Genomic DNA, 57,281 nt, shown 5'->3' on the forward strand with positions numbered 1-57,281 from the left:
AGACGATGCCTTGTTCGCTGCCGATCGCGAGGTGTTGGTCGTCGGGGGACCAGGCGAGTTGGGTGGCGGCGCTGGGGAGTTTGACGTTGGCGCGCAGGGGTTGGCGGCGGTCGGGACTCCACAGGCGCACGGAGCCGTCGTCGGCGGCGGTGGCGAGTAGGCTGTGGCTGTTTTGAAACGCGACGGCGCACATCTTGGCGTCGTGCGGCAGCATGGCGGGTTCGCGGCCTTCGGGGCCGGCGCCCTGGCAGTCCCAGATGCAGCCTTCGCGACCGCCGCTGGTGGCGAGCCAGCGGCCGGTGTGATCGAAGGAGAGGTGCTTCACCTTGGATTCGTAGCCGCTCATGTGGAATTCCTGGTCCTCCTCGGGGAGCCAGAGGTGGACGGACGGATCCTGGTTGCCGGAGACGATCCAGCGGTTGTCGGCCGACCAGACGAGGGCGTGGATGCCGTTGTTGTAGGGGAACTCCTTTTGGGCGACGAAGTCATCGGCGTCCCAGAGCACGACGCCGCCGAAGTAGGCGGCGGCGAGAGCGCCGCCGGCGGGTTGCCAGGCGAGGGCGGTGAGGGTTTTGGGCGCGGGGGCAAAGGTGTGACGCACGGTGCCGTCGGCCTGCAGGAGACTCAACGTGCGGCCGGCAGCGGCAGCGAGCAGGGGCGGGTGGAAGTCGGTGGCGGTCGACCACGCGAGGTGTTCGACCCAACCGCCGCCGAGGTCGACGGAGGCGGTCGCCTGACCGGCGGTCGTGTCCCAGAACTTCACCGCGCCGTCCTGGCCGCTGGTGGCGAGCAGGGGCTGGCTCGGGTGCCAAGCGAGGGCGTCGGTGCCGTCTTCGTGGCCGGCGAGGCTGTGTTGCACGGCGCCGTTGGTCGCGGCGAAGAGCGTGATGGGGCCATCGGTCGCGGCGGCGGCCAAGGTCTGGCCGTCGGCAGACCAACCGAGGTCGATCACGTAATCTTCAAGGGTGGCGGCCCAGTGCTTCGTCAACTGCATGGGCTGAAGTGAGCGAGGGGTCGGGTCCGGTGCAAGGGCGGACCGGGGGGCGGGGCGCATATATCAAACGGTAGCGACGGCGGCGTCGCGGGCCGGCGCCGAAACGGATTCTTCGATCAACGTGCCCTCCACCGCCCCTGTTGCTCGCCCGTCGTTTTGGCGTCGGATCTCGTTGGTGCAATGGATGCTGATCGCGGTGGTGATCGGCATCCCGCTGGGCTTCATTGCGCCGGAGTTTTCGGCGTCGTTGAAGATCGTGAGCGACGTGTTTTTGCGGCTCATTCGCGCGATCATTGCGCCGGTGCTTTTTGGTGTGTTGGTGCGGGCGATCGGGGGCGGCGGTTCGGTGCGCGATCTCGGGCGGTTGGGTTGGGAGGCGTTGGTGTGCTTCGAAGTGTTTACGACGCTGGCGCTGCTGGGCGGTTGGGGGATCGCGTTGTTGTTGCGGCCGGGCGTGGGCGTGGAGATTCCGGGGGCGAGTGAAGCGGTGGTGGCGCAAACGGTGGCGTTTGATCAGGTGATCCTCAACGCGGTGCCGACCAGTTTGATCGACGCCATGGCGCGGGGTGACGTGCTGCAGATGGTGGTGTTCTGCACGATCTTTGGCGTGGCTTGCATGCTGGCGGGTGAGAAGGCCAGGCCGGTGCTCGACTTCGCCGGCTCACTGGCGGACGTGGCGTTTAAGTTTACGCACGTGATCATGTATCTCGCGCCGCCTGCGGTGTTGGCCGCGATGGCATCGACGGTGGCGGCGGGGGGGCTGGATGTGCTGGTGGGGTTGCTAAAACTCTTTGTCGCGGCGTGGGCGTCGCAGCTCGGTTTTATGGTGCTGGTGTTGGGGGGAGCGCTGGTGGCGTTTCGGGTGCCGCTGCGACGTTTTATTCACTTCATGCGCGAGCCCTTTCTGGTGGCGTTTGCGACCACCTCGAGTGCGGCGGCGCTGCCGCACACCTTGGAGGACATCGAACGCTTCGGCGTGCCGCGGCGGGTGATCGGCATGGTGGCGCCGCTGAGCATCAGCCTGAACCTCAACGGCAGCACCCTGCACATCGCACTGGCGACGGTGTTTGTGGCGCAGGCGGCGGGCATCTCGTTGTCGCTGGAGCAGCAGCTGCTGATGTTGGCGACGTTGAAGATCACGACCAAGGGCGTGGCGGGCATTCCGCGGGCCAACTTCGTGGTGTTGGCGGCGCTGTTTCAAAACTTCGGGCTGCCGCTCGAAGGCCTGGCGGTGTTGCTGGGCATCGACGCGCTGATCGATCCGATTCGCACCAGCGTGAATGTGGTGGGGCATGGCGTGGCGCCGGCGGTGGTGGCGCGTTGGGAAGGTGCCACGTTTCCGACGGACGTGCCGACGGACGACGCGCCGCGAAGCGCACCGTGATGGGGGCGGCAGGTGGTTATACGGCCCTTCACCTGAACTCATAATGCGCAGGACCAATTGGTTATGGATTGAGAGGATGTGGCCCGGCTGAGATGCCGTGAGCATGCGTAGGTTGATTCTCCTGTTTGGCGCGCTGGCTTGGCTGGGGGGAGCCGTCCACGCGCAACTCGTCCTGTCCACGTCGAACACCTTGGGGACGTATGCCAGCTTCTGGCAAACGAGCGGGGGAGACTGGTTGCCGACCGAAACGATTGATGGCGATTTCGCCAATACGAACGGCTGGGCGATCTCGCCGCAACAGGCGACGCCGCAGTGGATGCGGTGGGACGTGGCGGATGGCACGGCGGGGGTCTATACGTTGACGTTGTCGTTCAACTTCGGCGCCTCCCACGTGCTCAAAAGCTACAGCCTTTCGTGGTCGGATGACGATGCCAGCACGTGGCATACGATCACGGACTACACGGCGTTGCAGTCGGTGGGAGGCGCGACGTTGACGGTTAATGAGAGCGGACTGCTGTCGGCGGGAAGCCTGGTGACGGATCAACACGTGCTGACCACCTCGACCTTGGGCGCGATCACCAACCTGCGCATCGATACGCCGTCGTTACCCGGCTATTCGAGCTCCGACAATTTTGTGCTGACGGAGTTTCAAGCGTCCGTTTCGGCCGTGCCGGAACCGGCCAATGTGGCTCTGGGCGCGGGTGCTTTGGTGATGGGTTGGGTGCTGTTGCGCCGTCGCCGTCGTGGTCGTGGTCGCGTGAGTGCGGCTGCTTGAAGCGGCTGACGCGGGCGAGGGGCGAAGGGGGCGAGTCGGTGCAGCGGAAACCCGCGCTATCGACGCGGTCCTTGTAATAGCGTTGGATGGTCGGGGTTTCATTTCACGGTGAACGCTGTCCGACTTCCCTTTCCCTTTCTGCCGGCCTGGATGGCTACGCTGCTCGCAGTGTGGTTTGAACCGGCGACCGGAGATATGGCGGACCAGGCCGGAGCGGCGGAGGATGGCGAGGCGGAGGCGCAGGGCGAGGAACTGGAGGTGACGTGGCTGCGTCGGGTGGCGGCGGGCGATGAGCGGGCTATGCAGTTGCTCTTCGATCGGTGGAAACTGCCGTTGCTGAGCTTTTTTTATCGGTCACTCGGGTCGAATGCCGATGCCGAGGACCTGACACTGGAGGTGTTTGTGCGGGTGCATCGGGCGGCGGCGCGTTATCGGCCGCAGGCGAAGTTTTCCACCTACCTGTTTCAGATCGCGCACAACCTCCTGCGCAACGAGCGGCGGCGGCGGCGGCGCAAGCCGGCCGATCCGGTGCCGCCGGAGACCTTTGACTACACGCTGGCGGATGACGACGGGAGCGCCCGACGGCTGGCGGAGTTGGAGGAACTGTTTCAACGGGCGCTGGCGCAGTTGCCCGAAAAATACCGCACGCCGTTGCTGCTCCTGCAGCAGCAGCAGATGGCCGCAGCCGAGGCGGCGACCGTGCTCGGCATCACCGAAAACTCCCTGCGCGTCCTGGTGCATCGCGGACGCCAAATGCTTAAAACCCAAATGGAGGCGTTGTCATGAACTCAGCCACATCCTCAACCCCGACCGGCCCCGATCCGCGCGACGGGGAAATCGATCAACTACTGGCCAGTCGTTTCCGCGACACCACTCCGGCCTTTGAGCGGCGCTGGGTGGACCTACAACGGGAGCTGCGACGAGGCGCCGCGGAAGGCGCACGTCTGCGGCCGGCGCGTCGGTGGTCGCGGCCTGCGTGGTGGGGTGGGGCGCTGGTCGCGTTGAGCGGGGCGGCGGCGGCGCTGCTGCTGGTGCTGCGGCCGACGGTGGCGCCGACCCCGAATCCGACGGCGACGGCGGCGGCGGAGTATTCACCGGCCTTTGTCGAGCTGCTCGAAATCAACGACCTGCTGCATGAGGCGTCGCCGTTGCTCGACGCTGAGAACCGGGATGCCTTGCTCCACCTGGCGGCGGCTCCCACGTCCCACACCTGAATTTGATTGGAGGAATCGCCATGAAACCACGCGTCTGGATCTCGATCGTAGTGTTGTCGGCCTCGTTGCCGTTGAACCCGTTGTGGGCCCAGCACGGACCGCCCCCCGGGGCGGGTCCGCGAGCCGGTGGCGGTGTCGGCGGTGCTGGCGCCGCCGGGGCGGGTGAGACCGCGGCGGTGGAGAAGTTTCTCAGTCTTTCCGACACCGAGCTCGATCAGCTGCTGGCGGCGATCCAACGCATTCGCGCGATGACGCCGGAGCAGCGTGTCGCCTTGCTTGAGCAGATGCAGCGCTATCGGGCGTTGCCGGACGGCGAACGGGCGAAGCTTCGGCAAGGGTGGGGCATGGTGTCGCCCGAAATCCAGGACGCCTGGCGTGCGATGATGCAGCAGGCGACGCCGGAGCGAAGGGCGGAGATCCAACGGGAATTGCAAAGCCTCGCTCCCGCGGAGCGCACGGCGCGGCGACGCGAACTGGCCGAGGCGTATTTGGCCGCGCAGGACACGCCGTAGTGCCGGAGTGCGCCGACGTCGTCGTCGGTCGGCGTGGGTGTGTGTCGGGACTGCCGAGGCTGGAAGCCTCGGCCACGGTGCGGGGAGGGAAGTGGGCACGGCATCTTGCCGTGGTCGTTTGGTCGGCCGCTCAGGGTGGCGGGGAGGTTTGATGAAACCGACGGAGACAATCGTGAAAAAAAATAAAGCCGACCGCTTGGTGAGCGCGGCCGGCTGATCGGGCGGATGGGACCGTCGGCGGTCCCGGGGAAGGGGGAGGGGGCGCTTAACCGCTGGGAGGATTGGGGCAGTTGGCGTTGTTGCCGGAGCCGTTGCGCGGTCCACGGCCGGGGGCGTTGGTGCGACCCGAACCATCCTGCAATGGCGTGCCGGTGGCGTTGGGGTTGCCCTTGCCGACTGCCTTGCCGGAGCCGTTGCGTTGCGCGTTCGTATTGGCGTTGGCACTACCCTGGTTTTGACCGCGGCCCAGGCGATTGGTGGCGGCGCCGGTGCCATCAAGGCGCGGCGATGAGAGACAGGTGCCGGTGTTGCCTCGGCCGCCGCCGAAGCCTCCGCCAGCCCCGCGGCCGCCGCATCCACCACCACCGCCACCGCCACCGCCTCCACCCCGGGCGGCGAGCGCCGTGGAGCTGAGCAGCAGGCTGGAACCGAGGAGAGCGGAGAGAAAAACGAGTTTTGATTTCATGATAATTTCCTTTCACGGGGTTCAACCCCGCTGCGCTCGCGGCATTACAGGCCGGCGGAAATTTTTGAGGGGCTGTAATGGAGGACCGGGATCTGGGGTTTCACCGCCGAAACCTCTCTCCCTGTGAATACCTCTTCTGCCTCAAAACCGTTTCAATGGCGGGCGCTCGTTACCGTGATCGTCTCGCTTTCCTTTGCCGTGATGCTGGCCAGCGGGCTGGTGCTTTTTCTCGCGCCTCCCGGCCGTGTCGCCAATTGGACCAATTGGACGATGGGCGGCCTGCTCAAATCCGAGTGGGCCAGCCTGCACATCAACTTTGCCGCGGTGTTTCTCGGCGCGGTGGCGTTTCACCTCTACTTCAATTGGCGGCCGATGATGAGCTACCTGAAGACCCGGGTGCGGCGGCGGATCGGCTTCCGGCCGGAATGGGTGGCAGCGGTGGTGGTGGTGGGATCGGTGGTCGGCGGAGCGCTGGCCAACGTCGCGCCGTTTTCGTCGCTGGTCGCCTTCAGCGAAACCTTGAAGGAGAGCTGGGAACAACCCGCGCAACGGGCCCCGATTCCCCACGCGGAACTCCTGAGCGTCGCCGAACTGGCTGAGCGGGCGGAGGTGCCGTTGGACGAGGCGTTGGCTCACCTGCGCAGCGCCGGCATCGAGGTGACCGATCCCTCCCTGCAGGTGGCTGATGTTGCGCGCGCGGCCGGGGTCTCGGCGCAGCAACTGTATGATCGGCTGATGCCGCCAAGGTCGGCGCGCGGCGGTGGTGGCGGCGGCGAAGGAGGACGCGTCGGCGGCGGCTACGGACGCATGACCTTGGCGGAGTTTTGCGCTCAGGAAGGCATCGCGTTGGAGCTGGCATTGAGCCGCCTGCGCGCGGCCGACCTGCAGGTGCAGGACGGCCTCACGCTGCGCGAGCTGGCGCAGCTTAATGGCCACGCGCGGCCGTCCCAGTTGTTGGAGGCCATCCGCGGCGAGTCGGGCCACGAGTAGAGAAAACCTGAATACAGCCGCCCGTCACGGCATTTGGCGCGTGACGCTCGGGCCGGGGCGCGGTTGAAACAACGCACCCCCGGTTCCGGTGTCGCCGTCATGAAACTCTCCCCCCGCCGCCTCCTGCTGATATGGATCGGGGGAGGGCTGTGGGTGCTGGGATTTGGGTTCTACGCCTTCTGGGCGGAGCAACGACCGCAGGCAGCGGCGGTGGTCGCGGCGGAGGCGACCGGGGCCGTGAGCCAATGTCGCAGTTGTCATCAGGTGATGACGGCCGAACACGACGTGCATGCGCCCTTCGATTGCACGGTTTGTCACCTCGGCAACGCGGCGGCCACGACCGCGGGTGGGGCGCACCACGGCATGGTCGCCATTCCGGGCAACCTGGCCGATGCCAGGCAGACCTGCGGCCTGTGTCATGCGCAGGAGGTCGACGACGTGCATCACTCGCTCATGACCACCAACGCCGGCATCGTCGCGGTCAACCGCTGGGTGTTTGGCGAACAGGCGACCCCGGATGGCGACACGCCGATCACCGCCATCGGCCACACCCCGGCCGACGACCATTTGCGCAACCTCTGCGCGAGCTGCCACCTCGGCAACGAACGCACGGACTTTGGGCCGATCGACGACGCCTCGCGCGGCGGCGGCTGCAACGCCTGCCACCTCAATTACGCACCGGGCGCAGTGACCGAACTGGCCGCGTTTTTGGCCGACTCCACCGTGTTGCCGCGTTCCCATCCCACGCTCGATCTTAACATCACCAACACCCACTGCACCGGCTGTCACAGCCGCTCCGGTCGCATCGCGATGAACTACGAAGGTTGGCACGAAACGCAGCTCGCGACCCTGCCATCCGACGGCACACATCGCCAGCTTTCCGACGGGCGCATTTTCCGGCCGATGGCCGCGGATGTGCATCACACCGCCGGGCTGAGTTGTGTGGATTGTCACACCTACGCCGAAGTCATGGGGGACGGGCAGACTTACGCGCATGAGGAGCAAGCGGTGAAGGTGGCCTGTGCCGATTGTCACGCGGCCGGGGAGCGCAGCGGCACGGCGGTGACGGAACTCGCGCCGCTGTATCAGCGGATCCACCGCCTGCGCGGTTTCACCCACGAACGCGTGCTGACGACCGCCGAGGAACGTATCCCCCTGGTGAATACCTATCTGCCGGGCGACGGGGCGGCTTTCCTGATTGGCAAAAACGATGGCGAACTCCGACCGCTGCGCGCACCCGCGACGGTGTGCGCGGGTGGGGTCGGGCATCAGACGCTGGACTGCGCGTCGTGTCATTCGGCGTGGGCGCCGCAGTGCTTTTCCTGTCACACCGACTACGATGCGACCGCGCCGGCTTTTGATCTTTTGACCAACACGGATCGGGTGGGCGAGTGGCGCGAGCAGGCCGGAGACTTCCGCGCCGGTCCACCGACCCTCGGCGTGTATGAGCACGACGACGGCGCGCGGGTGCAGCCGGCGGTGCCCGGCATGATCATGACGCTCGATCGCTCCGGCTTTGCCGAGAGGGTGGCGGGTGTGCCGGTGCAGACCTTTCACCGCCTGTTTGCGCCGGCGTCGCCGCACACCACGTCCGCCGCGGGACGCGATTGCCGCTCCTGTCACAACGATCCGGTGGCGCTCGGTTATGGCGCGGGGGCGCTGGTTTACACCCCGGAGGCCCCGGCTGGGCAGCGCTGGCGTTTCACGCCGGACCATGCGGCCCGGCCCGAGGACGGTTTGCCGGCCGATGCCTGGATCGGCTTCCTGCAAGCGCCGCACGAACCGGCAGCGACGCGCGCCGCGTTTCGACCTTTCACGGTGCGCGAACAGCAGCGCCTGCTGACCGTGGGGGCCTGTTTTGAGTGCCACGACCAAGCCAGCGAGCGCATGCAGGCGACCCTGCTGTCCGACTTTGCGAAGCAACTCGAGCGGCTGCCGGAGACCTGTGTTTTGCCCGGGTTTTCGGCGCGCTAGGAGTGGGTCGTGCCCCTCATTTGTAGACGGGCGATTTCCCTAAGTGGCGGGCAACAATGCGATTGCGCGAGGGTGGTCCGGAGGGCGAATTTTCAGTATTCGTGATCCTAATGGGGCCTAAAATGGGTGTAATTCGCGACGCAAGCGGCTGTGGGTTAATGGGAAATGAAATATCATTAGGTGCCCCAGCGGTGCATATATTGCCGAGGATAGGCCCGATTGGGAACATTAGGTAAAAGTTGGTTGAAGGCGGTTCGATATAAGGCGGCATAATCACCGACGGAGCCTTGCCGACCTCTTGATGCACTCGACTTTTCGTCTGCGGACGAAGCGCCAGGTGGGAGCGGCGCCGTGGGGCCTGGCCATAAACAAGACACCTATCATCCACCACCCAACGACCGCGCCCCACGCGCATTGCATCCCATGTCCTCCCGAGCTCCGTTTCTTTCCCGCCTGTCCCTGAAGGGGCGAATGGGCGCGATCTACCTCCTCGTCGCGATGTTATGTTTAGGCCTCATCGCGAGCTTCAATCTGACCCTGCAAAAGGTCTGCGACGTCACCAAAGACATCATCGTGGTCGGTTCGCAACGAGCCCGCCTGCAATTGGCCTGTGACACCCTGGCCGAAACCCTCTCGGCCCAACTGGCCGGGTTGCCCGATGACGCCGCGCGCCGGGAGCACCTTCGCGCCGCCCTCGCGAACGTCCGCTACGAGGACGACCGCTCCGGCTACTTCTTCGCCTTCGAGGATACGGTGGCGGTGGCTTACCCGATCGATCCGGCCAAGGTCGGCACCGATATGGGCGGGATGCAGGATCCGCGCGGCACGGCTGTCGTCGCCGAGTTGGCCCGGATCGGTGCCAATGGCGGTGGCTTCCTCGATTACGTTTGGGACAAACCCGGGCAGGGCGAGGTGCCGAAGATCAGTTACGCGCAAGGCATCGCCGGCACGCCGTTCATCATCGGCACGGGCGTTTATGTCGACACCGTGGCGGCGCAGCAGTCGGCGATTGTGCAGGAAATGACGGCTTCGGTGAGCGAATACCGGATTTTCATCTGGGTGTTTGGTGCGATGTTGGCGGGGGCGACCATCCTCGTCGCCTGGTTGATCGGCCGCAGTGTGGTCGGCCCGATGGAGCGCCTCATGCGCGACCTGGGGGCTAGCGCCGACGAGCTCGCCGCCGCGTCCAACAACATCTCCTCGGCCGGCGCGCACCTCGCCTCGGGCGCGACCCAGCAAGCGGCCGCCATCGAGACCACCAGTGGCTCCGTGGACGAGATCTCCACCATGATCACCCGCAACGCCGAGGACGCCGGCTCTGCCCACCGCTCCATGCAGGCGGCCAACGTTGTCATCGATCAGGCCAGCGCCGCTATCGGTGAGTTGAAGAACGCGATGCACTCGATCGAAGGCTCCAGTCAGGAGACGCAGAAGATCATCAAGACGATCGACGAAATCGCCTTCCAAACCAATTTGCTGGCGCTCAATGCCGCCGTCGAAGCCGCCCGCGCGGGTGAAGCCGGGGCCGGTTTTGCGGTCGTGGCCGACGAAGTGCGCAGCCTCGCCTTCCGCGCCGCCGAAGCCGCGCGCAGCACCACCGAGTTGATCGAAGGCAGCGTGCATCAGATCGGGCAGGGCTCCGGTTCGCTCAACACCGCCAGCGCCGCCTTCGAAGGCGTGATGAAACACGCCAGCGAGATCGGCTCGCGCCTGGCCGGCATTGCCGAGGCCTCGCAGGAGCAGGCCAGCAGCATTCAGCGTATCCGTCATTCCATGACGGAAATGGACGCGGTTACCAAGGAGTCCACCGCCGCCCTCGAAGAGACCGCTTCGGCGGCCGAGGAAGCCAGTGCCCAGGCGCAGGATCTGCGCAAGGTTGCCTGGCAAATCGATGCGGTGGTGCACGGCGTGCATCGCACTGCCGCCAATTCGTCGAAGCAGCAGGCTGCTCGACCCAAACCCGCGGCACCGCGTTCCCGTTCCGGTCGGACGGTGCCGTCGCGAGACCTCGTGGGCGTCGGCTGAGGCCGGCCGCGAGTGACTCGTTACGAACTTATGGTGAACTCGATCCTCCACCACCTGTCCCGTTGTCTGCGAATCCTGGTGATGCTGCCCCTCGGCGTCGTCGGACTGCGCGCCGCTGAAGAGCCCAGCACGGCCGAAATCCTGCAGGAGATACGTGCCCTGCGGGCGCGACTCGGTGCCTTGGAGGCGCTGGTGGAACAGCGAGTCGCCGACGACGGCGCCGCGCCGGTCGCGAGCGACGTGCCGTCCCTGGCTCCGGTGGCGGCGACGCCGCGCCCGGTCGCGCCGGCTCAACCGGCCGCCGCGATGCCTGCGCCGATGGTGCGGGCGCCTGCCGCGCCGCGGGTGGCGTTGTATGGTTACGTGAAGGCCGATGCCTTTTACGAAACCCGCGACACCTACGTTGATGCCTTGCCCTTCTGGGCCTGCGCGGATGACGCCACGCACAACAACGGCGACGGCGAGTTTGGGCTCACCGCCAAGGAGTCGCGCTTTGGCGCCAAGATCGACGGCGGCGACGTGCTCGGCGGACACCTGCGGGGTCAGTTTGAATTCGATTTCTACGGCGACCTCGGTCTCAGCGGTCATCACGCCTACACCCCGCGCACTCGCCACGCCCTGGTGGAATGGAAGGGCGGCGACTGGAGCGTGTTGGCGGGGCAGACCTGGGAAACTTACCTCGTGACCTTCCCGCAGACGGTGAACTTCACGGCCTACAACTTTCAGGGCCAACTCGGTCTGCGCCGCTCGCAGGTGCGGGTGACGCGCCGAATGGAGCTGGGCGACGAACGGCGGGTGACGGCCAAGTTTGCCTTGGCCGAGCCGCTCGGTGGCGTGCACGGCGCCGACCTCGACGGCGATCACCAGGACGATGCGGCCGACGCCGACATGCCGGTGCTCGAATACAACCTCGAATACCAGTCGCCGGCGCTGCGCGCCGCGGTCGCTGGTTTCTACGGCCGTGAGCATCTCGGGCCGATCGGCGGTTTCGGCGCACGGGACTTTGATGCCTGGGCGGTGATTGCCGGCGGCGAGATTCCGCTGGGGGCGAGCTTCACCCTGCGCGGCTCGGTCTGGACCGGCACCAACCTCGACAGCGCCTGGGGCGGCATCGGCCAGGGTATCAACCTCGGCCGCAGCGAAACCATCGATGCGACGGGTGGCTGGGCGCAGCTCGGCTGGGCGGTGGCGCCGGACGTGTCATTGAACTTTGGATACAGCTGGGACAATCCCGACGACAACGCCCTCAACGCCGGGCAGCGCACGCTGAACGAATCGCTGCTGGTGAACGGTTTCTGGAACGTGGGATCGAACCTCACCCTGGGCCTGGAGTTGATGCAGCTGCGCACCGGCTACAAAGGCGCCGCCACGGCCACCGCCGAGCGCGTGCAAAGCATGGTCAAGTTCGGCTTCTGAGCGGAGAGGGGGAGGCCGGTTCGGTTGCATCGCTAAAGCCTGAGACCGACCCTTCCCTTCCGATTGGCTGGCCTAAATCTAGATTGCGGTCTCAAGCATTGGGTGAAAGTATCTGTTCAAGATAGGGCGAAGTGATTTCCTAAAGTGCTAACAATAAGCATTAAGGGGGATTCGAAATGGTTATTGGATTTGCTCAAATAAAGTAAGATGCCCGGTCCGACCGCTCTCGACCCCAAGCTCATCAGCCTCCACTTGCAGGCGGCGGGCCCGTTGGCGGCGAATGACTTGGCCACTCGCCTGAAGGTGAGTCGACCAACGATCCATCGGGCCGTTCAAGGCCTGGGTGATGCCGTTCTGAAACTTGGAATCACCCGGCACACGCGGTATGCGCTGAAACGTTCGTTGGCTGGCAGAACACGCCCGTTTTCCATCTACCGTCTAAATCTACAGGGCCGCCGAGCGATCGAGTGGGCGAACCTGACGGCGTTGCATGGTGGTTGGCACTTGGACTGGCCTCGACCGGGCTGAAGCCGGAATGGGCGGATGCGGTGCACGATCGCTACGGTTATTGCGAAGGTTTGCCCTTCTTCCTCACAGATCTTCGCCCTCAGGGCTATCTGGGCCGGGCGGCCATCCACCAGTTGCCGGAGGGCACGAGTTTTCCCTCTGATATCCGACTTTGGAGTGATGATCATGTCATCAGCTACCTCGTTCGATTTGGGGAAGATTTACCGGGTAACTTGGTTTTGGGAGACGAGACCTCCTCGATGGCAATGTTCGGCGCGAGTGGTCTTGGCATCCGTTACAGCGAACGCGAAACAGCCTATCCTCGAATGGCGGACGCGGCGGTAGCGGGGAATTTTTTCGGCTCCTCCGTGGAGGGGGAACAGCCCAAGTTCACGACGTGGCTACGTGATGACGCCGACCGTGAAGCGGAGGCCGTTATCGTGAAATTTACGGACCGGCTATCGACCCCGACTGGTCGCCGCTGGGCGGACCTGCTCGCGGCGGAGCAGGCAGCGCGTTTGGTGGTCAGTGAAACTGCACTCGCGGATGCGGAGTTTCCGTATTCGGAGCTCTTTGATTTTGGAGATCGTCGTTTTTACCAGATCGCACGTTTTGATCGTATCGGCCGAAGTGGCCGGCGGGGTCTTGTATCCTTACGCGCACTACATGACGCCGGTTTGACGGGAGGAGAAACCAATGACTGGGTGGAGGCCGTTGAGGGATTGGCGCGGCGGGGGTGGGTGTCTCCGGCTGATTTGCGCGTGGTGCGCTTGCGTGCCGCGTTTGGTAATCTGATCGGCAATACCGATATGCACTTCGGGAATTTGGCGTTCTATTTGGAAGATCGATTGCCCCTGAGGTTGGCGCCGTTGTTCGACATGGTGCCGATGTTGTGGGCGCCTCGCCCGGGTGAGAGTGAACCTTTGCCAGAGTTTCGGCCCAAGCTGCCGACGCCGCGTCATCTCGATGTTTGGAGTGAGGCTGCCGAGCTGGCGGAACGTTTTTGGGAGCGGATCACCCGGGAGGCATTTGTCTCAGTCCGTCGGCTTTCCGTAACTCCGGCTTTTCGAGCGGTGGCCGCGAACGCGCTCAGAACGATCCGCGATATGAAGCGTAGGCTTACCTAGCCGTCGCCCGTTGCTATCTGCGGATTTATCGGGTCGGTTCCGTCCAGCGGTCGGTCCGGCGCTGGCCCGCCTCGGGCGGTGCCTCTCGGCTTCGCGAACCTTCGCCGTTCTTCGCGGTTTAAAATCCCTTCCAACGTAGCGCGAGCGAGCTCGCAGCCTACACTGAGGGGCAGGTGGATCGACGCGGCCCGGAGGTCCGCGTCCACCTTCTTTGTCAGCTTTGCAGTCTTCACGGTCCGCCACAGCTCGTAGAGCGACGGTGGATGCGTCAAAACGCGGTGCCGCTCGGCTAATCTCGATATTCGACTATCGCGAAGTCGGGCGTAAAGCCCTACCAAAAAACAAGTTAGTCTGCACGGTTTGCGGCAGGCGTCACGCTCGGCCGATAGCGCAGAGAGGCTCAGTCGAGGCAGGCTTTGAAGCCTTCGGTGAGTTGCTGGCGGTCGAGGTCCTTGCCGATGAAGACGAGGGTGTTGGAGCGCGGGGTGTTGCCCCATTCGCCTTCAAACTTCGCGTCGAAGAGCATGTGCACGCCTTGGAAGACGAGGCGCTTGGGGGTGCCTTTGACGGCGAGCACACCTTTGGCGCGGTAGATGTCGTTGCCTTTGGTCTGCAGCAGCTTGCCGATCCAGTCGTTGAGGCGCTGCGGGTCGCAGTCGCCTTCGAGGACGATGCCCACCGAGGACACTTCTTCGTCGTGGCTGTGGTTGTGCTCGAAGTCCTGCTGCCAGGTGGGACGCACGTTGTCGGCGGCGCCGCTGGGATAGATGTGCAGGGGATGGGCGCCGCAGCCTTCAAAGACGAGGTAGGTGCCGGGGGCGGCGACATCGAGGGTGTAGCGGCCATTGCCTTCGTTGAGCAGGAGGCGTTGGAGGGTGGTGCCGGGCGTGAAGGTGTCGCCGTCGGCCACGCGGTTTTCCCAATCGGAGAAGCCGACTACGGCGGCGTCGCGGGCGGCGGCAAGCACCTGGTCGTCGGTCGAGGCGACGGGCACCACCATAATGTCGAGTTCGTTCTCGGCGTGGTGGTGATGGTGGTGGTCGTGGTCGCAACCTTCGCCGTGCTCGTGGTCGTGGCCGTGGTCATGATCATGGCCACAACCGCAACCTTCGTGGTCATGGTCGTGATCGTGTTCGTCGTCGCCGTGGCCGATGACGAGGGTGTGGCGGCCGGCGGGCAGCGGGTAGGCGCCGGCCCACTCGAAGGGGTAGGAAGGCTCGAGGAACTTCGGGTCGAGGGCCTCGGCGCGGGAGAGGTTGAAGGCCTGCAGATCGAGCACCTTGTCGAGCGGGAGGTCGCAGTTGGTAGTGCGTTCGATGCGGGCGGCGGCGTTCATGCCGCGGATGCGCGATTCAAGGGCGGCGAGATCGGCGGGGGAGACGAGGTCGGCTTTGTTGAGCAGGAGCACGTCGGCGAAGGCGATTTGCTTTTTCACCTCGGGGGCGTCGTCGAAGTGCTGCACGACGTGTTTGGCGTCGACGACGGTGACGATGCCGTCGATGCGGAAGTTGGCGCGCATCTCGTCGTCGGTGAAGAAGGTCTGGGCAACGGGGCCCGGGTCGGCGAGGCCGGTGGTCTCGATGAGGATGCCGTCGAGTTTGTTTTTGCGCTTCATCAGGCGACCGAGAACGCGGATGAGGTCGCCGCGCACGCTGCAGCAGATGCAGCCGTTGTTCATCTCGAAGAGCTCTTCGTCGCTTTGGATGACGAGTTGGTTGTCCACGGAGACTTCGCCGAATTCGTTTTCGATGACGGCGAGTTTTTTGCCGTGCTGCTCGGTGAGGATGCGGTTGAGCAAGGTGGTTTTACCGGCGCCGAGGAAGCCGGTGAGGACAGTGACGGGGATGGGAGCGTCTGCGGACATGGCGGGAGAAAATGGGTTGAGCCGACAACAAGGCAGCAGGATGCGGTCGAGTGCAAGGGGGTGTTGGTAAACGCCGGGGGTGAAATCGGGCAATCTGCAGGCTTGTTGTCAGCAGGTGTCATTACTAGGCCTGTTTAGCCTTAAATGATCCCCCCGTAGTCTGGCCGATGGGGGTGGTTTTGAGGTTTCCCTTCCGGCCACCGTTTTCCGTTTCCGTGTTCAAATCCCTCCCGTTTCGTTGGCGTATCACGTTGTTGGTGACCTCGGTGTCCTTGGTGTCGTTGTGCGCGGCCTTTGGCGGGTTCCTGTTTTGGGAGGTGCTGCGCTACCGGGCGCAGGTGGCGAACGAACTGGAGTCGACGCAGGCGCTGTTGGTCGAGCGGGTGAGTTCGCGGCTGGCGACGCATCCGGATGGCTCGACGGTCACGCTGGAGGATCTGGCGAATTCGGAATCGATTTTGGCTGGGGCGGTGTATGCGCCGGACTACCGGATTCTGGCGCGTTACGTGAAGGTGGGTCGGGAGGAGTTTGTGCCGCGACCGTTTCGCACCAACGTCGATCCCAACGCGGTGACGACGTTCCGCTACCTGATGCATGACGGGGAGCAGGTGGGCATCCTTTACCTGAAGGCCGACACGTCCGGGTTGGCGCGGGAGAAGTTGGTGGAGCCGCTGCGTGGCATGACGATCATCGGGCTGTTTTCCATCTTGCTGGGCATGGTGGCGGCGCGGTTTTTGCAGCGTTCGATCACGCGACCGATCGCGGAACTCGCGCGGGTGGCCGACCGGGTGGTGAGTGCCCACGATTACAGTGTGCGGGCGGATCCGCGGCGGGCCAGTGGCGAGCTGGGCGCGATGATTGAGGCCTTTAACGCGGTGTTGGCCACGGTGGAGAAACGCACGGCCGAACTAGATCGGGCCAAGGGGCAGTTGGAGGAGAGCAATCGCAACCTCGAGGCCAAGGTGCAGGAACGCACGGTCGAGTTGGAGCACGCCATGATCGCGGCCAACGACGCCAACCAGGCCAAGAGCGCCTTCCTCGCCAAGATGAGTCACGAGCTGCGCACGCCGATGAATGCGATCATCGGTTACTCGGAGATCCTCATGGAGGATGCCGAGGACGATGAGAACGAGGACGCGGTCGACGACCTGAAGAAAATTCTCTCCGCTGCGCGTCACTTGCTCGGTCTCATCAACGACGTGCTGGATCTTTCCAAGATCGAGGCTGGGCGCATGGATTTGTTTGTGGAAGAGCAGGCGGTGGAGGGCCTCGTCGAGCAGGTGCGTTGCACCACGGCGCCACTTGTGGCCAAGCGAGCCAACGCCTTTGAGGTCGTGATGAGCAACGATCCTGGCGTCATCCGCACCGATGCGACGAAGCTGCGGCAGATCCTGCTCAATCTCATCAGCAACGCGGCCAAGTTTACCGAAAACGGCACGGTCACCCTCGAGGTCGGCCGCGACGGCGAAGGCGACGATGGCCGGGTGCATTTTGCGGTGCGCGACACCGGCATCGGCATGACGCCGGAGCAGTGCGCCAAGGTGTTTGAAGCCTTTGCCCAGGCCGATGCCTCGACCGCTAGCAAATACGGTGGCACGGGTCTGGGGCTGGCGATTTCGCGGCAGTTTGCCCGCCTGATGGGCGGCGAGATTGCACTCGAAAGTAAGCCCGGCGCGGGCACGACCTTCACGCTGACCTTGCCGATTTGTGCCGATGGCGAAGCCGCCAAACAGGCCGGGGCGTCGGCGGTGAGCCAGGAACAGGCGGCGGGCGGAGCGAAGGCACAAAAAGTGGCCGCGGTTGCCCGCGTGTTGCTGGTGGCGGCCGACGACAGTCTGGCCGCGGGCGTGCAGGCGCAGTTGGACAACGACACCTACGACGTCACCCATGCGCGCTCCCGCGAGACGGCGTTTGAGTATGCGCGCCGCGAACTCCCGCACGTAATCCTGGTGGATGTGCTGATGGAGTCGGAGGCCGATTCTTCCGAAAGCCTCACCAGCCGCCTCAAACAGGAGCCGGCGCTGGCGACGATCCCGGTCGTGCTGCTCACACGAGTGGAGGACGGATCTCAACCGGGTCTCGCGCTCGGCGCCCAGGATTATCTGAGCAAAAACGAGGTGGAGACCGCACTCGCGGCGACTCTGCAACGCAACCTCGGCGACCGCAGCAACCGCGAGGTGTTGGTGGCCGAAGACGACGACTCCATTCGCCAGATGGTGGGTCGCCTCCTGTCGCGCGACGGCTGGGAGGTCGTGCTCGCGCCCAATGGCCGGGCCGCGCTGGCCGCCATGCAGGAACATCCGCCCGCGATGGTGCTGCTCGACCTCATGATGCCGGAGCTCGACGGCTTTGGCGTGCTGCGCGAGATGCGCGCCGACGAGCGTTTGCGCCACATTCCCGTGGTGGTGCTCACGTCCCTCGATCTCACCGGAAGCGTGCGCCAGTTGCTCAAGCAACAAACCGAGCGCGTCCTGCAAAAGGGTGGCTATTCCAAAGAGCAGCTTCTGGCCGAGGTCCGTGACGCCGTGAGCGAGTTGAGCCGGGGCGAACGGGCGAAATAACGTGGCAAATTGATCATCAACCCCCTGAAGTAACCACCCCATGCCCAAGATCCTGCTGGTTGAAGACAACGAGATGAACCGCGACATGCTAAGCCGCCGGCTGAAGAAGCGTGGCTTCGAGGTTGAGATTGCGGTCGACGGCATCGCCGGAGCCGAGGCGGGCCTCACTGGCGAACATGATTTGATCCTGCTCGATATGAGCCTGCCGGGCCTCACCGGTTGGGAGGTCGCGCAGAAGCTCAAGGCCCATGCCAACGTGGCCGGTATCCCCATCATCGCGCTCACCGCGCACGCCATGGAGTCGGACCGCCAAAAGGCCCTCGAGGCGGGCTGCGACGAGTTTGAAACCAAGCCGGTCGATTTGAAGGCCTTGCTCGCCAAGATGAACACCCTGCTGGGGTTGGAGGCCGCGGAATGAGCGAAGGGGAGGGCAGCCCGCCTTCCGCGGTCGACGCCGAAATCTCGGAACTGGCCAAGCTGCGCCACGACCTGCGCACCCCGCTGAATCAGATTCTTGGATACAGCGAGCTGATCCTGGAAACGGTTGAAGACGAGGACCTGTCGGATCTCGAAGGACCGCTGAAGCTCATTAACAAGGCCGGCAATACCCTGCTGGCCACCCTCAACGAAGAGATGGCGCCGCACCGCATCGCGGCCGGGCGTTTCCATCTCGGCGACCTGCAGGAAGACCTGGCCGGGCCGCTCGATTCCATCGGTTCCTACCACGCGTCCTGCCGCGACCGCGCCGCCGGACTCGGGCGCGACGACATCGTGGCCGACCTGCACAAGATCATGTCGGCGGTGAGCAACCTGCGCGTGACCCTGGCCAAGGCGATCATGCCGACTCCCTCGCCGGCAGCTGCGACGTCCGCCCCGGCGGCGGCGTCGGTCACCCGCTCGGCGCCACCACCGGCCCCGGCCGAGCGTCTGGACGGCACCTTGCTTCTGGTGGATGACGACATGATCAATCGCGAGATGATGAGCCGGCGGCTGGAGCATATGGGCTTTGATGTAGCGACGGCGGAGAGTGGCGAACAGGCGTTGGAGTGGTTGGAGGAGACGGCGCCGGATTTGATTTTGTTGGATATCCTCATGCCCGGCATGAACGGCTTCGAAACGCTGGAACGCATCAAAGCCAAGCCCGCGTGGGCGATGATCCCGGTCATCATGCTCACGGCGCTCGATGATGCGGAGAGCACCGGGCGCTGCATCGCAGCCGGCGCGGAAGATTACGCCGCCAAGCCTTTCAACGCGACCGTGCTGCGGGCGCGGATCAGCTCGGCCCTGGAAAAGAAACGCCTGCGCGAAAACGAGCAGCGCTACCTCGCCCGCATCCGCGAACTCGAAGCGCAGCTTGGTGGGTAGGGGGGGACGACCGGGGGCGACGACCCCGGCTGCATTGGAGGCGGAGGTTGTAGCCGAGGTCGGTGACCTCGGAGGGGGGGGCGATCCAACGAACGCGGGCGACACGCCCGCGGCTACAAGGAGGCGTGATGTAGCAGCGGCCGTGTCGGCCGCTTTCCGGTGCCTCTCGGCGGGGGCACGACGACCGGGGTCAACGACCCCGGCTACAGTGGAATCGGAGGCAGAGGTTGTAGCCGAGGTCGGTGACCTCGGAGGGGGGGGGCGATCCAACGAACGCGGGCGACACGCCCGCGGCTACAAGGAGGTGTGATGTAGCAGCGGCCGTGTCGGCCGCTCTTCGGTGCCTCTCGGCGCTCACGACGACCGGGGTCAACGACCCCGGCTACAGGGGAAGGGGGGAGCGGTCTTCTCCCCCTAAACCTTTCAAACGTGTAAGGTTGGCGAAAGGAAATCGTAAGCTGGGTGTGGCATAGTGTCGGCCATACCACGGGAAACCCACTTTACGAAAACAGCATGAACACTTCCTACCAACGTCACCCTCAACGAGCCCGGGCCTTGCGCGCTTCGGTGCTCATCTTCGCCGCCGCCGCTCTCGGTTGGACCGGAGCCGCCATCGCCTCGAGCGACAAGCCCGAGACCAAGGTTGTCGTGAAAGTCGACGATACGCCGCTCAACCGCGAGGGCGACGGCGCACTGCGCGTGAGCTTCTCACCCGTCGTCAAAAAGGTCGCCCCGGCTGTCGTGCAGGTGGAGGTCACCGACGAGGTGCAGAAGGTGTCCGCCGCCCAGTTGCCGCCCTTCCTGCGCGATCCGCGCATGCGTCGCTATTTCGGTCTGCCCGATGGCGAGGAGTTTGAACTCCCGCGCGCTGAGCCGCAGCGCGGCGCCGGCTCCGGCGTCATCGTGAGCGAGGACGGTTACATTCTCACCAACAACCACGTCGTCCAAAACGCCGACAAGATCGAGGTCACCCTCGACAGCGGCAAGACCCTCAAGGCCGAGGTCGTCGGCACCGATCCCGACACCGACCTCGCGGTCATCAAGATCGACGCCACCGACCTGCCGGCCCTCACCTTTGCCGATTCCGACGCGATCGAAGTGGGTGACACCGTGCTCGCGGTGGGCAACCCGTTCGGCCTCGGCCAGACCGTGACCAGCGGCATGGTGAGCGCGCTCGGCCGCGCGACCATGGGTCTCGCTTACGAAGACTTTATTCAGACCGATGCCGCCATCAATCCGGGTAACTCCGGCGGTGCGCTCGTCGACACCAACGGCCGACTCGTCGGCATCAACACCGCCATCCTTTCCCGCTCCGGCGGCTTCCAAGGCATCGGCTTCGCCATCCCGTCCAACCTCGCCCGCAACGTCATGCAGCAGCTCGCCACCGACGGTAAGGTGACGCGCGGTTACTTGGGCGTGCAGCTCGATCCGCTCACGCCGGAACTCGCCGAGCAGTTTGGTCTCGATGCCGATACCAAGGGTGTGCTGATCAGCGAGGTCAGCGAAGACACCCCGGCAGAGAAGGCCGGGCTGGAGCACGGCGATGTGATCCTCGCGGTCAATGGTCGCACCTACAGCACGCTGCGCGAGCTGCGCTTCGCGGTCGCCAACCTGCGACCGGGCGAAGCCGCGGAGATCAAAGTTTTCCGCGACGGTGACGAGAAGACCATCGAGGTCGAAATCGGAGCCCGCGACGGCGATATCGCTTCGCTCAACCCGAGCGCTGAAAAGGCCGACGAGGGATCCCTCAACGGTGTGCAGGTCGCCAACCTCGATCCGCGTCTGCGCCGCCAGTATGGGATTCAATCCCGCGTCACCGGCGCGCTGATCGTCGAAGTCGACAACGAGTCTGCCTCCTACGAGGCCGGCCTGCGTCCCGGCATGGTGATTCTCGAAATCAACCAGGAACGGGTGCGCGACGCCGACGACGCGGTGGCCCTCACCGAGGACTCTTCGCCCGACGGCAAGACGCTGCTGCGGGTGTGGAGCGCGCGCTACGGAGTCCGCTACGTCGTGGTCGACGAGTCGGGTGACGAGTAAACAAGCCGCCTTTTCCCCTCCCTTTTGTTCATAGGTATACAGGTAAGTTAGTTAGATTAGCTAGTGTTGTGATAGGTCAGAATCCGCCCCGGGCAGCCCATGGTTCCCGGGGCGGTTTTCTTCCGACCGGCTGAGCCCCACGACGCCGGGCTTTACGCTCTCCCTCTCTCCTCCCATTCATGGACCTCGTGCGCATACTCGTAGTCGAAGACGACGCCAAGATCGCCTCCTTCGTGGTCAAAGGCCTGAAGCAGGAAGGTTACGCCGTGGACCACGCTCCCGATGGTGACACCGGGTTGTCGCTGGTGACGACGACGCCCTATGACGCGGCGGTGGTCGACATCATGTTGCCGGGCCTCGACGGCCTCTCGCTGGTCAAACGGCTGCGGCTCACCTATCCGGATTTGCCGGTGTTGTTTTTGAGCGCCCGGTCGACGGTGGAGGATCGCGTGAAAGGGCTGCAGGCGGGCGGCGACGATTACCTGACCAAACCTTTTGCCTTTGCCGAGCTGTCGGCCCGCGTGCAGGCGCTGCTCCGTCGGGCGACCCGCGCCCCGGAAACGACGCGGCTGACGGTGGGCGACATCACGCTCGATCTGGTGTCGCGGCACGTGACGGTCGGCAGCGAGTCGATCGAGTTGCAGCCGCGCGAGTTTGCGCTGCTGGCCTATCTGATGCGCCACCCGGATCGGCCGGTCACGAAGACCATGATTTTGGAGCACGTGTGGGACTACAGTTTTGATCCGCAGACCAACGTGGTCGACGTGCTGGTGTCGCGTTTGCGCAGCAAGGTCGATCCCGACAAGTCGCGCATCGAGACGGTGCGCGGTGTGGGTTACGTGTTGCATGGCCATGGCCGGAGTTGACCAGATCCGGCGCTCGCTGGCGCTGCGCTTCAGCCTGTGGTTTGCGGGCTGGTTCACCATCGGCTTCGTGGCGATCTTTGCCGGGCTGTATTGGCTGCTGGGCAAACAGATCGAGTCGCGCGACTACGAGGATCTGCAGCAACGCCTGCAGCAATACTCCACGGTTTATGTGACCAGCGGCCTGCGAGGCCTGCAGCGGCGCATCGCCGAGGATAGCCAACAGCCCAACGTGCGTTCACTCTTTTTGCGGCTGGTGGGGCCCAACGGCAGTCAGGTATGGGGCAAGATTCCGCCCGACTGGATCGAGTCCGACGAAGAGGTCGTGGTCGTGCCGGATGGGTGGGGCCGTTGGCGCGAACAAACCGTCGAGCGGCGCCGCATCAAACGCAGTGCCGAGCGCGAACTGGCGGTCGTGTCGCAGGCTCTGAGCGACAGTCTGCTGCTGCAGATCGGCCGCGCGACGGACAGCCGTGAAGCGCTGCTCGAGCCGCTGCGGCGCACCTTCGCCTGGGTGGCGGGCGCGGTCGTGTTGGTGGGCGGTGGTGCCGGCTTTTTGACCGCGCGACGGGCGACACGACCTTTGCGCGAAGTCGTGGAGATCGCGCGCGGCATCATCGCGACAGGGCGGATCGATGCCCGCGTGCCGGCGCCTCGCAACGACGACGAAGTCGCGGAGCTGGTGCGGCATTTCAACAGCGTGTTGGACAAGAACGAAGGCCTGCTGCGGGCCATGCGCGAGGCGCTCGACAACGTGGCGCACGATCTGCGCACGCCGTTGGCGGGCCTGCGCCTGTCGGCCGAGGCGGCGCTGCAGCGGGGCACGGCCGATCGCGACACGGCCGAGACGCTCGGTGACGTGATCGAGCGCAGTGACCAATTGTTGGCGCTCTTGCGGGCGCTTATGGAAATTTCCGAAGCCGAAGCCGGCATGCTCAAACTCGAGCCGGTGGCGTGTGACCTGGGCGAAATCGCCCGGCACGCGGCGGAGTTGTATGAGGAAGTCGCCGAGGCGTCGGAGGTGAATCTCACCATCGCGACCGGCGCGCCGGTGCCGGTGACCGCGGACACGACGCGCATGCGCCAGGCGGTGGCCAACCTCGTCGACAACGCGATCAAATACACCCCGGCCGGTGGCAGCGTGACGGTATGGGCCGGCCGCGAAGGCAACGAGCGCGTGGTGCGCGTGAGTGACACCGGTCCGGGCGTGCCCGAAGCCGAGCAGGCCAAGGTGTGGGATCGGCTTTATCGCTGTGACCAAAGTCGCACCGAAAGCGGCTTGGGGCTGGGCTTGAGCATGGTGCGCGCGATCCTGCGCGCCCACGGCGGCGACGCTGCGGTGCACAACGCCAAAAACGGCGGCGCGGTATTTGAACTCCGCCTCCCCGCGAGCGAAGAGGCCTGAGCCCGAGTAGGAGCCCGTCCAACGCGGTTTTTTTAACCACGGATGGACACGGATGGCTCCGGCTACCGCCTACGCACTGAAATCAATTAGGTTTAGTCGAACGGTAGTGAGGCTTTATCCGTGTCCATCCGTGGTTAAAAAACCGGCAGGCTGACGGGGCAGAGTGGGGGCGTTTCTTGCGCTGGGCGGGAAGACGGCGGACGGTTGGGCGCTCTCGTTTGCGGCCGTATGCTCGAATCCATCCAAGTCATCATTCCTGCGCTCGATGAAGCCGAGACCATCGGTGCGGTGGTGACGGAGTTGCGCGAGCTGGGTCTCACGCGGATTCGGGTGATCGACAACGGCAGTCGCGACGCCACCGCGAACGTGGCGCGTGAGGCGGGCGCGGAGGTTATCGCTGAAGCGCGGCGCGGTTACGGACAGGCGTGTTGGACCGGATATCAAAACCTCGATCCGGCGGTGGAGTGGGTGCTCTTCGCCGATGCCGATGGCAGCGACGAACTGAGCGATGTGACACGGATGGTGGCCGCGGCGCAGGAGGGGGCAGACTTCGTGCTGGGCGACCGGCGCGCGCGACCGGAAGGGCGGGCGGTGATGACGCCGGTGCAGCATTTTGGCAATGGCCTGGCGACGACGCTGATCCGGCTCGGCTGGGGGCAACGTTATCACGATCTCGGGCCGTTGCGTTTGATCCGGCGCACGCTGCTGGAGCGCATCGACATGCGGGATCGCGGGTTTGGCTGGACGATCGAGATGCAGGTGCGGGCGGTCGAGGAAGGCGCGCGCATCGTGGAGCTGCCGGTGACCTACAAACCGCGGGCGGGCGGCAAGTCGAAGATCTCGGGCACGATCCGCGGCAGCGTGGCGGCAGGCACGATCATTTTGAGCACCTTGGCGGCGCGCTGGTGGCGCAAGCCGAGCGTGCACGGCCTGCGCGACAGTTGGGGCGGGGGACTGGTGCTGCTGGGTGCGGCGATGATGATGCCGTGGGGCGACTTTGCTGAAGCGGGCACGGTGCCGTGGTTTTTGGGGGCGGCCGGGCTGATGTCGCTGGGCTGGCTCCTGAGCCTGGGTGGTCGGGCGCGGGCCGCATGGTGGTTTTGGGCGGTGGCGATTGGCGCGCGACTGGTGCTGCTGCCGATGGCGCCGGGCGACGACGTGTGGCGTTACCTGTGGGAAGGGCGCATGCAGTCGGCCGGCTTCTCGCCCTACCTGCACGCGCCGGACGATCTTTACCTGGTGACGTGGCGGGACGCGGCGTGGGCGTGGATCAACCACAAGGAATTTTCGGCCATCTATCCGCCGCTGGCGCAGCTCGCATTACGGGCAGTGACGGTGGTGTCGACCTCGGTGCTGGCGATGAAACTGGCCTTCATCGCGGCCGATCTGGCGGTGGTGGCGCTGCTGGCCCGGCGCTTCGGGCGGGCGCGCACGCTGATCTATGCGTGGAATCCGCTGGTTATCTACGTGGGCGCGGGCGGGGCGCATTACGAGCCCCTGTTGGTGCTGGCGTTGGTGGCAGGTTGGCTGGCGTGGCCGGAGGGGACCGATGACGACGCGTGGGGCGGGCGGCCAGCGCAGCGGGGGCGGCGTTGGTTGGCGGCGTGGTGGCTGGGCGTGTCGGTCGGGTTGAAATGGATCACCGCGCCGCTGGTGGCGTGGATGGTGTGGGCGCGGCTGCGGGTCCGCGACTGGGCGGGGGCGGTGCAACTGGCGCTGCTGGGCGCGTTGCCGGTGGTGATCGGGCTGCTGTGGTTTCACTTCGAGTTTGGGCGGGTGGGGCCGCTGGCGCCGCGCGATTACGTGGCGTGGGCGCGCACGGCGGAGCTGATGCCGTGGCTGGTGGAGCAGGTGTGGCCGGCGACGGCGTCGCGCAACGGCATCGCGCTGGCGTTGTTCGTGCCGGTGGCGGCGTGGGTGTTTTTCCGCGCGCGGACGCTGACGGAGTTCGGCGAAGCCTTCCTGGTGGCGATGCTGCTCTTCGCGCCCTCGGTGCACGCCTGGTATTTTGTGTGGCTGGTGCCGTGGGCGGTGGCGACGCGCAACGCCGGGACGCTGGCGGTGAGTGTGAGTGCGTTTGTTTACTTCTGGCTGTGGCAGCGGTCGGCTGTCACCGGTGAGTGGATACAGACCCCGCTTGAAAAGCTTTTGTTGTGGGGTCCGCTAGTGTTGGGCTATGGATGGAGCATGCGGAAGGTTCGTCGATGAAGCCCACGGTATTGATGTTTGTGAAAGCGCCGGTGCTGGGCGCGGTGAAGACGCGGCTGGCGGCGACGGTGGGCGACGATGAAGCGCTGCGGGCGCACTGTTGGCTGGTGCAGCGGCAGGTGTCGCAGCTGCCGGCTGACTGGCCGCTGGAGGTGCATTACGCGCCGGGCACGGAGGCCGCGGAGGCGCAGATGCGCGAGTGGTTGGGCGAGGCGGACGGACGGACCTTTTGGCCGCAGCCGGAGGAGGATTTGGGCGGGCGTCTGCGGGCGGCGACGGCGGCGGCGTTTGGCCGGGAGGCGGAGGCGGTGTTGTTGATCGGCGGGGACTGTCCGGAGCTCGACGAAGCCGGTCTGCGTGACGCGGCGCGGGCGTTGGAGCGGGCGCCGGTGGTGTTGGGTCCGGCACGGGATGGCGGGTATTATTTGCTCGGCATGCGGCGGCCGCGGCTGGAGTTGCTCGATGGCATTGCCTGGAGCACCTCGGAGGTCGCGGCGCAGACGCGAGCGCGGGCGGACGAGGCGGGCGTGGCGGTGGCGGAGCTGCCGATGCGGGGGGACGTCGACACGGCGGAGGACTGGGCGCCGTGGGCGGAGCGGTTGCGTTGAGCGCGAGATCGGTCGAAGGTCCTCGCTTTCGTGGCTTCCGCTTCCCCCCATACCTCGCCTTTTGCGCGCCGCATCAAGTGGTGGCGGCAGCTGCGTTTTCGGGCGGCGCTGGCCATGATCGGTCTGTCGTTGCTGGTCACGGGGGCCTTGTTTGTGACCAACTACGTGCTGGGGCGGGCGGAGTTGCTGAACCAGTTTCAGATGCGGGTGGAGACGATCGCGGGCACAGGAGCGGTGGCGCTGCGCGGCGAGGATCTGGCGGTGATCGAGTTTCAACTCGATTACCTGACCGACGAGTTTCAGCAGGCGCGCGACATCCTGGAAGCCATCCGCACGCGCAATGAGTTGAACGAGCAGGAAATCTACATCCTGCGACCGGTGGATGAGGCGGATCCGTTTGAGACCGAGTTTGTGGTGATGACGGCGGCGGAGCCGTATATCGCGAACCGTTACCGCATCCGGGAGGCGAATCGGCAGGCTTATCTGCAGGCGCTGCGCGGGGGTGGGGTGAGCTCGACGGATATCTACGAGTCGGACGTGGGGGAGTGGATCAGCGGGTATGCGCCGATTCGTGACGAGGCGGGCGACATCGTGGCGGTGTTGGAGGTGGACCAACAGGTGCAACGCTACGATCGGGCGCTTCGGGAGAAACTGCTCATCGAAGCGCTGGTCACGGGGGCCGCGTTGTTGGTGGCGATGATGGCGGTGTTGTTCCTGGCCGGGCGGTTGACCGATGGCATCGAACGGCTGGCGGTGGCGATGAAGCGCTTTGAGCGCGGGGAGACGAACGTGCAGTTGGAGCTGAAGTCGCAGGACGAAATCGCGGCGATGGCGGAGACGTTTAACAGCATGGCGTATTCGGTGGGCGAGAAGCTGAAGTTGCTGCCCTTCGTGTCGCGTTTCACGGCGTCGGCGGTGGAGAAAAGCCGCTATCTGGAAAACTGGCTGGAAGGTCACGAAGTGGAAGCGGCGGTATTGGTCACGGATGTGCGCGGCTTCACGCGGTCGTCGGCCGACATGGCGCCGGCGGAGTTGCTGCGGCGGCTGAATGATTTGTTGGCGTTGCAGACGGAGGTGGTGCACGCGCATGGCGGCGACGTGGACAAGTTTATGGGCGACTCGGTGCTGGCGGTGTTCAGTGGCGGGGGCGACGCGTTGGAGCGGGCGGTGCGCTGCGCGTGTGAGCTGATGTCGCGGGTGCAGAAACAGACGCACGAATGGCCGCAAGGCTGGGCCTTGGGGGCGGCGGTGAATCACGGCAAAGTGGTGGTGGGAGCGGTCGGGTCGACGGCGCGGCGGGATTACACGGTCATCGGCGATGTGGTGAATCAGGCGGCGCACCTGTGCGGAGCGGCCGGCGCGTGGGAGCTGTTGTTGCCGCCGACCCACTGGGTGCGGTTGCCGCCGGAGTTGCAGGCGTATTTTCCGGCGGAGGTGCCGGTGAAAACCAAGCACCGCGAGGACGCCGTCATGATGCGGACGCATCAACGTTGCGGGATCACGCAAACGCCGTGGTGACGAAGCCGGCAGGTCGGGACGCGGTGCTGTGGGCGGCGGGCGGACTCGTTGCTGGGGCGGTGGCGTGGCTGGCCTGGCGGGCGGAAGCGCCGGACGCACGGTCTTGGCTGGCGGTGGTGCACGCGGTGGGCTGGCTGGCGATCGGGGCCGTGGTGTGGCGAGGGCGGGAGAGTCGCCGGGCGTGGTGGATCGTGGCAGGGTTGGGGCTGTTGTTTCGGCTGCTTGGAGTGGGCACCGCGCCGAGCTGGGAGGATGACTACCATCGGTATCTGTGGGACGGATACGTCACAGTCACGAAGGGGGATCCCTATGCCGAACCCCCGCTGGCGGGTTTCCAGGCTGAGCGGGAGGTGCCGGAAGCGGTCGCGGAGGCGTTGGATGGGATCAACAATCCGGACATCCCGACGATCTACGGGCCGGTGTCGCAGGGGCTGTTTGCGGGGGCGGCGTGGTTGGTGCCCGGGTCGTTTCTCACGCTGAAGCTGGGGCTGATTCTCGTCGAGATGCTCGGGTGGATTGTGCTGCGGCGGCACCTGCGCTGGTCGGCGTGGGTGTTGGTCTGGTGGTGTCCGCTGGCGGTGACCGAGATCGGTTTTGCGGGGCATCCGGAGGCGCTGGGCGTGGGGCTTACGGCGATCGCGCTGGCGGCGTGGGGTGAGGGGCGAGGGGGGCGGTCGGCGTTGGCGATGGCGGCGGCGACGGCGGTGAAACCGTTTGGCGCGGTGCTGGCGCCGTTTCTGGCGTGGCGTTTCGGGTGGCGGGCGGTGGTGGTGGGGCTGGGCGGCTGGATGCTGTGTTACCTGCCGTTCTGGCTGCAGGGCTCGGTCGGCGAGTGGCCGGCGGTGCGAGCGATGTCGCAGACCTTTGAATACAATTCAACCGGCTTCGCGGTGCTGGCTGGCGTGATGCCCGATGCCGTGGCGCGGCGGGTCGCAGGGCTGCTGGCGGTGGTCGCGGCGATGTTGTTTTTCTGGCGGTGGTCCCGGGGCGACCGGGCGGCATTGCCGCCGGGCGCGGCGATCCTGGGCGTGGCGTTGTTGTTATCGCCGGTGGTGAATCCATGGTATGCGCTGTGGCTGCTGCCGTGGCTGGCGCTGCGGCCGACGGGTTGGGGCGTGGGCGTGCTGATAGCGGTGCCGCTGGCTTACACGCACGGCTGGGGAGGGACGATGGGTGCGGGCGTGGATTACACGCACCCGTGGTGGACGCGGCCGCTGGAGGTGGTCGTCGTGATCGGGGGAGCGGTGGCGTTTAAAAAGCTAAAAAGCTGAAACGCGGAAAACGGTGGCGCCGGTTTAGAATCGGAACGAGGCGGCGGCGATGAGGACGTTTTTCTTGGGCGTGTTTTCGCCTTCGAGGGTGCGGGCGTAGCCGAGGCTGAGCGTGGCGGTGGGGCGCCAGGCGTAGGTGAGGCCGAGTTCCACGGTGCGGTTCTTTTCCCGCACGTCGGTGAAGCGTGCGAGGGTGAAGCCGGGGCCGAGAATATCGATGCCACCCACGGATTGTTTTTCGCGCAGGCCGAGGGAAAGGGTGAAGGCGTCGATCGTCTTGTAGGCGCCGATACTGGCTTCCCATTCGTCGGGCGTGGAGGTGCTGACGAAGCGGTAGGTGAAGTCGCCGTAGAGGCCGGCGTTGGCGGCCAGGAGCTGTTTGCCGAATTTGACGCCGAGTTCGAAACCATCGGCGCCGTCGGACACGGCGTTGAGAAAGCCGGTGTCGTAAGTGCCGGCGAGGATGGCGCCGGCGCGCAGGGTGATGGTGGGGGCGGCTTCGTTGAGGCTGCGGAATTCGTCGAGGATGCGCCAAGACGCGCCGAGGCGGATGTCGGTGAGACCGTCGCGCACCTCCTGACCGTCGGTGGTGAGCACGAGTCCGCCGAGGGGGCCGCCCTGGTAGTTGACCGTCGAGTAGCCGGCGGTGGCATCGAGGGCGAAGTCGGGCGCGAGGCCGTATTCAAATTCCACCGACGCCGTGGTTTGGGTGAGGTGGCCGGGCAGGGTGGCGAGGTTGTCGTCGAACCAAAAGTCGGTGGCCCACTGCACGGAGACGTTGGGGTGCAGGTAGCTGGTGCCGGGTGCCGGAATGTAGGCGGTGGAGGCCGAGGTTGAGGTGAGCGACAGCAGACCGAGGGCGAGCAGGGCGACCGGGCGCAAGAGGGAAGAGGTTAAGGGACGCATCAGGCAGAGTCCTCCGTGAGGCGGAAGCGCAGTTCCAAATAATAGATCAGGGCGTCGAGGCTGGCGGCGTCGAGTTGTTGGGCCAGGCGGGGCACATCGAGTTTGGCGCTGGCGCGGCTGGGAATGCGGTCGACGACGGTAGTGAGTCGGGCGGCGTTATTTTCGACCAGAGAGGCATCGGCACGGGTGCCGGAGGAGAAATTGGCGCGGCCGCTGTAGATGGATTTGCCGAGGTTGTAGGCCTCGGGATCGATGTTGCGCACGACATCGGCGCGAAGACGCGGCGGCGCGGGCGGATAGGTGCCGGAGGCGTGCAGGGACAGGGAGCCGAGGAGGCAACCACACGCGGAGGCCAGAGCGAGACGTCTAATTAGGGGGCGATGACGCAGAGGCATTCCCCTCAAAGGACGGAGGATACCGGGCGCGGTCAAACGGGGGAACTACTTAGGGGGCGGTGGAGCGGGCGGGGTGGGGAACCCTGCGGCGGAGCGCGAGCGAGCTCGCGGCCTACATCGAGGGGGCGTGAGCGGAGTGTAGGCTGCGAGTTTACTCGCGCTGCGTTGCCTCTCTGCGACCGGGGTCAACGACCCCGGCTACAGCGGAGGTGGCGTGGTGCGTGAGCCGAAATCTCGATGTAGGGCCGTCGCTGGCGACGTGCCGCGGGCGCAGGGGCAGGGCGCGGCGTGCCGCAAGCGGCAGCCCTACAGCTGGAAATCGACGCGGAGTAAGCGTCAGGCGGCGTTGTAGCCGAGGTCGGTGACCTCGGTTCCGATGGGGCGGGCTCAGCGGACGGTGCGCAGTTGCACGCTGTCGACGAAGCGGTCGTTGGAGAGGATGTCGGTGGCGACGATGAGTTTGTCGCCGACTTGGACGCGTTGGTTGCGCTGCAGGAGGCGGATGGCGTTGTCGATCGTGTCGTTGGGGTCGGAGGCCAGCGGCATGACAAAGGGATCAACACCGCGGAGGATGCGCAGGTGACGCAGCGTCTGCACGCTGTTGGTCATGGCGAAGATCGGCGCGCGAGCGGGACGCAGGGCGGCGAGGGCAGCGGCGTTAAAACCGCGGCGGGTAAAGGTGAGGATGGCGCTGTTGGGCAGCTCGTTGGCGAGCACGACGGCGGATTGCAGGACCTTGATCTTTTCGCCGTCGAGCAGGGCTGGTTCTTCGAAGACGAGTTCACCTTCGGCTTCGATGCGGCGGGCGATGCGGTCGAGGGTGCGCACGCATTCGAGGGGGTATTTGCCGACGGTGGTTTCGCCGGAGAGCATGACGCAGTCGGCTTCTTCGTAGACGGCGTTGGCGACGTCGGTGATCTCGGCGCGGGTAGGCACCGGCGAGGTGATCATCGATTCGAGCATGTGGGTGGCGATGATCACGGCGCGGCCGCGGTCGAAGCAGGCGCGCACGGCGCGGCGTTGGATGACGGGCAGGTCTTCGATGGGGCACTCGATGCCGAGGTCACCGCGGGCGACCATGAGGGCGTCGCACTCCTCGATGATCTCCTCGAGGTTGGTGATGGCGGACTGGTCCTCGATTTTGGCGATGATGCGGGCCTTGGATTTGTTCTCCTGCAGGAAGGTGCGCAGGGCGGTGATGTCGCTGCCTTCGCGCACGAAGGAGAGGGCGATGAAGTCGATGCCCTCCTCGATGGCGACGAGGGTATCGCGGCGGTCTTTCTCGGTGAAGGCGGGCAGGCTGACGCGCACGCCGGGCAGGTTGATGTGGCGGCGGGACGTGAGCTGGCCGGAGATGAGCACCTTGCAACGGATGCGGGGGCCGACTTTTTCGAGCACCTCAAAGCGCATGAGGCCGTTGTCGACGAGCACGATGTCGCCGACCGAGATGTCCTCGATGAGGTTCTCGTAATTGACGTCGACGGAGCGGATTTCCTCGGGGCTGTCGTCGGCGGTGCCGGGGCGAACGCTGAAATCGAAGGTCTCGCCGGCCTTGAGATCGATGGGCGCCTCGACGTCGCCGGTGCGGATTTCCGGGCCCTTGATGTCCATCATGATGGCGATCTCGCGACCGACCTTTTGGGACACCTCGCGGATGCGGCGGACGATCATGCGGGTCCACTCGTGGTTGGCGTGAGCCATGTTGATGCGAGCGACATCGGCGCCTTGGCGGATGAGTTGCTCGAGCATCTCTTCGCTCTGGGTGGCGGGACCGAGAGTGAAAACGACTTTGGTGCAGCGGGGGCGACGGGAGGCTTCGTCCATGGTTCGGGCGAGAATGCGGGCCGAAGCACGGGCGGCAACTGGCAACTGTCGTCTAACGGGTGACGATTGGGTTGCCCGTCAAACGAGGTCCAGGGTGGGGGTGCCCTCGCCGGGGCCGACGATGGAGAAGGCGCAGGAGCTCAGGAGGTTACGCAGCGGGGCGAAGGTATTCTCCACGGCTTCGAGGCTGTTGCAGTCGCGCGAGAGGTGGGTGAGGCAGATGTGGCGCCAGCGCGGGCTGGCGATCTCGGTGAGGATTTCGAGGGCGCCATCGTTGGACAGGTGGCCGTGGCGGCCGGAAATGCGTTGTTTGGTCGACCAGGGGCGGCGGATGTCGGCCTCGAGCAGGCGGGTGCAGTGGTTGGACTCGATGGCGACGAGATCGACGGCGGCGAGGCGTTGGCGCACGTGGCCGGGGATGTGGCCGAGGTCGGTGAGCCAGGCGAGGGAGCGGCGGGGCGAAAACAGGTCACCGTCGTCGCCGGAGGCAAAGGTGTAGCCGACGGGTTCCTGGGCGTCGTGCGGCACGGAGAAGGCGTCGATTTCGAGGTCGCGGAAGCGGAAGCGGGTGCCGGTTTGGAAAACCTGCCAGTTGGGGCGGCGGCTGAGTTTGGTCTGCACGGCGCGCGCGGTGGCGGCGTTGGCGAAGAGGGTGAGGTGCGGGTGCTTTTTGGTGATCGTATCGAGTCCGGCGGTGTGATCGCCGTGCTCGTGGGTGATGAAAATTGCCTGCACGTCTTCGAAGCGCGTGCCCGCCTCGTGCAGCATCTGGGTGAGTTTGCGGCCGGAAAAACCGGCATCGATCAGGACCTGCGCGCCCTCAGTCTGCAGGAGGGCGGCATTGCCCGAACTGCCACTGCCAAGGATCCTGATGCGCATCGCCATGGACAGGGATTGATGGGGTGAGGCGGGGACGGGCAAGGGTTTTTCGGGCGCACCGAGGGGAGTATCTTGAAGGTGGACGGAGGCGGCGCGATGGGCGCAGAATGGGGGCGCTTTTTTACCCCATGACTACCCGACGTTTATCCCTCCTGGTGCTTTCGTTTTCCCTTTTGGCCGGTCTGGTCGCGGCTTCGCCGAAGCTGCAAGTGGTGGAGGATGCGGATACGCTGACGGTGACGCGCGGCGAGACCACGGTGTTGGCGTATCGCAAAACGCCGCTCCCCTTGCCCGAAGGCGTGGACCCGGTGTTTGCGCGCACGGGTTATATTCATCCGCTGGTGACGCCGGCGGGCGGTGTGGTGACGAGCGTGTATGCGCCCGATCATTACCACCACCTCGGCCTGTGGCATGCGTGGGTGAAGACGCATCACCGCGGGCGGGCGCTGGACTTTTGGAATATTGGTGGGAAGACGGCAGGGATTCGCCATGCGGCGGTGCGGGAAACCTGGGCGGACGCGACCTCGGCGGGCTTTGCGGTGGAGCTGGAACACTATGCGTGCAAGGCGGGCACGGCCGAAGTGGGGGAGATCATCTTGCGCGAAGTGCTGCGGGTAACGGTGCGGGAAGCCGATGGAGTGTATCTGGTCGATTACGACACGGTCACCACCAACGTATCGAGTGCGCCCTTGGAGCTGGAGGCGTATCGCTACGGCGGGCCGCTCGCCTATCGCGGTCCGATGGATTGGGACGCACAAAACAGCCGTTACCTGACCTCGGAGGGGTTGGGGCGAGCCGACGGTCATGCCACACGGGCGCGTTGGGTGGAGATGGCCGGCCCGGTCGCCACGCCAGCGGGTCGCGGTGGCGTGGTGGTGATGGGGCACCCGGACAATCGGGATGCGCCGCAACGAGTGCGCATCTGGGATGATGGCAGGGTTTTCTTCAACTACGTGCCGGCGCAGGAGAACGCTTTTGCCATCAACCCCGGCGCAACGGTGAGCTGGCGCTACCGGGTGGTGGTCTTTGATGGCGAACTTTCGGTCGAACGAATCGAAGCGTGCTGGGACGCCTACACGGCGGTCGAAGATTCTGCGCCGAGCCATTGACGGCGACGGGGATGCGGGCAGGTTGCGCGCCTTCCCCATGGCCAAGGCTTCCCGCAAAACTCCGCCTGTTCGTTCGCTGCCCGGCACGGTTTACGTGACCCGGCAGGTGCACTTTAATGCGGCCCACCGCCTGCACAATCCGGACAAGAGCACGGCGTGGAATCGGGAGACCTTCGGTCCGTGCAACAACGCCAAGTGGCACGGCCACAACTATGTGTTGGAGGTCACGGTGGCGGGGGAGACGGATCCCGAGACCGGCTACGTCATCGATCTCGGGGACCTCAAAGCAGTCTTGGAGGAACGCATTTTGAAAGACTGCGACCATCGCAACCTGAATGAAGAGGTGCGGTGGCTGAAGGACCTGATCCCGTCGACCGAAAATCTGGTCATCGCCTTCTGGCGACGGCTCGAACCGGCGCTGCCGGCCGGGCGACTGCATCGGGTGCGGCTGTATGAGACGCCGCGCAATTTTGCGGACTATTACGGTCCGGGAGGGGCGCCCGCCTAAGGCGCCCAATTGAATGGGATCGGTCCAGGTTTTCGTTCCAACCGGCCGGTCAGAACCCAGGAAAAACGACGATGAAATCCAACACGAAGAAGACGATGTATCTGCACCGCATGGGTGGTGTCGCACCGCGTTTGGAGCGGGCCTACGATGCGAAGTTCAAACTGACGCCGGCCTACAAGGAGAGCCTGCCCGACATGATGGAGGCGGAGGATGCCATCCAGGGCGCGGCGGTGCCGATCCAGCAGGTGGGTGTATCCAATTTTAAGCTACCGCTGAAGTTTAAGACCAAGGCGGGCGAGGTGCACACGCTGGAGACCAGTGTGACGGGCAGCGTGTCGTTGGAGGCTTCGCTGAAGGGCATCAACATGAGCCGCATCGTGCGTTCGTTTTACGAGCATCAGGACGATGTGTTCACCCTCGATCTGCTGCGCCGCATCTTGGTGAAATACCAACGCAAGGTCGAAGCGCTCAACGCCCGCATCAAACTGAGCTTTTCGTATCCGATGTTGCAGCCCTCGCTGCGCAGCGGGCTGGAAGGCTGGCAGTATTATCAGGTCTCTTTCGAAGGTCTGATGGGCGCGGACGGCGTGTTCCGGAAGTTCATCGAGTTCGACTTTGTGTATTCGTCAGCCTGCCCGTGCAGTGCGGAGCTGAGCGAGCATGCGCGTGACGTGCGCGGCGCGTATGCGATCCCGCACAACCAGCGTTCGAAGGCGCGGGTGCGGGTCGAAGTCGCGAAGGGCAAACGGCTCACCATCGAGGACCTGCAGCAGCACTGCGCCAACGCGCTCAAGACCGAGACGCAGGTGATGGTGAAGCGCGAGGACGAGCAGGCCTTTGCCGAGCTCAACGGCGCGCACATCAAGTTTGTTGAAGACGCGGCGCGGTTGATTTACGCGGAGCTCGCCGGTGACAAACGCATCGTCGATTTCGAGGTGGCATGTTCGCACCTCGAGTCGCTGCATTCGCACGACGCGGTGAGTGTGATCTGCAAAGGCGTGCCGGGCGGCATGTCGGCCGACTTCATGAACTTCCGCGACCTGGTCTGCTGATTTTTTTGAACCACGGATGAACACGGATGGCTCCGGCTACCGCCTACGCGCCGGCGAGGCGAAACGTTAGTGGAGCCATCCGTGTTCATCCGTGGTTAACTTCTATTTATTATGCCTAAGCCTGTTGTATTGATTACCGGGGCCTCGCAGGGGATCGGGGCCGAGATTGCGAAGACGTTTGCCCAGGAGAGGGGGGAGGGCGTGCGGCTGGCGTTGGTCGCGCGCAACACCCAGAACTTGGAGCGCGTGGCGGCGACGTGTGCGCGGCGCGGGGCCGAGGTGGCGGTGTTCACCTGCGATGTGAGCAACGAGACGTCAGTGGCCTCCATGGCGGTCGACGTGCGGAAACGTTTCCGCGTCGTCGACGTGCTGGTGAACAATGCCGGGCGCTTTCTGCCCACGGAGTTTTTGTCGATGAGCGTCGAGGACTTCGACGGGTTGCTGAATGCGAACCTGCGCAGTCTGTTCCTCGTGTCGCGGGCGATCGTGCCGGCGATGGTAAAGCGCGGGAAGGGCGACATCTTCAACATGAGCTCGATCGCCGGGCTGCAGGCTTACCCGGGCGGGGCGGGTTATTGTGCGGCCAAGTTTGGCGTGACCGGGCTTTCGAAAGTCATGCGCGAGGAGCTCAAGGACAAGGGCGTGCGGGTGACGACGGTATATCCCGGCGCGACGGTTTCGCCGTCGTGGGACGGCAGTGGCGCGGACCCCAAACGCATGATGCCCACGCCGGATGTGGCGCGGGCATTCTATGATGTTTACCGGCTGTCGCGCAGCACGGTCGTGGAAGACATCGTGCTGCGGCCGATCGGGGGCGACCTCTAGGTCGCGGCGCGGCGTTTAAAACTCCTCGAAGAAGTCGGCGTGGTTGTCGTTGCTGGCCGTGATGGTCTGCTGGGCGCGGGCCGGCGGGGCGGCCTTTCTCGGCGCGGGAGCCGGGGAGAAGGAACGAGCAGGCGCGGGCGCGTGGTATTTGGCCGGTGCAGCGTCGTGGGTGTTGCGGTCGCTGGTGCGGGAGAGCTCCGAAAGGTCGGAGCCGATGAGGCGAGCGAGGCTGGCGACCGAGCCGTGCAGGGTTTCGGCCTGGGCGTTGAGCTCTTCGGCGGCGGCGGCAGCTTCCTCGGCGGAGGCGGCGTTGGCCTGGGTGACCCGGTCCATGTCGGTGATGGCGCGGTTGACCTGCTGCACACCGTCGGACTGCTCGGAGGAGCCTTGGGCGATTTCGCGCACGAGGGATTCCATCTCGGAGGTGCGGCTCTGGATGTCGCGCAGGTGTTCGGCGACGCGACGGCTCACGGTGATGCCGCGGTTGCTCTTCTCGACGGAGTCGCCGATACGCTCGGCGGTCTCGCGGGCGGCGTCGGCGCAGCGTTTGGCGAGGGCGCGGACTTCGTCGGCGACGACGGCGAAACCGGCACCGGCTTCACCGGCACGGGCGGCCTCGACGGCGGCGTTGAGGGCGAGAATGTTGGTCTGGAAGGCGATCTCATCGATCGTCTTGAGGGTGGTGGAAATGTTGTCGCTGGAGACCTTGAGGTCATCCATGGCCTGGATCATGACGTCCATCTCGGCGGCACCGGCATCGGCGGCGGCGCGGGCGGCGGTGGAGTTCTCCTCGGCGTGGCGGGCGCTCTCGGCGTTGCGCTTGATCATGCTCACGTTCTCTTCGAGCGCGGCGCTGGTCTCTTCGAGGGCGGCGGCTTGTTCGCTGGCGCCGGCGGCGACCGTCTGGCTGGAGTTGGTGATCTGACCTGAGGCCTGGGCGGTGTTGTTGGCGTTGACGGTGAGGTCGGCGGCGAGGTCGCGCAGGGTGCGGCCGGTGCGAATGCCGACGGTCCAGGTGAGGAAGATACCGGCGACGAGGGCGACGACGAAGACGGAGATGGCCTGGACGTTCGCGCTGGTGCTGATGGAGGCGGCCTCCTCCTGGGTGGCGACCATCATGCCCTCGGCGATCTCCGAGAGATGGTCAAGGTGGCCCCTGGCGTCATCGAAGGCGGTGGCGGCGGTCGCGATTTGTTTGGGTTCGGCCTGACCGTCGAGCAACCCGCGCGCGAGCGGCTCCCATTTGTCGAGTTTGGTTTCGAAGCCGGCGATATTCGTGTCGATTTCGGCGGTGCGGAGGTCGTTGATGGCCTCGAGATAGAGCTGCCAGCGGTCGCGCACTTGGCCGACGTTTTCGTCGAAGGTATCGAGCTGGGCCTGCTTCTCGTCGGCTGTCAGGTTGCCGCGGTAAAGCGTGCGTTCGGCGATCAGCGCCTGGTGCATATCGCGGTCCATCTGCAGCAACAGCTCGGTCGACGGTAATAGCGAATTGGATACGTGATTCAATGAGCTCAGGATACCGTCCTGAGCGCGTTTTCCGAGCAAGCTGGTGATTGCGAGAAGCACCAGAAGGGCGGCGAACGCGAAGGTAATGCGTTGGATGAAGTTGAGTCGATTCATAGGAGCGCGGGAGGGAAAGGGTCCGGGAAGCTTAGAACTTCACCTGCAGGCGGCTGAGGATGCGGTCATCCTGGCCGGACGGGGAGTCGCCGTTGACGTAGTTGAGCGACAGTTTCAGGTCGTCGCCGCTGAGCAGGTAGTTGAGTCCGACGGTCCAGAGACGGGTGTCGTCGTTGTTGATACCTTCGGCGGGATCGTAGGTGCCGTAGCGGACGACGCCCTGCCACTGCTTGGCGGCCTGCCAGGTGGTGGCGACCCACCAACCATCGGCGTCGGGCGTGCCGTTGGGGCCGCTGTAGTTGGAACGCAGATACTCGGCTTCGGTGAGGAGCGGACCGGTGACGAGGGCGGTGTCAAAGCCCCAGCCGGTGCGGTCGTCGGTGCCGGCCGTCTTGGGGGCGTAGTGGAAGCCGTTGACGGCGATCTCCCAGCCGAAGTTTTCCTGGCGGACGGGACGGGCCACGAGGCGGCCCGCGGTCATGAGGTTGGAGTTGTTGGTAAAGCTGGCGTTGGCGCCGGTGCCGTTGAAGACACCGACGGTGAAGTCGATGGGCAGGTCCTCGCTGAAGGCGCCGTTGAGGGCGACGCCGACCTGGCGGCCGACGGTGAGGCGGTCGCTGACGAGGGGGCGTTCGACGAGGGGAAGCTTGGTGTTGGCGGCGAGCTGAGCGCGGCCGAAGGGGGACTTAAACTGGCCGACCTGCAGCTTAAAATCCTCGGCGACTTTCCAGGTGAGGTAGGCGTCGGTGAGGCGCGGCGTGTGGCCGGATTTCTCGCCGAGGGAGCCGGAGGAGAGTTCGGTTTCGAGTTTGAACGCCATGTTGTTGTTCAAGTCGCCTTGGAGGGCGGCGATGGCGCGGCGAATAAAGATGCGGTCGTCGGTGCCATTCCAGCGGGCGTCGGGAGTGCCGCCAAATTCGGCGTGGATCTGGGCGTAGCCGCTGACGCGAAGGTTGCGGGAAGCTTTGCTGGCCGAGCTCAGCAGGGAGTGCGGAGCGGGCCGGGCGGCATCGGCGGCGGTGACTTCACCAAGGCGTTGGCGAAGGGTGGCGTTTTCGGCCTCGAGGGCATCGAGACGACGCTCGAGCGCATCAAGCCGGTCATCGGCAACCGTTTCGGTGGTGTCGGCGACGGCGTGACCTAGGCCACAGAACATCCCGCAGGTAAGGAGAAGGACGGTGGAACGGAGGGTGGCGATCTTCGCGTAAAACATCTGCATTCATTCGACGCGAAGGGGGGGGGCCTTAAGTAGGCAGTATTACTCATTCGTGAAGACGGAATCACGAGCGCTTCTTGGGTTATTTTCCCCGTTTGGGACCGTTTGGTTCAGGACTCCGTCGGAGGGAGAGACGGCCCGGCAGTCGCAGGCAGCGGGGCTTGAGCGCGCAGGAGTGGGATGAGGCCGGTGGCAAGTTTCTCGGCGAGCAGGGCGTGGCCGTGATCGCTGAAGTGCCAAATGTCGGTAAAGGTGGTGGCGGTTTCGGCGCTCAGAACGTTGGTGCAGTCGATGAGGTGCAGGGAGCCGTTGTCGGCGAGCTCCCGCAAACCGACCATCAGCCCCTCGAAAGCGAAGGCCTGGAATTCGGTGAAATCATGGGCGGTGAGGATTTTCTCCTCGATGCGGGTGCGGTGCGCTTTGTCGGGTAGATAAGGCTGGGGGGCCACGACTAGCAGCGTCGGGGAGGTGCGCAGGTCAGACGCGATGCGGTCGATATGGGTGAGGTAAGCGCCTAGCCGCCGACCCAAGGGATTCTCCGGATAGAGTGTGAGGTCATTCAACCCGTCGACGAAGATGACGGCGTCGAAGGTCTCGCGCGCGAGCAACCACCGGGCGGCGGGCACCTCCTGCTCGGAGATCCACCCGCCGGCGGCCCAAACCGTGATGTCGACGGGCAGGCCGGCGTGGCCGAGGTGCTCGGCGAGGAGACTGAAATAGGTGTGGGCGGCGTCAGAGGCGTAGGCTCCGCCGGCGACGCTGCCTCCCATGATGAGGAGGCGACGGCGAGGTTGGTCGGATGCGGGAGAATGGGCAAACTGCCGGCCAAGGTCGTCGTAGGCGTAGAGGTCGCCGTCGCTGACGCTGGCGACGAGGGGGCCGAATTGGGTGTCGTAGGTATGCGCGGTGAGTTTGCTGCCCCAATAGCCTTCGCGGGGGCCGCCGGGCGGCGGGATTTCGCCGCGTTCGCGGTAGGCGCTTTCCCAAGCGAGTTGGTTGAGCTCCACGCCGTCGGGCAGGTGCCACCAGCGGTAGAGGAAGTATCCCCCCACGAGGATGGCGGCGTCGAAAAGCAGCAACAGTCCCCAGAAAAGACGTTTGCGTTGGGGAGTCATGAAGCGCGCCTGGTGGGCGGTAATCGGACGGGTAGCGCTCAGTCGTCCCAAGCGCAAAGGCCGGCGACGTGGGCGGCGCTGCCGTCGCGTTGCCAGCCGTCGAGCTGCGCCTGGTCCTTGAGCTGTTGGCCGCGGGGGCGGGGCACGAGGGCGAAAGCGCTGGGCACGTCGGCGAGGGCGGTCATGTCGCCCCAGAGTTTCTCAAACTGCATGACCGGGAACACGTCTTCCTGGCCGGCACCCCAGCGCTTTTTGACCTCCTTAATGGTCACATAGGTGGGCATGCGGGCGGCGACGGCGCGCACGGCCGCGGCGGTGCGGGAGGGGTCGGCGAGTTCGTCGCGGGTCAGCCCGAAGACGCCGAGGAGGCGGTCGATATCGATCCAGCAGGTGTTGGCGTTGTAGTAAGAGAGGCGGAACTCGTCCTCCTCCTTGGGCAGGGCCATGCCCTCGACGAGACGCACGCGGCCGTCGATCTTGGCGAGGCCGCCGCCGTGATCCTCGATGCGTTTGGTGATGACCTCACCGCCGAGCGTGGCACCGCGGGCCTGGAACCAGCCGAGCATGGCGGGATCGGCGGTGGCGCCGAGGGTATCGATGTTGTGCACCATGAGGGTGCGCAGATTCGGGTGCTGTTGGAGGAGGGCGGCGAGGGTGCCGTTTTTGAGCAGATTGGGGATCTCGAACCAGTGGCCGACCGGGTGCAGGCACTGGTTGGGCAGGTTGTCGGTGTAGTCGCTGGCCTCGCCGACGGAGCGGGCCCAACCGGTGAGGGCGGCGCGCACGCTGTCGCGCATCTTTTCCTTCTGCTCGTCGAGCTTCTGCTGAGCCGTCTCCTCCCAGGCGAACTGCAGGTCGCGCACGGTGGGCACGAGGCGCAGACCGATGGAGCGGCCGGGCGAGAGCCAGACGTCGCGCTCCCAGGCGTCGCCGACGGCGGGGCGCAGCACGCGCTCGGTGGCGGCGTGGGTGAGGTAGCTGGTGGTAAAGACGTGCGGAATCGGCGTGCCGGCGGCGCGGGCGACCTGACGGGTCTTGGCGAGGTGCACGTCGATGAAGCTACGGTGTTTGCCCCCAAACTTGGCGAAGGGGTGCAGGCCTTTGACCACGCCGGCACCCTGGGTCCAGCGGCTGCCCACGCCGGCGGCGTAGGTGACGACGGCGAGTTCACCGCGCGCGAGCGCGGCTTCGCCGGCGGCGCGGAACTCGGCGCCGTGGGCGGCGAGGTCCCACACCTCCTCGGGGGCGACGTCGTGAATGGCTGTGGTGGAGGGCAGGCGGTTGAGGGCGAGGCCGATGCGGCCGTCGCGCAGGTCGGCGCGGATCTGCTCGTGTTGGGCGCGGTCGAAACCGTTGGCGGCGAGCAGACCGTTGAGATCGATGGCGGCCCGGCCGGTGGCGTCGACCGTGGGCAGGAGCTGGTCGAGCAGGGACGGCAGGGCGGCGGCGAAATCGGGGCGCTGGCGGGCGGCGCGGGTGAACTGGGTGAGATCGACCTGTTCGCGGTGGCTCAGGTCGCGGGCGTCGCGGCGCAGGATGCCGGGCGTGACGTGGCGATAGTAGGCGGCGGGCAGGAGGGCATCGTCACCAGAAAGCAAATACGCGGTGGAGCCGTTTTCGTTGATGGTGAAGTCGTAGACCACCGGGTCCATGGCGAAAGGCAGGGAGGCCTCGAGGTCGCGTTTGGCGGCGAGCATGATCTCGAGCAGCTTGGCCTGGCCCTCGGCCTTGCGGTGTGGGGCGAAGATGAAACCCATGCCGCCGCCGGACATGCCGCCGAGCATCCAGAAACCCCAGAAGTCGTCGCCAAAGGCTGCGCGGGTTTCGGCGATGAGGCGCTCGGTGTAGCGGTTGCTGACCCAGGGGATGATGGTCTGGAGCGGACCGGTGAAGTTGGCCTCGAGTTCGGCACCGAGTTTTTGGATGTCGCCGGCGGCGAGTAGACCGAGGATGCGGTCGAGCGTGGCGTTGGTCGTCTGGCGGGCGGTCCACTCGGCGGCGCTGCGCAGGAGGTATTTCTCGGTGGCCATCTCGAGGATGGGACCGACGTTCTGGGCCATGCCGCCGTGCACGAGCACGAGGGAGTCCTGCAGGGCGCGGCGGGAGGCAGCGGGGATGCGCTCGTGATCGAGAATGGTGTGGCGGGGGAGGAGCGTTCCGCGGGAGACGCCGTATTCAGCATCCTGTGACGTGGCGCGCGCGCCTTCGATGAGTTTGATGCCCGGCCAGAGGCCGCCGGAGTCCTGCCAACCGCCGCCGGAGCCGCCGATCCATTCGCCGAGGATGGCGCGGGCGGCGACCATGCGGCGTTCGGTTTCGGTCATGGGGCCGGTGAGGGAGGCAATCTGTCCGGTGGCGCGCATGCAGGCGGCAATGAGCGCGCCGAGCAGGTTGGTGGAGACGGCGAGGCGGGAGCCCTTGGGGATGCCGTTGACGTTGGAAACGAGTTCGAAGCCGCGGCCTTTGCCGAAGACGCGGCCGAGCAGATCGGCGAGGGAGGCGCCGGAACGCTCGATGCCGGGAGGCACGATGCCGGCGGCGATCACGGCGGCTTTGAGCAGGCCGAGGTAGTCGCGACCGAAGTCGAAGACCTCGTCGAGGTCGTTGATGCAGGCGGTGGTCTCGAGGTCGACCGAGGCGAGGCGCAGCACGGGTTCGTCGATGACGCGGAAGTAGGCTTCGACCGGAGGACGAGTGGTCTCGTCGCGACCGTGCACGCCGAGATTGATGGACACGTTGATGACGCGGGCGCCCTCGGGGTAGTCCATGCCGAGGAAGAAAATGTCGCTCCACGCGCAGTGGGTGAGGTCCATGCGCACGGCGGTGTGTTCCTGCAGGAGCGGATAAGGCGCGCGGGCGTCGGCTCGGGTCAGGAGTTCGCGACGGACCTTAAGCGGTTGGTCGAGCGGGTGACCGAGGCGGAACATCCAAGCGTTGCCGCGGGTGGAGCGCACGGTGCGGCGGACCTGGCCGGCGAGCGTCTCGAAGGCCAGGGCGTGGTAACCGGCGGCGAGAGCGGAGCTGAGCGATTCGGAGGGACCGTCCTCGGACTGGGCGCGGCGCAGGCGGGAGAGAGCTTCCTCGAAGCGGCGTTCGAGCAGGTGTTTGAAAGCCGAGTAAGGCACGCGGCCGGAGCGAGGCAGCTCGGCGCGGGCGGGCAGATGGTAGCGATGGATCGCGCTGAGGAAAAAGAGGGCGCGGACGCGGTGGTAGAGGTTGCTGTCGCGACGGCGGTAGGCCTCGAGTTCGTCGCAGGCGGCGAGGAGCTCGGGGACGGAACGACCCTCACACCACGTGTCGAGCGCGGTGTCGCGCGTGGTGGGATCGTTGCTGCCGATGATGGCGAGGAGAGAAGCGGCGGACATCGGGCGGGGGCGGGTCAGCGGCCGTTTTGGGCGAGCAGTTCGATGATCTGGGTAAGCACCAGATCGCGGTCGCGGCCACCGAGGGAGAGGGCGAGCTGGGCGTTGAGCAGGCCGTAGTCGGCGCCGATGTCGTAACGGCGACCGGAAATGTTGAGGGCGAGGTAGCGGCGGCGAGTAGCGAGGGCGGCGAGGGCGGGGGAGAGGCCGAGGGCGGCATCGGGAGCGGCGGCGCGTTGTTCGTCCAGGATGGCGAAGATCTCACCGTCGAGCACGTGCAGGCCGAAGAAGCAGAGGTAGAAACCGGCGCGCATGCCGGGCACGAGCAGTTCCTGCTCGGCGACGGTGGGGGTGGGTTTTTCGAGGACGGCCTCGATCTCGTAAAGCGGGCGGTCGCCGCCGAGGAGTTTGCCGCCGACGGCACCGAAGGAGGTGAGCTGGTTTTCCCGGGTGGGTTGGACGGCGGAGACCGGGGTCTTTTCGGCGGCGGCGATGTCGAGCAGTTGCCGGGCGCAGCTCAGGTCGCTGTCGCTCAGGTGGAGGTGGTCGCCGACGAGGTGGAGAAAGGGATGGTCGCCGATGGCAGCCTGGCCCTGGAGGACGGCGTCACCGTAACCGCGGGGCTCGGGTTGGACGGCAAATCGGACGCGGGAACGCAGGTCGCCGCAGGCGGCGGCGTAGGCGTCTTCGTCGCCGGGGCAGACGACAACCACAAACTCTTCGATGCCGGTGCCATCGGCCTCGCGCAGGATGATTTCGAGGGCGGCGCGGGGCGTGCCGTCGCGATCGATGAGGGTCTGGAGCGGGAGGGTGCGTTGGCGCGGGTTGGCCGCGGTGATGAGGGCGTGGCGGACGTTCATGAGGCGGAGGGAAACCTCATGAGGTCAGCGGGTTGCGGGCAACCTCAATTGCCGGGGGTGTGGCGGGGGGAGGGGCTGGGGTTTGTCACGTAATACGTGACAGTTTAGCGAGCCCGGGGAGAGAGGGTTAGGTCGGTCAGCGGGAGGGGCTGACGGGGGCCGTCCGGGTCGGGGGCGCGGGCCAGGCGTGGAGGGACGTGGGTGAGGTGCCGAGGCTGGAAGCCTCGGCCACGGAGTGCGACGTGATGGAGTTTGTCACGTAATACGTGACAGTTGGGGGCCGACGGGTCGACGGGGGCGTCGGCGGTCTCAAGGCAGGTGACGGTGGGGCCTAGGGGCAGGCGTGGGATGGGCGTTGGCGGGCTACCGAGGCTGGAAGCCTCGGCCACGGCCGGGGAGTGGGCACGGCATCCTGCCGTGGTCTTCTGGGCGGCCGCTCAGTTGGCGGGCGGGGCCTTGAACATGGCGGCGTCGATGATGGACCAGAGATGGATGATCCAGCCGAGGAGGAAGATCCAGAGCACGCCGGCGGCGACGAACATGATGATCGCCTTGATCAGGCGGCCTTGGATGAGCTGGCCGAGGCCAGGGATGAAGAAACTCGCGAGCGCGGAGATGACGTTGCCGGTGGATCCTTGAGACATGGCGATGAAGGAGGCGGATCAACGCTTGGGCGTCAAGGTGGCGGGATCGGGAATGGCGCGAGCGGCGTCGTCGTCGGCGGCCGACTTGGGCTTCTTGTCTTCGTCCTTTTCGTCGTCCTTGGGAGGAGGCGGCGGGGGATCGAGCGGGGCGGCGGTCGAGTTGTTGAGCTGCTGAGCCAGGCTGGCGTAGCGCTGGCGGACGGTGCGTTTGATGACCTTTTGGAAGAACAGGTTGTTGGGCACGCGCCATTGCACGCCTTCGTGGTCGATGAGGGTGGTGAAGAAGAAGTTGATGTCGATGACCCGGCCTTCGACGTTTTCGGACGGCATTGCGATGTCGTCGCCGACGTGGAAGGGCCGCAGCGTGACGAGGAGCACGGTGGCGGTGGTGTGGCTAACCAGGCTCCAGACGGCGACGAAGCCGATCGCGACCATGGCGAGCACGGTGGAGATCATGGCCCAGAGGCCGCCGAGTTCGAAACCGAAGACACCCAGCACGAGCACGAAGGTGATGATACGCACCAGCCAACGCAGCAGGTTGCGCGCAGGGGCGATGTCGGTGGGGGAAAGGTGGGTGCGTTTGGCGAGCAGGCCGAGGGCGCGACCAATCACGAGATTGATCAGGATGCCACCAAGGATGACGGCGGCGGCCACGGGCACGGCGGCAATCAAGCCGGGGAGGAACGCGGAGATGTCGGTCCAGAGTTCGTCGAAGGTCATGGTTTTAAGGACAACAGCTAGGGCGACCGGTTTTGGATTTTACCGGATTCGCGAGGAAGGCGAGGCGGACGCGGTGCGCCCGAAAGTGATCAGTAGGCGGGCGTGGCGCCGCGTTGGGAGGCGACCCATTCGCCGTGGCGACAGGCGCTGGCGAGGGCCTCGGCCGGCGGAATCTCGTCGACCAACAGATGGGAAAGGAGACGGGCGAGGAAGGCGTCGCCGGCGCCGATGGTGTCGGCGATCTTCACTTCGCGACCCTCTTCCCAATACCAGTTGCCGTCCATGAGCAGACCGGCACCGCGGGCGCCGGCGGTGATGCAGACCATGCGGGCGTCGCGTTCGGTGGCGAGGGTGCGGGCGATGGCTTCTTCGGAGCCGGGTTGTTCTTCGTCGGCCCCGAGCACGATGCGGGCGGCTTCCTCGGCGTTGAGTTTGATGAGGGTGGCGGACTTGGCCAGTTCACGCACGAGTTCGAGGTCGTCGTGCGGTGCGCGCAGGTTGACATCGAAGACGCGCCAAGCGTTGTCGGGCAAGACGGCGAAGAGGCGTTCGAGGGCGGTGCGGTTGAAAGGCGCGCGTTGGGCGAGCGAACCGAACACAATGGCCTGCGCGCCCATGGCGGCGCGGGTGGAATCTTCGTCGATGAGAATCTGATCCCAGGCGACGCTGGGCGTGATCTCATACTTGGCGTCACCGCTTTCGCCGAGGGAGGCGATGACCGTGCCAGTGGGCAGGCCTTGGTGGAGCGTGAGCGTGTCGGTGTTGATCTTCCAATGCTTGAGGCGGCGCAGGATTTCGTCGCCGAGGGTGTCCTTGCCGATGCCCGAGATGAGCCGCACATCGGTATCCAGTTGATGGAGATGGTAGGCGACGTTGAAGGGGGCGCCGCCCGGGAAAAGGCCCTCGGGAAGAAAATCCCAAAGGGTTTCGCCGAAGCAGAGGATGGTAGGACGCATGGAAGTGAGAAGTAAGAAGTAGGAAGGACGAAGTAAGAAGAGAAGGAAGCAGCGGTCGGGACTTCTGACTTCGAACTTCTTACTTTTGACTTGGTCTTAGTCGCTGCCGTTTTGGGGGTCGGCTTCGACCTCTTGGCAGGCGCGAATGAAACAGGCGGCGGACCAAGCCTGGTAGGCCTTGCCCATGGGGCGGCCGGTCTGGCCGTGAACCCATTCGTTAAATTCCCATTCGTTGTCGCGGCCGCGGTAATTGACCTCGGCGAGACGATAGAGTTCGCGGCAGGCGACCTCGTTGAGTCCAAGGCGATGAATGAAGCGCACCCACATGCCGCCGACGAAGGGCCAGATGCCGCCGTTGTGATAGTGGTGAGGCAGGTTGAGTAGGTTGACCGTGTAGTAGGCGCGCCAATCGGGGTCGCCGGCCTGCACGACGGGGTAGAGGTTGGCGACGGGGAAGGGTTCGTTGACGCCCACGCCCCACATGAAGCGGAAGGCTTCGCGGGCGCGATCGATGTCGAGCAGGTTGAGCAGGAAGGCGAGCACGTTGCCGAAGACGTCGCAGCGCCAGTTGAAGGAAAACGGGGTGATCTCCGCGAGCAGGTAGTGGGTGTCGCCGAGGTTGAACTGGCGATCGGCGAAGTCGCGGTTGGGCCCGCCGTCCCCGTTGGGCCGAGTGGTGGGCCAGAACATGGAGAGCAACTTGCTGCGGATATGCTGCGACCAGCGCAGATAGTCGGCGGCACGACCGTGGTCGCCGCGAAACTCGAGCAGGCGGCCGTAGCAGATGTTGGTGCGGAACCAGAGGACCTCGTCGTAGAGCACGTTGTAGCTGCGGCCAAAGAGGTCGGTCCAGTCACCGGCTTCGGGGATCTCGAGCAGGCCGTCGTTGTTGGAATCGTGAGCGGCGAGCCAATCCATCGCCCGCTGCAGGGCGGCGGCGTGTGTATCCAAAAATTCCATATCGCCGGTGCGGTCGACGTAGTTGTAAACCGCGATGATGAGCCAGAGGCCGGAATCAATGGCGCAGATGTTGCCAACGCCGGAATAGTCGGGCGAACCGTCGTCGATGCGGACATTGGCCGGAATCTGACCGGTCGGCGAAATGGCGTTGAGCAGGGTCTCGAGGGTGCGGCGGCAGCAGGCCTGGACTTCCTCGTCGTCGAGGTCGAGCGAGTTGATGACGGTGATGGCGCCATCGCGGCCCCAGACGGAGCGGTAATTTACGTCGGTGCCGGTGACGGAGTTGTCCTTGAGCGAGCAGGCCGAAAAACCGAGGGGGGTGATGTTGCGTTTGAGGGCGTCGATGGCGCGCTCATAGCCGGTGTGGATGAAGGCCTTTTCCTCGTCGCTGAGGCCGCCGAGCTTCGTGCCGGTGAAGAGCATTTTGAAGTCGGTCGACATCTTCGCCTTGGGGATGGCGGTCTCGTTGGCGGCGGGCGGCATGCAGGCCACGCCGAAGTGGCAGAGACCCTCGACCACGCCGTCGGCCATGATGGAGTGGGCGTGAAAAAGATGCGGGTGGCCGATGGTGGCCTCGAGCAGCTCGGGTTGGGCGTTGAGCACAGCGATGGCGCGCACGCCGGGCACGGTGAACATGCTGCTGTCGTTGCCGGTGTCGCCGGCAACAATGACCGAGGACAGCGGCACGCCGAGGTGGCGACAGAGCCAGCGCAGCGCCCCACCTTTGGTGGCGGCGGCGGGCAGCAGATCGAGGTCGCGGGCGCTGGAGTAAACGAGGGAAACACTTACGCCGGCGGCCGTGATGCGTTGCTCGATTTCAGCGAGGCGCTCGGGCGTGGCGTTGCGCAGAAACCAGCTCGATTTGTAGGGGTTTTGAAACTGCTCGGGCTGGCGCGAAAGGTCATCCTCTTCGCTGAGCAGCTCTTCGATTTTGTTGCGGTCCCAATCGCGATCGAGTTCGCGCGACCAGTCCTCCAAGTAGACGCCACTGCGGGTGTCGAAGATCTCGGTGCCGACGCCGCCGACGTAGAGATCGGGCTCGGGCAGGCGACCGTCAGCGACGAGCTGTTGCATGTCATCGACGAGGCGTCCGCTGTTGTAAACCAACAGCGGGCGAGCCTCATCGCTGAGGGTCTGCCAAGCGGTGACGAACCGTTGAGTCGACTCGGGGTTGCCCAGGAGGGTGCCGTCGAGGTCGGAGCTGAAAATCTGGATGGGAGCGGACGTGGATGCAGCCATGGTGGTAGAAATTCCCGCGTCAAAAACAGGAGAGCCGGAGAGCCCGGTGAGCAGATCGAATGCCGTAGCAAGTCCCGATCAGATAGCAGGAAAGGCAGGCCGCGGAACGGGTCAAGGTGGGGAGAGGATTTGCGTGGTCGGGCGGGTGCGTTGACACGCCCTGTAGGTTGGATGGATGCACCCATTGGATATGGCCATCATTGGGCTCTACTTGGTTTTGTTGATTGCGGCAGGGGCGTGGTTGGCGAGGCGAGCGGGGCAGGACACGGACTCTTATTTTCTCGGCGGCCGGCGGCTGCCGTGGTGGGCGTTGGGCTCATCGGGCATGTCGAGCAACCTCGATGTGGCGGGCACGATGACGATCGTCGCGCTCATCACGCTCTACGGTTTGCAGGGTTTCTGGATTGAGATGCGCGGCGGGGTGGTGCTGCCGATCGCGGTGTTCCTTGCGTTCATGGGCAAGTGGCATCGCCGCTCGGAAGTGATGACCACGGCGGAGTGGATGACCTTACGATTTGGTGAAGGCCGCGGCGGGCGACTCGCCCGCATGACGGCGGCGCTCACCTATGTGGTGCTGACGGTCGCGATGATCGTGTTTTTCCTCGCAGCGGGGGGGCGCTTCCTGGCGGAGTTTTTGCCGTATTCAGAAACTCAATGCGCCATCGGCATCGCGTTGATCGCCTTTCTCTACACCACGGCGAGCGGACTGCATGGCGTGATCTGGACCGACGTGGTGCAGACGGTGCTGATTGGAGGCGCGGCCATCTATGTGGCGGTGGTGGCGAGTGGCATGGTGACGCCGGAGCTGCTCGATCATTGGCCGGCGTCGGACCTCAACGTGATCTGGCCAATGGCGGGAGATGAGCGGCTATCGCCCTACCTGCCGTTCTTGGCTTTTCTGGCCGTATGGATGAGCAAGGGTGTATTGGAAGGGCTGGGTGGCAGCGGCGGCTCGGCCTACATGGCGCAACGTTTTTACGCGGCGGGATCGGAGCGCGACTGCGGCAAGTTGGCCATGCTGTGGACGGTGTTGTTTGCGGCGCGCTGGCCGATGGTGCTCGGCTTCGCCATCATCGCGATGAACCTCGGTATGGAGGTGAATTCGGTGGAGGCGGCCGAAGGCGTGTTGCCGGTCGTGCTGCAGTCGGGGCACTTTCCGGTGGGCGTGCGTGGTTTGATTCTGGCGGCCATGCTGGCGGCGGCGATGTCGACCTTCGACAGCACGCTCAACGCCGGCGCCTCGTATGTGGTGCGCGACTTGTATCAGCCGAAACGCCCGGAGGCCTCGGATCGGCATCTGATGGTGGTGAGTTATCTGGCTTCGGCGCTGTTGGTGGCCGTGGCCCTGGTGCTGGCGCTCTGGCTGGGTGGTTCGGTGCTCGGGGTGTGGGTGGGCATTGTGATGCTGCTGTTTCCTGCCTTTCTCGTGCCCTTTGCGCTGCGCTGGTATTGGGGGCGGTTTAACGGCGAGGGCTTTGCGGGCGGCATTGCCGGCGGTTTTGCGGCGGCGCTGTATTTCTCGTTGGCCGATCCCGCGGGATGGAATGAAGCGACGCGTTTCCTGGCCATCACGGTCGTGTCGCTGTTGACCGCGGTGGTGGGCACCCGAATCGGACCGACGGTGGACGAAGGCACGTTGCGGAAATTCTACGAGCAGATCCGGCCGTGGGGATGGTGGCCGCGCGCATGGCGACAGGCCTACCGGCAGGAACATCGGGCAGATGGCGCGCGTTTGGGGCGGGCCTTGGTCTGGCAGATCTGCACCTTCCTCCTTCCGATGACGCTCGTGCTGCATTTGTGGATACAGGCGGCGGTGTTGGGCGTGCTTTGGATCGTGCTGGGCGTGCGACTGTGGCGCGAAAACGAAACGGCCGCGGACTGAGCCGCGGCCGGTGAGAGGATCGGAATGAAGGCGCGGCGGCTCAATCGCCGTCGTGCCAAGGCTCGCTCCAGTCGTCCTCCTCAAGGCGGTGGGGACTGGGGCGTCCTTCGACGAGACCGATAAGCTGCTGGGCGATACCGGTCCAGGTGAAGAGACTGCGGGCCTTGTGCGCGCCCATGCGTTTCATGCGGTTGCGCAGTTTGGCGTGGCGCAACGGCTTCATCATGGTGATGCCCAGATCCTCGGCGTCGAAGGTGTCGGCGAAGAGGGCGTGGCGGCCGTAGCTGACGGCGCGGAAGAGGCCGCCGTGAATCGTGACAACCGTGGGCGTGCCGCAGGCCATTGCCTCGATGGCCGTCATGCCGAAGGGTTCGTAGCGGCTGGAGAGCACAAAGAGGTCGGCGGCGCGGTAGTAGTCGGGCAGGTCCTCGTCGGAGATAAAGCTGCCAAACTTCACGCGGCGCTGCAGACCGAGGTCCTTCACGCGGGCCTTGATGTCGGCGAGGATCTTGCGCTCCTGCTTGTCCATCTTCTTGCCGCCGACGGCGAGACGGAGCTCGGCGTCCGGTATCCGTTTTGCGGTGACAGCAAAGGCTTCGACGAGGAGGTCGTAGCCTTTGTTGGTGGCGAGACGGCCGAGGGCGACGACGGTGGGTTTCTTGAACCCGAAGCGTTTGCGGATGCTGGCGCGGCTGGCTTCGCTGACGGGGAAGAAGCGGTTGTCGTCGTAGCCGGGCGGGATCATCGCGGTGCGGCTGGCGTGCACGCCGTAGTCCTTGATGATCATGTCGTGCTGCGGCGGTGTGGTCGCAAGCACGATGTCGCAGTTGTTGTAGAGGATGGTTTCCTGGCGGACGCGTTCGGTGAAGTTGAACTCCTTTTCAAAGCTGTCGGCTTGGTCCGGATAGTCCTGCTCCATGCGGTTCTTTTTCCACATGCCGAGGGAGTGCGGCGTGTGCACGTGCGGCACGGATAGGGCGTCGGAAAGACGTTGGCCGGCGATGCCACCGTCCCAGTAGTGGCTGTTGACGAACTCGTAGGTGAGCTTGTGGCGCTTGATGAAGCGCAGGGCGTTTTCGCCCCATTCCATCAGATCCTCGTGGAGATATTCCTTGGGGATAAATTCGTTACCGCCGCAGGCCATGCGAATGACGCGGACGCGGCCACTGACCACATCGATCTCGGGCTGGTCCTCGAAACGGCGAGTCCAGACATCGACGTCGTAGCCGAGCTGGCCGAGTTTCTTGGCGAGTTCCAACACATACACTACCTGGCCTCCGGTGTCGGCGGCACCGAGCGGCGGGTTGGCGGCGACGTATCCATGAGTGGATACCATCGCGATGCGCGGTCGTTTTGGATCTACTGTAATCGCGGACATAAGCTGAATAGTAGCTATAAACCGCGTTGAGGGCGAACGGTTCGCGCAAAACGCACGATTTCTCGCCGATGATGAAGGAGCAAATGGCGGTGCGATTCACCCGAGCGGTCGTCCCTCGCGGTATCCGCATTGCTCGTAGTGGTGGGCGCCGGACGTGAAGGTGCCGGCGTCGATCGCGATGCGAACATCCGGGTGGCGGTCGAGGTAGGACGCTTCGGGGAAGGTTTGCAGCACCATCACGGATTGACCCAGCGCGGCCGGAGGTTGGCGCGGATTATCTGGTGAGGCGCCGGCGGGCGCGGGTGGCAATTGTATCCAGTTCTCCATGCCATCATGAACCGCGGTCACCACGAAACCGAGATTGTGGGCGAAGCGACGGAGAATCTCGGGCGAGGTGATGCGATTGAGCACGCGATCGAGTCGGGTGTCCGCGACCGTGATTTCGAAAAGCTCCCAGTGTCGTGCGTTGGCAAAATCGAGAAACGAAAAGACCACGCGCCCATCAGGTTTCAGCACGCGGCGCGCCTCGCGGAGAAAGCGGTAGATGTCCTCATCGAGCAGGTGCGTGAAGACGGAGAAAAAACTGACGAAGTCGGCGTGTTGGTCGGGGGTGGGGATGACGCAGTCGGTGGTGACGTGAAACTCCCAATCGCGACGGGCGCAGGCTTTCTCGGCTTCACGCAAGGGGCCCGTGATGACGTCGGTGCCGATGAAGGTGCCGGTGAGGTAGTCGACGAGACTGCGAGGCAGGCGACCGGACCCGGTGCCGACGTCGACGAGGCAGTGCTCGGGGCGCAGGCCGAGTTGGATGAGAGCGGATTTTTCGAGTTGGCCGATCTCCGCGAAACGATCACCGACGACGAGTTCCAGCGCACGTTCGTAACCGTGTTCGGCGATCATGCGCTCAAAATGAGCCTGGTAGGTGCTGCGGTAGTCGGGGCGTTGCATCGGGCGGTTCCGCGAAAACGGTGGGGTTGCCAACAGCGACAACCCGGGGGCGCGGTTCCTCCATCGATGCGCGAAAATGAGCCGGCTCGGCTCAACCCGCTCCGGCCAAGGAGGGGCGAATCAGCGGATCAGAGCAGGTCGCCTTGGTCGGCGAAGCCCTTGAGGCCGAGAGCCTGGTAGGCTTTGGCGGTGAGCACGCGGCCCTGCTGGGTGCGTTGCAGGTAGCCCTCCTGGATCAGGAAGGGTTCGTGGACCTCCTCGAGGGTGTCCGCCTCCTCGCCGACGGCGATGGCGACGGTGCCGAGGCCGACGGGGCCGCCTTTGTAGTTTTCGGCCATGACGCGCATCATGCGTTTGTCCATCTCGTCGAGGCCACGGGCATCGATCTCGAGCAGCTCGAGGGCGCGGGAGGCGACCTCCTTGGTGATCTTGCCGTCGGCGCGTTCCTGGGCGTAGTCGCGAACAAAGTTGATGAGGTTGTTGGCGATGCGCGGGGTGCCGCGGCAACGGGCGGCGATTTCGCGGGCGCCGGCTTCGTCGATTTCCACGCCGAGTAGGCCGCAGGAGCGGCGCACGATGCCCATGAGGGTCTTGGTGTTGTAGTAATCGAGGCGCGTTTGCAGCGTGAAACGGGAGCGCAACGGGGCGGTTAGCAGACCGGCGCGGGTGGTCGCGCCCACGAGGGTGAAGCGCGGAATGGAGAGGCGCACGCTGCGAGCGTTGGGCCCCTGGTCGATCATGATATCGAGGCGGAAATCCTCCATCGCGGTGTAGAGGTATTCCTCGACGGTCTTGGGGATGCGGTGGATCTCGTCGATGAAGAGGAGGTCGCCCTCCTCCAGGGAGGTGAGCAGGCCGGCGAGGTCGGAGGCTTTCTCGACAACGGGGCCGGAGGTGACGCGCACGTTCTTGCCCAGCTCGTATCCAAGAATAAATGACAGGGTGGTCTTGCCGAGGCCGGGAGGACCGGAGAGCAGAATGTGGTTGAGGGCGTCGCCGCGGCGGCGGGCGGCGCCGACCATGACTTGCAGGCGTTCGACGGTTTTGGGCTGGCCGGTGAAATCGGCGAAGGAGAGGGGGCGCAGGGCGGCCTCGGTGGCGGTTTCGGGCGCGTTGAGGGTGGAGGCCAGGTAGTCGGTGCCTTTGGGTTGGTCGGGCATGGGGGCGAAGTCAGAGGTCTGAAGGCGGAAGGCGGAAGCCAGAAGTGTGAGACGGACAAATCACGGCAGGTCGTTGAAGACGGTGAGGCCGGGGACCTGGTTGAAATGGCGGTCGAAGGTGAGGACGGCGGCGCCGTAGTCGAGGGCGGTCGCGGCGATGGTGATGTCGGTGGCCGGAATGACGGCGCCGTGCCGATCGAGGTCCCAAGCGAGCCGGGCGGCGCGTTGCCACGTGCTCGGGGTCGGGTTGAGGAAGCGCAGAGTGGCGAAGCGCTCCTCGTAGTGTTTGCGCACGAAGGGATCGGAGCGGCCGCGGATGACTTCAACCCAAACGACGCCGTTGATGGCGAAGTCGTAGCGAGAACTGAATTGATCGAGCGCGGCGAAGGATTGGCGGTATTCCCGCGCGAGGCGGATGAAGTAGCTGCTATCGATCAGGACAAGTTCGGCCATGACGGCGAGGCGGCGACGATTTAGGGGCGAGGGTCTTCCGTGGCGTGGCCGTGGGAAGCATCGTCGTCTTCGGCAGCATGGCCGAGAATTTTGCTATGACGTTTCAAGAAACGTTGGACGGCCTCTTCGTCGTAGTCGGGCGGATCGATGGCGTCTGAGGGCTGCGGGGCGGAGTCCTTGAGCCAGTCCTCGTAGGTCGGCCAGAGCGGTGTGCGGAACAGCTTGCGCTGCTTGTGCCGTCGAGCGAGGTCGCGCAGGGCCATCTCTACGGCGGCGGTTTTGGTTTTGGCGCCGGTGAGTTCCATGACCTCCGCGAGGACATCCTCGTCGATGTGCATCGTCATTTTCATGATGGAGAGAAGGAGTATGGCTCGGAAGCCATATCGTCAAGATCGAGTATGGCACGCGAGCCATACTGGGTTGTAAGTGTAAGTGAGGGAGAGGGTAATGAAGAGTTGTCACCTAATGGGTGACAACTTTGGGGGCGGCGAGGGGGCGGCGAGGGGGCGGCGAGGGGGCGGAGTGGCAGGGGCCGAGGGGCAGCGGGGAGCGGCCGAGACGGCCGCTGCTACACTCGGACTGGAGGTAGCGGCGGGGGTGTTGCTCGCGGCTGGTGGGCGGTGGTGGGGTGCCGAGGCTGGAAGCCTCGGCCACGGTTCCGGGGTGTGGGCGCGGCATCTTGCCGCAGCGGTGTTTGGCGGCGGCGCGCCCTACAGGTGGGGCTTAGTCGCGCCAGGTGAGTTGGGCGCCGAGGGAGTTGAGGTTTTCGACGAAACGGGGGTGGGCGCGTTTGATGATCTCGGCGTGGCGCACGATGCTTTCACCCGGGATCGAGGCGGCGACCATGGCGAGGGCGACGGCAGCGCGGATGATGTAGGGCGAATCCACGACCGCAGGTCTTAGCGGCCGCCCGCCAAACACGATGAGGCGGTGCGGGTCGCTCACGACCGCATGCGCGCCAAATTTCGCCAGCTCGGGGATCCAGGAGAAGCCGTTTTCGTAGACCTTGTTCCAGAAGTGGATGGTGCCTTCGGTGTGGGTGCTGAGCGCGATCATGAGCGGCAGCAAGTCGACCGAGAAGTAGGGCCAGGGGGCGGCTTCGATTTTGGGCAACAGGTTGCTGGTGCGCGGGGGCTCGATGCGAAGGGATTGGTTGCGCTCGACGATGGCGGTGGTGCCCTCGTGGCGGACTTTGACGCCGAGGCGGGCGAAGGCGCGAGTGATGAGGTCGAAGTGCTGGGGCACGGAGTTTTCGACGCGGATCTCACCGCCGGTGATGGCGCCGAGCGCGAGGAAGGTAACGACTTCGTGGTAGTCGGTGCCGATAGTGATGTCGGCGCCGTGCAGTTTTTCCACGCCGGTGATGGTGAGGCGGCTGGTGCCGAGTCCCTCGATCTGCGCGCCCATGGCGATGAGGGCGCCGACGAGGTCCTGGACGTGCGGCTCGCTGGCCGCGTTCATGAGGGTGGATTGGCCGTCGGCGAGGGCGGCGGCCATGGCGAAGTTTTCGGTCACGGTGACCGACATGTAGTCGAGCCAAGTGCGGGCGGCGGTGAAGCGGCGGCCGGGCAGGGCGATGGTGAGCGGTTCGGTGCCGGAGATGTCGGTGCCGAGAGCGGTGAGCACGTCGAGGTGGGGATCGATCTCGCGGACGCCGAGCGAGCAGCCCTTGGTGTTGGAGCGGACCACGATTTTGCCGAGGCGGTGGAGCAGGGCCGGGTAGAGCAGGACGGTGGAGCGCATGTCCTGCGGCAGTTCGGAGTCGGTGAGCTGGGGAGCGAAGTTGGCGTGGTCGACGCGCATGACGCCGGCGGTGCGGTCCCAGTCGATGGCGGAGCCCTGTTGGGAGAAGAAGGTGACCAGTTTGTTGAGGTCGGTGATGTCGGGCACGTTGCGCAGGGTCACCGGTTCATCGGTGAGCAGGGTGGCGCAGAAGATGGGCAACACGGAGTTTTTGTTGCCGG

Annotated in this window: 47 protein-coding genes (2 of these 47 running past the window's edge); 25 read left to right on the forward strand and 22 right to left on the reverse strand. The window is 65.2% G+C overall.

Annotated elements, in window-relative coordinates:
• A protein-coding gene (locus K1X11_RS19020; protein ID WP_221030745.1) for a WD40 repeat domain-containing protein crosses the window boundary here: on the reverse strand, window positions 1-994 show its 5' portion. It extends 23 nt beyond the left edge of the window; the window shows 994 of its 1,017 coding nt (coding positions 1-994); its start codon is at window positions 992-994; its stop codon lies beyond the left edge, outside the window.
• Window positions 995-1,115: 121 nt separating this feature from the next.
• Between K1X11_RS19020 and K1X11_RS19025 the strand changes: the two genes are divergently transcribed.
• The 5 genes from K1X11_RS19025 to K1X11_RS19045 all read left to right on the forward strand — a co-directional run bounded on the left by K1X11_RS19025 (window position 1,116) and on the right by K1X11_RS19045 (window position 4,879).
• Window positions 1,116-2,378: a dicarboxylate/amino acid:cation symporter gene (locus K1X11_RS19025; RefSeq protein ID WP_221030746.1), complete on the forward strand. Its 1,263-nt coding sequence runs from the start codon at window positions 1,116-1,118 to the stop codon at window positions 2,376-2,378.
• Between the two features lie 103 nt (window positions 2,379-2,481).
• Window positions 2,482-3,153: a PEP-CTERM sorting domain-containing protein gene (locus K1X11_RS19030; protein ID WP_221030747.1), complete on the forward strand. Its 672-nt coding sequence runs from the start codon at window positions 2,482-2,484 to the stop codon at window positions 3,151-3,153.
• Between the two features lie 150 nt (window positions 3,154-3,303).
• A complete protein-coding gene (locus tag K1X11_RS19035) occupies window positions 3,304-3,939 on the forward strand; it encodes an RNA polymerase sigma factor (protein ID WP_221030748.1) in 636 nt (211 codons plus the stop codon).
• On the forward strand, window positions 3,936-4,367 hold the full coding sequence (locus tag K1X11_RS19040) for a hypothetical protein (RefSeq protein ID WP_221030749.1): 432 nt from the start codon (window positions 3,936-3,938) through the stop codon (window positions 4,365-4,367). Before K1X11_RS19035 ends, K1X11_RS19040 begins: the two co-directional genes overlap by 4 nt.
• Window positions 4,368-4,387: 20 nt before the next feature.
• Window positions 4,388-4,879 carry a DUF3106 domain-containing protein gene (locus K1X11_RS19045; RefSeq protein WP_221030750.1) on the forward strand — a complete coding sequence of 164 codons (492 nt, stop codon included), beginning with the start codon at window positions 4,388-4,390 and terminating at the stop codon, window positions 4,877-4,879.
• Window positions 4,880-5,144: 265 nt separating this feature from the next.
• Here K1X11_RS19045 and K1X11_RS19050 read toward each other — a convergent pair whose 3' ends face one another.
• Window positions 5,145-5,564, reverse strand: coding sequence for a hypothetical protein (locus K1X11_RS19050; protein WP_221030751.1), 420 nt, complete (start codon window positions 5,562-5,564; stop codon window positions 5,145-5,147).
• A 123-nt stretch (window positions 5,565-5,687) separates the two neighbouring features.
• Between K1X11_RS19050 and K1X11_RS19055 the strand changes: the two genes are divergently transcribed.
• The 5 genes from K1X11_RS19055 (at window position 5,688) to K1X11_RS19075 (ending at window position 13,603) form a co-directional block, all read left to right on the forward strand.
• A complete protein-coding gene (locus tag K1X11_RS19055) occupies window positions 5,688-6,554 on the forward strand; it encodes a DUF4405 domain-containing protein (protein WP_221030752.1) in 867 nt (288 codons plus the stop codon).
• 99 nt (window positions 6,555-6,653) lie between these two features.
• Window positions 6,654-8,528, forward strand: a complete 1,875-nt coding sequence (locus K1X11_RS19060; RefSeq protein WP_221030753.1) for a hypothetical protein — start codon at window positions 6,654-6,656, stop codon at window positions 8,526-8,528.
• Window positions 8,529-8,951: 423 nt separating this feature from the next.
• A complete protein-coding gene (locus K1X11_RS19065) occupies window positions 8,952-10,553 on the forward strand; it encodes a methyl-accepting chemotaxis protein (RefSeq protein WP_221030754.1) in 1,602 nt (533 codons plus the stop codon).
• 30 nt (window positions 10,554-10,583) lie between these two features.
• Window positions 10,584-11,969: a hypothetical protein gene (locus K1X11_RS19070; RefSeq protein ID WP_221030755.1), complete on the forward strand. Its 1,386-nt coding sequence runs from the start codon at window positions 10,584-10,586 to the stop codon at window positions 11,967-11,969.
• A 467-nt stretch (window positions 11,970-12,436) separates the two neighbouring features.
• Window positions 12,437-13,603: a HipA domain-containing protein gene (locus K1X11_RS19075; protein ID WP_324726026.1), complete on the forward strand. Its 1,167-nt coding sequence runs from the start codon at window positions 12,437-12,439 to the stop codon at window positions 13,601-13,603.
• A gap of 400 nt (window positions 13,604-14,003) precedes the next feature.
• Here K1X11_RS19075 and K1X11_RS19080 read toward each other — a convergent pair whose 3' ends face one another.
• On the reverse strand, window positions 14,004-15,467 hold the full coding sequence (locus tag K1X11_RS19080) for a CobW family GTP-binding protein (RefSeq protein WP_221030758.1): 1,464 nt from the start codon (window positions 15,465-15,467) through the stop codon (window positions 14,004-14,006).
• A 215-nt stretch (window positions 15,468-15,682) separates the two neighbouring features.
• Between K1X11_RS19080 and K1X11_RS19085 the strand changes: the two genes are divergently transcribed.
• The 10 genes from K1X11_RS19085 (at window position 15,683) to K1X11_RS19130 (ending at window position 29,306) form a co-directional block, all read left to right on the forward strand.
• Window positions 15,683-18,028 carry an ATP-binding protein gene (locus tag K1X11_RS19085; RefSeq protein WP_221030759.1) on the forward strand — a complete coding sequence of 782 codons (2,346 nt, stop codon included), beginning with the start codon at window positions 15,683-15,685 and terminating at the stop codon, window positions 18,026-18,028.
• A 40-nt stretch (window positions 18,029-18,068) separates the two neighbouring features.
• Complete coding sequence (locus K1X11_RS19090; protein WP_221030760.1) at window positions 18,069-18,446, forward strand: response regulator; 378 nt, start codon at window positions 18,069-18,071, stop codon at window positions 18,444-18,446.
• Complete coding sequence (locus tag K1X11_RS19095; RefSeq protein ID WP_221030761.1) at window positions 18,443-19,393, forward strand: response regulator; 951 nt, start codon at window positions 18,443-18,445, stop codon at window positions 19,391-19,393. Before K1X11_RS19090 ends, K1X11_RS19095 begins: the two co-directional genes overlap by 4 nt.
• A 513-nt stretch (window positions 19,394-19,906) precedes the next feature.
• Window positions 19,907-21,433: a Do family serine endopeptidase gene (locus K1X11_RS19100; RefSeq protein WP_221030762.1), complete on the forward strand. Its 1,527-nt coding sequence runs from the start codon at window positions 19,907-19,909 to the stop codon at window positions 21,431-21,433.
• Window positions 21,434-21,621: 188 nt separating this feature from the next.
• A complete protein-coding gene (locus K1X11_RS19105; protein ID WP_221030797.1) occupies window positions 21,622-22,299 on the forward strand; it encodes a response regulator transcription factor in 678 nt (225 codons plus the stop codon).
• Entirely contained in the window at window positions 22,286-23,701 is a 1,416-nt protein-coding gene (locus tag K1X11_RS19110; RefSeq protein WP_221030763.1) for a sensor histidine kinase, read from the forward strand. The genes K1X11_RS19105 and K1X11_RS19110 overlap by 14 nt, the downstream gene beginning before the upstream one ends.
• A gap of 228 nt (window positions 23,702-23,929) precedes the next feature.
• Window positions 23,930-25,909 (forward strand): glycosyltransferase family 2 protein, encoded by a 1,980-nt coding sequence (locus K1X11_RS19115; protein ID WP_221030764.1) that lies wholly within the window; start codon window positions 23,930-23,932, stop codon window positions 25,907-25,909.
• Window positions 25,906-26,517: a TIGR04282 family arsenosugar biosynthesis glycosyltransferase gene (locus tag K1X11_RS19120; protein WP_221030765.1), complete on the forward strand. Its 612-nt coding sequence runs from the start codon at window positions 25,906-25,908 to the stop codon at window positions 26,515-26,517. The genes K1X11_RS19115 and K1X11_RS19120 overlap by 4 nt, the downstream gene beginning before the upstream one ends.
• A gap of 30 nt (window positions 26,518-26,547) precedes the next feature.
• Window positions 26,548-28,035 carry an adenylate/guanylate cyclase domain-containing protein gene (locus K1X11_RS19125; protein WP_221030766.1) on the forward strand — a complete coding sequence of 496 codons (1,488 nt, stop codon included), beginning with the start codon at window positions 26,548-26,550 and terminating at the stop codon, window positions 28,033-28,035.
• Complete coding sequence (locus K1X11_RS19130; RefSeq protein ID WP_221030767.1) at window positions 28,032-29,306, forward strand: glycosyltransferase 87 family protein; 1,275 nt, start codon at window positions 28,032-28,034, stop codon at window positions 29,304-29,306. Before K1X11_RS19125 ends, K1X11_RS19130 begins: the two co-directional genes overlap by 4 nt.
• Window positions 29,307-29,330: 24 nt before the next feature.
• On the opposite strand, the gene K1X11_RS19135 is transcribed toward K1X11_RS19130, so the two are convergent.
• The 4 genes from K1X11_RS19135 to K1X11_RS19150 all read right to left on the reverse strand — a co-directional run bounded on the left by K1X11_RS19135 (window position 29,331) and on the right by K1X11_RS19150 (window position 33,310).
• Window positions 29,331-30,212: a hypothetical protein gene (locus tag K1X11_RS19135; RefSeq protein ID WP_221030768.1), complete on the reverse strand. Its 882-nt coding sequence runs from the start codon at window positions 30,210-30,212 to the stop codon at window positions 29,331-29,333.
• On the reverse strand, window positions 30,212-30,607 hold the full coding sequence (locus K1X11_RS19140) for a hypothetical protein (protein WP_221030769.1): 396 nt from the start codon (window positions 30,605-30,607) through the stop codon (window positions 30,212-30,214). Before K1X11_RS19140 ends, K1X11_RS19135 begins: the two co-directional genes overlap by 1 nt.
• Before the next feature lie 387 nt (window positions 30,608-30,994).
• On the reverse strand, window positions 30,995-32,431 hold the full coding sequence (gene pyk / locus K1X11_RS19145) for a pyruvate kinase (protein ID WP_221030770.1): 1,437 nt from the start codon (window positions 32,429-32,431) through the stop codon (window positions 30,995-30,997).
• Between the two features lie 78 nt (window positions 32,432-32,509).
• Window positions 32,510-33,310, reverse strand: a complete 801-nt coding sequence (locus tag K1X11_RS19150; RefSeq protein WP_225919392.1) for an MBL fold metallo-hydrolase — start codon at window positions 33,308-33,310, stop codon at window positions 32,510-32,512.
• A 128-nt stretch (window positions 33,311-33,438) separates the two neighbouring features.
• Here K1X11_RS19150 and K1X11_RS19155 point away from each other — a divergent pair, with 128 nt between their 5' ends.
• The 4 genes from K1X11_RS19155 (at window position 33,439) to K1X11_RS19170 (ending at window position 36,804) form a co-directional block, all read left to right on the forward strand.
• Window positions 33,439-34,419 (forward strand): DUF6807 domain-containing protein, encoded by a 981-nt coding sequence (locus tag K1X11_RS19155; protein ID WP_221030772.1) that lies wholly within the window; start codon window positions 33,439-33,441, stop codon window positions 34,417-34,419.
• 37 nt (window positions 34,420-34,456) lie between these two features.
• A complete protein-coding gene (locus tag K1X11_RS19160; RefSeq protein ID WP_221030773.1) occupies window positions 34,457-34,927 on the forward strand; it encodes a 6-pyruvoyl trahydropterin synthase family protein in 471 nt (156 codons plus the stop codon).
• A gap of 71 nt (window positions 34,928-34,998) precedes the next feature.
• A complete protein-coding gene (folE2, locus tag K1X11_RS19165) occupies window positions 34,999-35,979 on the forward strand; it encodes a GTP cyclohydrolase FolE2 (protein ID WP_221030774.1) in 981 nt (326 codons plus the stop codon).
• Between the two features lie 111 nt (window positions 35,980-36,090).
• Entirely contained in the window at window positions 36,091-36,804 is a 714-nt protein-coding gene (locus K1X11_RS19170) for an SDR family oxidoreductase (RefSeq protein WP_221030775.1), read from the forward strand.
• Window positions 36,805-36,819: 15 nt separating this feature from the next.
• Here K1X11_RS19170 and K1X11_RS19175 read toward each other — a convergent pair whose 3' ends face one another.
• From K1X11_RS19175 to K1X11_RS19215, 9 genes are all read right to left on the reverse strand, one after another.
• Window positions 36,820-38,424, reverse strand: a complete 1,605-nt coding sequence (locus K1X11_RS19175; protein WP_221030776.1) for a methyl-accepting chemotaxis protein — start codon at window positions 38,422-38,424, stop codon at window positions 36,820-36,822.
• Between the two features lie 31 nt (window positions 38,425-38,455).
• Window positions 38,456-39,643 (reverse strand): porin, encoded by a 1,188-nt coding sequence (locus K1X11_RS19180; protein WP_221030777.1) that lies wholly within the window; start codon window positions 39,641-39,643, stop codon window positions 38,456-38,458.
• Window positions 39,644-39,750: 107 nt separating this feature from the next.
• The gene (locus tag K1X11_RS19185; RefSeq protein ID WP_221030778.1) at window positions 39,751-40,755 is read right to left on the reverse strand and encodes an SGNH/GDSL hydrolase family protein; all 1,005 of its coding nucleotides are present in this window, start codon (window positions 40,753-40,755) and stop codon (window positions 39,751-39,753) included.
• Between the two features lie 38 nt (window positions 40,756-40,793).
• A complete protein-coding gene (locus K1X11_RS19190; protein WP_221030779.1) occupies window positions 40,794-44,120 on the reverse strand; it encodes a UTP--glucose-1-phosphate uridylyltransferase in 3,327 nt (1,108 codons plus the stop codon).
• A gap of 14 nt (window positions 44,121-44,134) precedes the next feature.
• Window positions 44,135-44,977, reverse strand: a complete 843-nt coding sequence (locus K1X11_RS19195) for a sugar phosphate nucleotidyltransferase (RefSeq protein ID WP_221030780.1) — start codon at window positions 44,975-44,977, stop codon at window positions 44,135-44,137.
• 437 nt (window positions 44,978-45,414) lie between these two features.
• Window positions 45,415-45,621: a DUF6677 family protein gene (locus tag K1X11_RS19200; RefSeq protein ID WP_221030781.1), complete on the reverse strand. Its 207-nt coding sequence runs from the start codon at window positions 45,619-45,621 to the stop codon at window positions 45,415-45,417.
• 18 nt (window positions 45,622-45,639) lie between these two features.
• Entirely contained in the window at window positions 45,640-46,341 is a 702-nt protein-coding gene (locus K1X11_RS19205) for a mechanosensitive ion channel family protein (protein ID WP_221030782.1), read from the reverse strand.
• An 89-nt stretch (window positions 46,342-46,430) separates the two neighbouring features.
• Window positions 46,431-47,297, reverse strand: coding sequence for a carbohydrate kinase family protein (locus tag K1X11_RS19210; RefSeq protein WP_221030783.1), 867 nt, complete (start codon window positions 47,295-47,297; stop codon window positions 46,431-46,433).
• Window positions 47,298-47,393: 96 nt separating this feature from the next.
• Window positions 47,394-49,496: an HAD-IIB family hydrolase gene (locus K1X11_RS19215; RefSeq protein ID WP_221030784.1), complete on the reverse strand. Its 2,103-nt coding sequence runs from the start codon at window positions 49,494-49,496 to the stop codon at window positions 47,394-47,396.
• 175 nt (window positions 49,497-49,671) lie between these two features.
• Between K1X11_RS19215 and K1X11_RS19220 the strand changes: the two genes are divergently transcribed.
• Window positions 49,672-51,378 carry a sodium:solute symporter family transporter gene (locus K1X11_RS19220; RefSeq protein WP_221030785.1) on the forward strand — a complete coding sequence of 569 codons (1,707 nt, stop codon included), beginning with the start codon at window positions 49,672-49,674 and terminating at the stop codon, window positions 51,376-51,378.
• Window positions 51,379-51,418: 40 nt separating this feature from the next.
• Here the strand turns inward: K1X11_RS19220 and K1X11_RS19225 are convergent, their stop codons facing one another.
• The 6 genes from K1X11_RS19225 to K1X11_RS19250 form a co-directional block, all read right to left on the reverse strand.
• Window positions 51,419-52,756 (reverse strand): glycosyltransferase, encoded by a 1,338-nt coding sequence (locus K1X11_RS19225; RefSeq protein ID WP_221030786.1) that lies wholly within the window; start codon window positions 52,754-52,756, stop codon window positions 51,419-51,421.
• A 96-nt stretch (window positions 52,757-52,852) separates the two neighbouring features.
• Window positions 52,853-53,704, reverse strand: a complete 852-nt coding sequence (locus K1X11_RS19230) for a class I SAM-dependent methyltransferase (RefSeq protein ID WP_221030787.1) — start codon at window positions 53,702-53,704, stop codon at window positions 52,853-52,855.
• 128 nt (window positions 53,705-53,832) lie between these two features.
• Window positions 53,833-54,864, reverse strand: coding sequence for a Holliday junction branch migration DNA helicase RuvB (gene ruvB / locus K1X11_RS19235; RefSeq protein ID WP_221030788.1), 1,032 nt, complete (start codon window positions 54,862-54,864; stop codon window positions 53,833-53,835).
• Window positions 54,865-54,924: 60 nt separating this feature from the next.
• On the reverse strand, window positions 54,925-55,317 hold the full coding sequence (locus tag K1X11_RS19240; protein ID WP_221030789.1) for a PIN domain-containing protein: 393 nt from the start codon (window positions 55,315-55,317) through the stop codon (window positions 54,925-54,927).
• Window positions 55,318-55,337: 20 nt separating this feature from the next.
• Window positions 55,338-55,667 (reverse strand): type II toxin-antitoxin system VapB family antitoxin, encoded by a 330-nt coding sequence (locus tag K1X11_RS19245; RefSeq protein WP_221030790.1) that lies wholly within the window; start codon window positions 55,665-55,667, stop codon window positions 55,338-55,340.
• 373 nt (window positions 55,668-56,040) lie between these two features.
• Window positions 56,041-57,281: the 3' portion of a UDP-N-acetylglucosamine 1-carboxyvinyltransferase gene (locus tag K1X11_RS19250; RefSeq protein ID WP_221029627.1), read on the reverse strand. 55 nt of this gene lie beyond the right edge of the window; 1,241 of the gene's 1,296 nt are visible here — the last part of the coding sequence; its start codon lies beyond the right edge, outside the window; it ends in the stop codon at window positions 56,041-56,043.

The organism is Actomonas aquatica (assembly GCF_019679435.2).
GTDB classification, from domain to species: domain Bacteria; phylum Verrucomicrobiota; class Verrucomicrobiia; order Opitutales; family Opitutaceae; genus Actomonas; species Actomonas aquatica.

Bases quoted from the DNA above. Each gene is read 5' to 3' on its own strand.
- K1X11_RS19030 (WP_221030747.1), top strand. From the start codon at position 2,482: ATGCGTAGGTTGATTCTCCTGTTTGGCGCGCTGGCTTGGCTGGGGGGA.
- K1X11_RS19035 (WP_221030748.1), top strand. From the start codon at position 3,304: ATGGCTACGCTGCTCGCAGTGTGGTTTGAACCGGCGACCGGAGATATG.
- K1X11_RS19040 (WP_221030749.1), top strand. From the start codon at position 3,936: ATGAACTCAGCCACATCCTCAACCCCGACCGGCCCCGATCCGCGCGAC.
- K1X11_RS19045 (WP_221030750.1), top strand. From the start codon at position 4,388: ATGAAACCACGCGTCTGGATCTCGATCGTAGTGTTGTCGGCCTCGTTG.
- K1X11_RS19050 (WP_221030751.1), bottom strand. From the start codon at position 5,564: ATGAAATCAAAACTCGTTTTTCTCTCCGCTCTCCTCGGTTCCAGCCTG.
- K1X11_RS19060 (WP_221030753.1), top strand. From the start codon at position 6,654: ATGAAACTCTCCCCCCGCCGCCTCCTGCTGATATGGATCGGGGGAGGG.
- K1X11_RS19065 (WP_221030754.1), top strand. From the start codon at position 8,952: ATGTCCTCCCGAGCTCCGTTTCTTTCCCGCCTGTCCCTGAAGGGGCGA.
- K1X11_RS19070 (WP_221030755.1), top strand. From the start codon at position 10,584: ATGGTGAACTCGATCCTCCACCACCTGTCCCGTTGTCTGCGAATCCTG.
- K1X11_RS19080 (WP_221030758.1), bottom strand. From the start codon at position 15,467: ATGTCCGCAGACGCTCCCATCCCCGTCACTGTCCTCACCGGCTTCCTC.
- K1X11_RS19090 (WP_221030760.1), top strand. From the start codon at position 18,069: ATGCCCAAGATCCTGCTGGTTGAAGACAACGAGATGAACCGCGACATG.
- K1X11_RS19095 (WP_221030761.1), top strand. From the start codon at position 18,443: ATGAGCGAAGGGGAGGGCAGCCCGCCTTCCGCGGTCGACGCCGAAATC.
- K1X11_RS19100 (WP_221030762.1), top strand. From the start codon at position 19,907: ATGAACACTTCCTACCAACGTCACCCTCAACGAGCCCGGGCCTTGCGC.
- K1X11_RS19110 (WP_221030763.1), top strand. From the start codon at position 22,286: ATGGCCGGAGTTGACCAGATCCGGCGCTCGCTGGCGCTGCGCTTCAGC.
- K1X11_RS19115 (WP_221030764.1), top strand. From the start codon at position 23,930: ATGCTCGAATCCATCCAAGTCATCATTCCTGCGCTCGATGAAGCCGAG.
- K1X11_RS19120 (WP_221030765.1), top strand. From the start codon at position 25,906: ATGAAGCCCACGGTATTGATGTTTGTGAAAGCGCCGGTGCTGGGCGCG.
- K1X11_RS19135 (WP_221030768.1), bottom strand. From the start codon at position 30,212: ATGCGTCCCTTAACCTCTTCCCTCTTGCGCCCGGTCGCCCTGCTCGCC.
- K1X11_RS19140 (WP_221030769.1), bottom strand. From the start codon at position 30,607: ATGCCTCTGCGTCATCGCCCCCTAATTAGACGTCTCGCTCTGGCCTCC.
- pyk (WP_221030770.1), bottom strand. From the start codon at position 32,431: ATGGACGAAGCCTCCCGTCGCCCCCGCTGCACCAAAGTCGTTTTCACT.
- K1X11_RS19150 (WP_225919392.1), bottom strand. From the start codon at position 33,310: ATGCGCATCAGGATCCTTGGCAGTGGCAGTTCGGGCAATGCCGCCCTC.
- K1X11_RS19155 (WP_221030772.1), top strand. From the start codon at position 33,439: ATGACTACCCGACGTTTATCCCTCCTGGTGCTTTCGTTTTCCCTTTTG.
- K1X11_RS19160 (WP_221030773.1), top strand. From the start codon at position 34,457: ATGGCCAAGGCTTCCCGCAAAACTCCGCCTGTTCGTTCGCTGCCCGGC.
- folE2 (WP_221030774.1), top strand. From the start codon at position 34,999: ATGAAATCCAACACGAAGAAGACGATGTATCTGCACCGCATGGGTGGT.
- K1X11_RS19170 (WP_221030775.1), top strand. From the start codon at position 36,091: ATGCCTAAGCCTGTTGTATTGATTACCGGGGCCTCGCAGGGGATCGGG.
- K1X11_RS19175 (WP_221030776.1), bottom strand. From the start codon at position 38,424: ATGAATCGACTCAACTTCATCCAACGCATTACCTTCGCGTTCGCCGCC.
- K1X11_RS19180 (WP_221030777.1), bottom strand. From the start codon at position 39,643: ATGCAGATGTTTTACGCGAAGATCGCCACCCTCCGTTCCACCGTCCTT.
- K1X11_RS19185 (WP_221030778.1), bottom strand. From the start codon at position 40,755: ATGACTCCCCAACGCAAACGTCTTTTCTGGGGACTGTTGCTGCTTTTC.
- K1X11_RS19190 (WP_221030779.1), bottom strand. From the start codon at position 44,120: ATGTCCGCCGCTTCTCTCCTCGCCATCATCGGCAGCAACGATCCCACC.
- K1X11_RS19195 (WP_221030780.1), bottom strand. From the start codon at position 44,977: ATGAACGTCCGCCACGCCCTCATCACCGCGGCCAACCCGCGCCAACGC.
- K1X11_RS19200 (WP_221030781.1), bottom strand. From the start codon at position 45,621: ATGTCTCAAGGATCCACCGGCAACGTCATCTCCGCGCTCGCGAGTTTC.
- K1X11_RS19205 (WP_221030782.1), bottom strand. From the start codon at position 46,341: ATGACCTTCGACGAACTCTGGACCGACATCTCCGCGTTCCTCCCCGGC.
- K1X11_RS19210 (WP_221030783.1), bottom strand. From the start codon at position 47,297: ATGCGTCCTACCATCCTCTGCTTCGGCGAAACCCTTTGGGATTTTCTT.
- K1X11_RS19215 (WP_221030784.1), bottom strand. From the start codon at position 49,496: ATGGCTGCATCCACGTCCGCTCCCATCCAGATTTTCAGCTCCGACCTC.
- K1X11_RS19220 (WP_221030785.1), top strand. From the start codon at position 49,672: ATGCACCCATTGGATATGGCCATCATTGGGCTCTACTTGGTTTTGTTG.
- K1X11_RS19225 (WP_221030786.1), bottom strand. From the start codon at position 52,756: ATGTCCGCGATTACAGTAGATCCAAAACGACCGCGCATCGCGATGGTA.
- K1X11_RS19230 (WP_221030787.1), bottom strand. From the start codon at position 53,704: ATGCAACGCCCCGACTACCGCAGCACCTACCAGGCTCATTTTGAGCGC.
- ruvB (WP_221030788.1), bottom strand. From the start codon at position 54,864: ATGCCCGACCAACCCAAAGGCACCGACTACCTGGCCTCCACCCTCAAC.
- K1X11_RS19240 (WP_221030789.1), bottom strand. From the start codon at position 55,317: ATGGCCGAACTTGTCCTGATCGATAGCAGCTACTTCATCCGCCTCGCG.
- K1X11_RS19245 (WP_221030790.1), bottom strand. From the start codon at position 55,667: ATGAAAATGACGATGCACATCGACGAGGATGTCCTCGCGGAGGTCATG.